A 46944-nucleotide genomic window follows, 5' to 3' on the forward strand; every position below is an offset into this window, starting at 1 on the left:
CCTTGGTACCAGGAACCGGCGCTTCGAACATCGCCTGATGCAGCTGCGGATCAAACTTGTCCCCGACCTGAGGCGCGACGAGCTGAATTCCATGCTTGCTGAAGACATTCAGCAGTTCGCGCATGGTCAGTTCGATCCCCTCGATCAGCGCCGCAGCACCTTCACGCTGCTCATCGCTCGCCGCTTCCAGGGCGCGCTTCATGTTGTCATAGACCGGCAGCATATCCCGGGCCAGCTTCGACCCGCCGTATTGCTCCCCCTCGCGGCGCTGCTTGTCTGCCCGTTTGCGGGCGTTTTCGGCATCTGCCAAGGCGCGCATGAATTTGTCGCGGAACGAATCCCGCTCCGCCCGCAGGGCATCGATCTCGGCAAGATCGGCGTCGATCTCGGCCATTTCCTCGGAAAGCTCCTCCGCCTCGGCGGCTTCGATGTCGTCCAGAAAATCGTCGTTCTTGGGCTCTGCCATATTTCACCTCTAACTCCGGTCGGAAATCATCTTGCCGACCAGCTGTGCCGTATAGTCCACAATCGGAACGATACGCCCGTAGTTCAGACGCGTCGGGCCGATCACCCCCACCGCGCCAATAATTTTTCGATCAGCGTTCATATAAGGAGAGACCACCAAAGAGGAACCCGAAAGTGAGAAAAGTTTATTCTCCGACCCGATAAAAATCCGGACCCCTTCGCCCTCTTCCGTCAGATCGAGAAACTGTTCGATATCGCGCTTGCGCTCCAGATCGTCGAACAGCGTCCGGATCCGTTCCAACTCCTCACCGAATCCGTCCTCGGCCAGAAGGTTCGACCGCCCGCGCACGATCAGCCGCGCGGAATCGCCTGCCCCCTCGTCCCACACGGCAAAGCCGCTTTCCACCATCTCCCGGGCCAGGCTGTCGATCTCCTGACGCCGCGCGGCGATCTCGGTGCGGATCACCTCCCGCGCCTCGCTCAGAGTACGGCCTTCGATCAGCGTATTGAGAAAATTCGCAGCCTCACGCATCGAACTGGGCGTCTGGCCCGGCGGCGGCGTGAACAGCCGGTTTTCCACATGGCCGTCGGCCAGAACCAGCACCACAAGCGCCCGGTCCGCAGCTAGGGAAACGAATTCGATATGGCGGATCTCGGCCTCGTGCTTGGGTGCCAGCACCAGAGAGGCGCCATGCGTCACCCCCGACAGCGCGGCGCCGACCCGATCCAGCAGGCCGCCGACATCGGCGGAATTGCTACGGCTCATGGTGGCGTCGATCTTTTCGCGATCCATCGGGTTCAGATCGCGCACCTCCAGAAATCCGTCGACGAACATCCGCAGCCCCATCTGCGTCGGCACCCGGCCGGCGCTGATATGCGGGCTCCCCAGAAGACCCAGAAATTCCAGATCCTGCATCACATTGCGGATCGTCGCGGCGCTGACTTTCTCGCTCAGCGATCGGGTCAAGGTCCGGCTTCCCACCGGCTCACCGCTGGCCAGATAGCTTTCGACCACCCGGCGGAAAACCTCCCGGGACCGGTCGTTCAGCTCTTCCAGCAATTTTGTCGCGTCATTCATCTGCATCACCCCTGACGGTGGCATCCTTATGACCCACAGATCACGAAGGTCAATCACGGGTCAATCGGGCTTGCATACAGACCCTGCCCGACGGTATCCCGACCCCGGCTAACAAAGGAATTCCCATGCGACCCTCTGGACGAGATTTAAGCGAACTGCGCCCGGTTTCAATCGAGACGGGCGTGACAAAACACGCCGAAGGGTCCTGTCTGATCCGTATGGGCGACACCCATGTGCTGTGCACCGCGACAATCGAAGATCGGGTTCCCCCCTTCATCAAGGGCTCGGGCCTGGGCTGGGTGACCGCCGAATACGGCATGCTGCCGCGCTCGACCAACACCCGCATGCGTCGCGAGGCGGCAACCGGCAAACAGGGCGGCCGCACGGTGGAAATCCAGCGGTTGATCGGGCGTGCCCTGCGCGCCGGGGTCGACCGGGTCGCGCTGGGAGAACGCCAGATCACCGTTGATTGCGACGTGATCCAGGCCGATGGCGGCACTCGCTGCGCCTCGATCACCGGCGGCTGGGTGGCGCTGCGCCTGGCTGTGAACAAACTGATGAAGGCCGGCGCCGTGCTTTCCGATCCTCTGATCGACCCGGTCGCCGCCGTCAGCTGTGGCATCTATGCCGGCCAACCGGTACTGGATCTGGACTACCCCGAGGATTCCGAGGCCGGCGTTGATGGCAACTTCATCATCACCGGCTCAGGCCGTCTGGTCGAAGTGCAGATGTCCGCTGAAGGCTCCACCTTCACCCGGGCACAGATGACCGAATTGCTCGATTTGGCGGAAAAAGGCACGCAGCAACTCGTCGCCGCACAGAAGGCTGCCACCGAATGACCCGCAAGTTCACCGGCGACCGGCTGCTGATCGCCACTCATAACGCCGGCAAGCTGGAGGAAATGCGTGAGCTGCTCTCTCCCTTCGGGGTGAGTGTGGTGGGCGCGGCAGAGATGAACCTGCCCGTACCGGAAGAGACCGAGAATACCTTTGTCGGCAATGCCCGGATCAAGGCTCATGCGGCGGCCAAGGCCACCGGCCTGCCGGCGCTGTCGGATGATTCCGGCATCACCATTGACGCGCTCGACGGTGCGCCCGGGGTCTATACCGCCGATTGGGCCGAAACCCCGAACGGGCGCGATTTCGTCATGGCGATGACCCGCGCGCATGATGAGCTGGAAGCGAGGAATGCGCCCCATCCCCGCACCGCGCAGTTCCGCTGCACTCTGGTTCTGGCCTGGCCTGATGGCCATGACGAGGTATTCGAAGGGGTCGTGCCTGGCCAGGTGACCTGGCCGATGCGCGGAGCCCAGGGCCATGGCTATGACCCGATCTTCGTGCCTGATGGTTATGACATCACCTTTGCCGAGATGCCGGCGGAGGAAAAGAACAAGATCAGCCATCGTGCCAAGGCCGTGGAGGCCTTCGTTGCCGGCTGTTTCAACTGACGACTGGCGCAATGGGGGCTTTGGCCTCTATGTGCATTGGCCCTTCTGTCAGGCCAAATGCCCCTATTGCGATTTCAACAGCCATGTTTCACGTGAAATCGACCAGACGGCCTGGATCAGAGCCTATCTGAGCGAGCTGGAGAGATCGGCGCAGGAAACCCCGGGCCGCGTCCTGAACGCGATCTTCTTCGGCGGAGGCACGCCCAGCCTGATGGAGCCCGAAACCGTCGCCGCGGTGATCGAGGCAGCGCGGCGCCACTGGCCCTTTGCCAATGACATCGAAATCACGCTCGAGGCCAACCCCGGTTCGGTTGAGGCCGGGCGCTTTGCCGGCTATCGCGATGCCGGGGTCAACCGCATTTCCATGGGCGTGCAGGCGCTGAACGACACTGATCTGCGCCGTTTGGGGCGCATTCACACGGTGGCAGAGGCGCGTGCCGCCTTCGATATCGCCCGCAATTGCTTTGACCGGGTCAGTTTCGATTTGATCTATGCCCGACAGGATCAGACCCTCGCCGATTGGCGCGCCGAACTGCACGAAGCGCTATCAATGGCGGTGGATCATCTGTCACTCTATCAGCTCACCATCGAACAGGGCACTGCCTTCGGCGATCGCTACAATGCCGGCAAGCTGCGGGGCCTGCCTGATGACGACCGCGCCGCCGATATGTATTTCGCCACGCAGGAGATCTGCGATGCCGCAGGCCTGCCCGCCTATGAGGTATCTAACCACGCCCGCCCAGGCGCTGAATCCCGGCACAACCTGATCTATTGGCACTATGGTGATTACGTTGGTGTCGGCCCCGGGGCGCATGGACGGATCACGCTGCAAGGCCAGAAGCTGGCGACCGAAAGCCTGCGCAATCCCTCTGCCTGGTTGCAGGCGGCAGCCGCTGGTTCTGGAGAAACGGTTCGTGATCGCCTCACACCACAAGATCAGGCAAATGAATACCTTATGATGGGTCTTCGACTTACAGAAGGTCTAGATATGGGTCGATTCGCCGCGCTTTCCGGCCACCCCTTGCCTTCCGAAAGAATGGACTATCTGACAGATCTGGGCATGATCAGCCTTCAGGATCAGCGGCTGGTGGTCACCCCAGACGGCCGCCCGGTTCTGAACGCGATCATTCGGGAGCTGTTGGCGGAGTAAATCATGCGTTTTATTTGGGCTGGATTGGGCATCCTAAGCGTTGGTCTGGCCATCCTCGGGGCTGTCTTGCCTCTCCTCCCGACCGTTCCTTTCTTGTTACTTGCGGCCTTCCTATTTTCGCAATCCTCACCACGATTGCACAATTGGATTCTGTCACATCGCCAGTTCGGCCCACTCATCGAGGATTGGAACCGATCCGGCGTGATCCGTCCCCGGGCCAAACGCCTCGCCACCCTGTCGATCGTGGCGGTCTTCGGGATTTCTCTGGCCCTCAATGTCAAAACCACGGTCCTGATCATCCAGGCCGTGGTTCTGTCTTGCGTTCTGATCTTCCTCTGGACCCGTCCTAGCCGTTAAGCCGGCCGCAGATCTCGTCCAATTGATCCAGAGTGTCGTATTTTATGCTAATCTGCCCGGCTTCACCGCCGGGCTTATGGTCAATACTGACCTTCATGCCCAGCATAGCCGACAGATCTGCCTCTAGCGCCCTGGTATCAGCATCTTTTTCGGGTTTTGCCGGCTTGGGCTTTTCCATCGCCGGCTGATCGCCACGCTGCTGCTTTTTCACCAAGGCCTCGGTCGCCCGCACCGAAAGCCCGCCGCGCACCACCTGCTTGGCCAGTTCAGACGCATTTTCACAGGTGATCAGCGCCCGTGCATGACCGGCAGACAACTGCCCCTCTTTCACCAGCTCCTGCACATCCGCAGGCAGAGACAAAAGGCGCATCAGGTTGGCGATATGGCTGCGGCTCTTGCCCAGGGCATCCGACAGCTTTTCCTGCGTATGACCGAACTTATCCATAAGCTGACGGTAGCCCGCCGCTTCTTCCACCGCATTCAGATCAGACCGCTGGATGTTCTCGATGATAGCGATTTCAAGAACTTCGGTATCGTCGAATTCCCTAACCAGCACCGGTACTTCATGAAGCTGCGCCTTCTGTGCCGCACGCCAGCGGCGTTCCCCGGCGACGATCTCGTAATCGCCCCCTTTCGGACGCACGATAAGAGGCTGAATAATCCCCTTTTCCTTAACCGACGCGGTCAAATCCTCAAGATCCGAGGGATCAAAGGTGCGCCGCGGCTGATCTGGGTTAGGTTTAAGCCGTTCGATCGGCACCAGCATGTCAGGCCGTCTCGTTCCCAGATCGCCCGTTGCCACCGGATCTGCCGTTACATCCGCCATCAGGGCTGACAGCCCACGGCCCAGTCCACGGGGTTTGTTTCTTTTATTGTCCTGCATCAAGGCCCCTCCGCGCCGCTTAGGCGGCGATCTTTTCGTGTTTTCCAATCAATTCACGCGCCAATGCCCGATAAGCAACCGCGCCTTGCGAATTAGGATCATAGTTCAGAACCGGCATCGCATAAGATGGTGCCTCGCTCACCCGGACATTTCGGGGAATCATCGTCTTGAAGACCAGGTCGCCAAGATTGTCGCGCGCATCCTTTTCGACCTGCTGCGACAAGTTGTTGCGACGATCATACATCGTCAGGATCACCCCTTCGATCCTGAGCTGAGGATTTGCCGCCTGCCGTACATCCCGAATGGTCAGCATCAATTGCGACAAGCCTTCCAGCGCGAAGAATTCGCTTTGCAAAGGCACCAGAACCGAATGTGCCGCCACCATCGCGTTGACCGTCAACAAGTTGAGCGACGGAGGACAATCAATCAAGATATAGTCCCACCCGAATTCGTCCATCGCTGACTGCCGCAAGGCATCATGCAAGAGAAAACTGCGCTTTTCATTTGCCATCAGTTCAATATCGGCCGAACTCAGGTCTATTGTCGCCGGAACAATGGAAAGCCCGTCGATGTCCGTCGGATGAATGACATCTTCCAGCGGAACGTCCTCGACCAGAAGCTCGTAAGTGGTCATTTCCCGATCTTCAGGCTCGATCCCCAAACCTGTCGAAGCATTCCCTTGCGGGTCGATATCCACCACAAGGACGCGTTTTCCGCATTCAACCAAAGCAGCGGCCAAATTGATTGCAGTGGTTGTTTTCCCCACCCCGCCTTTCTGGTTGGCGACAGCGATGATTTTCGGCCCCTCCGGGCGGGACAGATCAGACACGCGACACTCCTTCGATTTTCAAGATCACCGCATCGGGCTCAGTCCTACTGGTAATAGGCTCCGCCGAAAAATTCCATCTCAGCCGCGCTTGCTCGCATTCTTTTCCCCAGGAAATTCCCTTGGGGAACAACGCAACGCCGTTTTTCTTCAAATGCCGTTCCGCAAACCCCAACAATGTGTCCAGATCTGCCAGGGCACGGGCAGACAGAATATCCGCGTCTTGAGGCTCTACCGTCTCGATTCGCTCAGACAGCACCTCAAGCTTTACTCCGCACTCCCGCGCTGCCGTTCGCAAAAAAGCTGATTTCCGCTGATCGCTTTCAACCAAGGTGATCGTGAGTTCCGGAGCTTCCTCAGCGGCAAGGATACCCACGATAACCCCGGGAAATCCGCCACCGCTTCCCAGATCGACCCAATGTCCATTGGGTTTCACACAGCGAAAGACCTGAACCGAATCGATGATGTGCCGTGTCCATAGCTGTTCCAGGCTGGCGCGGGACACCAGATTGATCCGAGGATTCCATTTTTTGAGGATCTCGGCAAAATGCTCGAGGCGGCTCAATGTTTCACGTGAAACATCCAACTCTGCCAGAAGGGCATCGTCCGCACTCATGCTGATTTCACCTGAACATCCCGGCGGATTCGGGTCAGCAGCAATGCCAATGCCGCTGGCGTCATCCCGTCAACACGCGCCGCCTGAGCCAGATTTTCCGGTCGAGCACGCGAAAGCTTCAATTTCAGTTCGTTCGACAGGCCATCCATCACCGAATAATCAAACCCTGCTGGAATGACACGTTCTTCATCCCGCCGCAGCGCCTGAATATCCTTTTCCTGGCGAGAGATATAGTTCGCGTAAAGTGCTTCCCGTTCAAGCTGCTGCCGCATCTCGAGATCGACCGAAGAAAGCTCAGGGTCCAGCCCGAGAATGTCATCGAACCCAACATCTGGAAATGCCAGTATTTCCATCGCGGTCCTTCGAGTCCCGTCCTGGTTCACCCGAATTCCAGCCTCTGCCACCTGCTTGGGTGTATAGCTATCACCGATCATCCGCGCGCGTGCAGTATCCAGACGGTCCATCTTATCCAGAAAGGCAGATCTGCGCTGTTCATCCACACATCCGATCTCAATCGCCAACGGCGTCAGCCGCTGATCGGCGTTATCCGCACGCAGCGAAAGCCGGAATTCAGCGCGCGAGGTAAACATACGATAGGGCTCTGCGACACCGCGCGTGGTGAGATCGTCAATCATCACACCGATATAGCTGTCTGAACGTCGGAAGGTAATCGGCGCCCTCCCCTGCGCGGACAGCGCAGCATTCAGCCCAGCCACCAGCCCCTGCGCGGCGGCCTCCTCATATCCTGTGGTTCCATTAATTTGCCCCGCAAGATATAGTCCTGGTACGTTCTTGACTTCGAGCTGCAGGCTCAAGGCGCGCGGATCGACGAAATCATATTCTATGGCATATCCAGGCTGCAGAATCGTGGTCTTTTCCAAGCCAAAGATCGAATGAACATAGGATTCCTGCACATCGACCGGAAGAGAGGTCGAGATCCCGTTGGGATAGACCGTGTGATCGTTAATCCCCTCCGGCTCCAGAAAGATTTGATGTGAACTTTTGTCCGCAAAACGCACGATCTTGTCTTCGATCGACGGGCAATATCGCGGCCCGACCCCTTCGATGTGGCCGCCATACATCGCGGAACGCTTCAGGTTTTTCTGAATGATCTCATGAGTTTGCGGATTTGTATGGGTAATCCCGCAGGAAATCTGAGGTGCCTCTACCCGTTTCGACAGGAAAGAGAACAACACCGGATCGTTATCCCCGGGCTGGCTGTCGAGCGCATCCCAGTTGATGGTCCGTCCATCCAGCCGCGGCGGCGTGCCGGTTTTCAATCTCCCCAGGGGAAGATCAAAGGAATCGATCCGCTCGGCCAGTTTAACCGATGGCTTATCCCCCATCCGCCCGCCGGGGCGTTGCACATCCCCAATATGGATAACACCACGCAGAAATGTACCTGTCGTCAGGACCACGGCAGCGGCGCGAATCTCTGAGCCATCGGAGAGCACCACACCAGAAACGCGATCTCCCTGCATCAGAAAATCGACAGCTTCACCTTCGACAATCTCGAGCGCCGGGCGCGCCTCGCATTCCGCCAACATCGCCGCGCGATAGAGCGCGCGATCAGCCTGGGCTCGCGGCCCTTGAACGGCCGGCCCCTTGCGTCGATTCAGCAAGCGAAACTGGATTCCAGCCTTGTCGGCGACGCGACCCATCACGCCATCCATCGCGTCGATTTCGCGTACCAGGTGGCCTTTTCCAAGACCGCCGATGGCCGGATTGCATGACATTACGCCGATGCCGTCACGGCGCAGGGTTACGAGCGCGGTTCGGGCCCTCAGCCGCGCAGCAGCGTGAGCCGCCTCAGCGCCTGCATGGCCACCCCCGATGACAACCACATCCATGTCCGAATGTTTCACGTGAAACACTCCTCACTTGCCCAAGCAAAAACTGGCGAAGATCTCGTCCAGAAGATTTTCAACGTCGATCCGCCCGACAAGAGATTCCAGGGCACGAATCGCATTTCTCAACTCTTCTGCCGCGATATCATACATCTCGGGGCCCTGTTCAAGAATAGCGCGGGCGGAATGAAGACCGGCCAAAGCCCGCTCCATCGCCGCCTTGTGCCGATCCCGCGTTGCGATCCCTGCCGAAGAGGACCGCACAGCCAGAACTGTTTCAATCTGCTGAACCAACCAATCCAGCCCTTCCCCCGTCCGGCCGGACACCGCGTTCGTCTTGTCCGTCCGCTGGTCAGCCTTCGGGTGAACGATAATATCCCCCTCGCGTGCTTCGACCTCAAGCGTTTCTCCAACTTCGACAAGAAACACTCTCAAGTCCGCGGCCTCCGCACGCCGACGGGCCAGAGCAATCCCAAGCCCCTCCACCGCATCCCCGGTCTCTCGCAATCCAGCGGTATCCAGCAAGGTCACAGGCAGACCGGCCAGGTCCATCCGAACTTCGATGACATCGCGGGTCGTACCAGCGTGTTCAGAGGTAATCGCCGCATCACGCCCCGCAAGAGCATTCAGCAGCGTCGACTTCCCGGCGTTCGGGCGCCCAACGATCGCAACTTCGAATCCTTCTCGAATCCGCTCAGCCATCCGCACACCCGAGATCTGCCCTCTCAGGTCCACTTCAACGCGATCAAGAAGGTCCCGAACCTCCGGGGTGACATCCGTCGGAACCTCTTCATCCGCAAAGTCGATGACCGCCTCGATCAGCGCTGCGGCGCGAATCAAATCGCGGCGCCAACGTTCGGCCAAATCTCCGAGAGCGCCCTGCAAAAGCGCATGCGCCTGCTTGCGCTGCGCCTCAGTTTCGGCGTCGATCAGATCGGCGAGCCCTTCAACCTGCGCCAGGTCGAGCTTTCCGTTTTCCAATGCCCGCCGGGTGAATTCCCCAGGCTCAGCCAGACGCAGCCCCCCGATCCGTCCCAAAGCCGACAAGATCGCGGATACGCCGGCCATGCTACCATGAACCTGAAGCTCAACAACATCCTCACCGGTGAAACTGGCCGGAGCCGAGAAGGTCAAGATCATCCCTTCATCCAGCGGCGCGCCATTCTCGTCACGAAGCGATCGCAACGTCATACCACGCGCAGGCAGATCTTCTCCGGCCAGCCGTGCTGCCGCCATATGCGACAACGGGCCGGAAATGCGAATGACAGCCACGCCGGCCTTTCCCCGGGCCGTGGCCAAAGCGAAGATCGTGTCCATCCTCGGGCTCCGCGCGGAAATCCCGCGCTCAGGTGTTCATGGAATCGAAGAATTCGGTGTTGCTCTTGGTCTGCTTCAGTTTCGACAGCAGGAATTCGATCGCATCGGTCGTCCCCATCGGATTGAGGATGCGACGCAGCACGAATGTTTTCTGCAGATCCACCTTGTCGACCAGCAGATCCTCTTTTCGGGTACCGGACTTGAGGATGTCGATCGCCGGGAAGACCCGCTTATCGGCAATCTTGCGATCCAGAACGATTTCGCTGTTACCGGTGCCCTTGAATTCTTCGAAAATCACCTCATCCATCCGGCTACCGGTGTCGATCAGCGCCGTCGCGATGATGGTAAGCGATCCGCCTTCTTCGATATTCCGTGCCGCCCCGAAGAAGCGTTTCGGCCGTTGCAGAGCATTCGCATCCACACCGCCGGTCAACACCTTACCAGAGGATGGCACCACGGTGTTGAAGGCACGGCCAAGTCTTGTGATCGAATCAAGGAGAATAACAACATCTCGCTTATGCTCGACCAGGCGTTTGGCCTTTTCGATGACCATTTCAGACACAGCAACGTGCCGCGTCGCCGGTTCATCGAAGGTCGAGGACACGACCTCCCCCTTCACGTTGCGCTGCATGTCGGTGACTTCTTCCGGCCGTTCGTCGATCAGAAGAACGATCAGATAGCATTCTGGATGGTTCCGTTCGATCGAATGGGCGATGTTTTGCAACAGAACCGTCTTACCGGTCCGCGGCGGCGCCACGATCAGCGACCGTTGCCCTTTCCCGATCGGCGCCACCAGGTCGATGATCCGGGCGGACCGGTCCTTGAGCGTCGGGTCCTCGATCTCCATCTTGAGCCGCTCGTCTGGATAAAGCGGGGTCAGGTTGTCGAAAGCGATCTTGTGACGGGCCTTTTCCGGCTCTTCAAAGTTGATCTTGGTGACATTCGTCAGCGCAAAATAGCGTTCGTTGTCGTTCGGCGCCTTGATCTGGCCTTCGACGGTGTCGCCTGTTCGCAGCGAATACTGCCGGATCATGTCCGGGCTGACATAGATATCGTCCGGACCCGGCAGATAGTTGGCCTCGGGCGAGCGCAGAAATCCGAATCCGTCCTGCAGCACCTCGAGAACACCATCGCCGCCGACTTCCCAGCCTTCGTCCGCCAGTTCGCGGAGAATCTGGAACATCATCTCGCCCTTACGCATGGTCGAGGCGTTCTCGATCTCCAGCTCCTCCGCCATGGCGAGGAGATCCTTGGGACTTTTGGCTTTGAGATCGGCGAGATTCAGGGATTCAACTGTCATGATGGTATGGCCCTTGGTCCCCTGGAAAATAAGGGGCGGTGATCAACAACTTCAGGAAGGCACAGCGCCCGGACGGGCATGTTGGGCGCGTTCATAGTGAAGCGCTGCCCGTGAGTCAAATGTTCCGAACGCCGGTTGCTAAAATCGGACGATGACCGAAAGCACGATCACCACCATCAGCAGCGTCGGAACTTCGTTCATCATGCGATAGCGACGGCCTGTCAGGCTGTTTTCTCCATTGCGAAAGGCCTGAACCTGCCGGCCAAGCCAGAAATGAAACCCCGTCATCGCGATGACCGAGGCGCCCTTGGTCCAGGGCCAGACCCAACTCCAGTCCACGATGCCCGGCGTCGCCACCAAAAGAAGACCGCAGGCCCATGTAACATAGAGCGATGGCCGCATGATGTAGCGGTAAAGCTTGTATTCCATGGTCAGGAAGATGTCAGGGGCGCCGTTCACCTTCTCAGCCTGCTCCACGTGGTACACGAAAAGCCGCGGAAGATAGAAAATCCCTGCCATCCAGGTGATCACCGCCATGACATGGAAGGCCTTGATCCATGGGTAGAGCGCAAACAGCAGATCAGTGATGGCATCGGGCATCTTGTCGGTCCCTCCTGGGCTGGGGTCTTCCTAATAAAAAGAAAGAAAAGAAAAAAGGATGATGATTTTGTAGGGAGTCCCAGATCCGGTGGATTATTGATCTGTACCGTCACTTATCCACCTTGGGGACAGAAAACGCGGATCTGCGGTGTGATTCTCGGGATGTCATGAAACATCCATATATTTCAGTAAGATGGCGATCTTAAGATTTGTTAACTACTGTGGATAACTCAGGGACAAAAGCGTAGAACCCAATCTATCCCGAGGATCCGGGTTATCCTTATCCAACGGGGAGGACTCAGGCAGATCTGCCGTGAAAGACGACAGTTTTCCCCGGGGGTTGCGCCGGGGGGCAGATATCCTAGAAAACGCCCCTGCATCATACGTGCTTCTTTCACCGAGTTATCCACATGCCTGTCTCTCTCGTGCTTGCTTCCGGTTCAGAAATCCGGGCCCAATTGTTGCGAAACGCCGGTCTTGAGGTCGCCGTTGTCCCACCACGCGTCGATGAAGATGCTGTAAAACAGGCGCTTTTGGCCGAAGCCGCCCCGCCCCGGGACGTGGCTGACGCCCTGGCAGAGATGAAGGCGCGCAAGATCAGCGAAAAGATGCCAGGGGCGCTGGTCTTGGGCTGTGATCAGGTGCTGGAATTCGACGGCCAACTTGTGTCCAAGCCCGAAACGCCGGAACAGGCGCTGGCGCAGCTCAGGGCGATGCGGGGCAAGCGGCACAAATTGCTGTCGGCCGCAGTGCTTTGCCGCGATGGAAAACCGGACTGGCGCCATGTCGGTCAGGTGCGGCTGACAATGCGGGACAGTTCGGACGCCTATCTTCAAGATTATGTCGCGCGGAACTGGGACAGCATTCGCCACGCCGTCGGTGGCTATAAGCTGGAAGAAGAAGGTGTGCGGCTTTTCACCGTGATCGACGGGGATTACTTTACCGTTCTGGGTATGCCACTGTTGGAACTTCTCAACTACCTGACGCTTCGGGGGGAAATCGAATCGTGACGCCAAGCCGTATTCCGCTGGCCGGGGTGATCGGCAGCCCGATTGCCCATTCCAAATCTCCACTTCTGCATGGTCACTGGCTCAAGACCTATGGGATCGCAGGTCATTACATCCCGATGGAGGTGGCGGCCGACGATCTGGAGACCGTGTTGCGCACCCTGCCCAAGATGGGGTTCGTCGGGTGCAACATTACCATTCCTCACAAGGAAAGGGCGCTGACACTGGCCGATCAGGTCACCGATCGCGCCACGCTGATCGGGGCAGCCAACACGCTGACTTTTGGCGCTGAGGGCAAGATCATCGCTGATAACACCGACGGTTACGGCTTCATGGAAAACCTGCGCCGTGGTGCGCCCGGCTGGGACCCCAAGGCCGGGCCGGCGGCCGTGCTTGGCGCTGGCGGCGCTGCGCGGGCGGTGATCTGTGCGCTGCTCGATGCCGGGGTGCCTGAGGTTCTGATCAGCAACCGCACCCGCACCCGCGCCGATCAACTGCGCGAGGATTTCGGTGCCCGTCTGCGGGTGGTCGATTGGGTGCAGGCCGGAAATATCATCGCTGAGGCCAGGCTGGTGGTGAACACCACCTCTCTCGGGATGTTGGGCAAGCCCGAACTTCGGGTGCCGCTCGATGGGATAGACAAGCATACTGTTGTAACGGACCTTGTATATAACCCTTTGAAAACGCATCTTCTTCAAGCCGCCGATGCGGCCGGTGCGACAACGGTCGACGGGCTTGGCATGTTGCTTTGGCAGGCTGTGCCCGGGTTCGAGCGCTGGTTCGGACAGAAGCCCGAGGTTGACGAGGCCACCCGCGAGGCGGTGCTGGGATGAGCTTTTCTCTGGGCCTGACCGGTTCGATCGGGATGGGAAAGAGCACCACGGCGAAGATGTTCGTCGAGGAGGGATGTGCGCTTTGGGATGCCGATGCGGCGGTTCACCGCCTCTATGACGTTGGTGGTGCCGCAGTCGAACCGATGCGCGCGGTCTTCCCCGAGGCGGTGATTGGCGACAGCGTCGACCGCGCGGCGCTGAAGCGGATCATCATGGAACGTCCCGAAGCGCTGAAGACCATCGAATCCATCGTTCACCCTCTGGTGGCCGAGGATCGCGCCGCCTTCCGTCAGGCCTCCACGGCGGATATCGTCGTTTTCGACATCCCCTTGTTGTTCGAAGGTGGCGGCGAAGCCCATATGGACGCCACCGTCACCGTGACCGCCCCGGCCCATATCCAGGAGGCCCGGGTGATGGATCGGGGCACGATGAGCCGGGAACATTTCCACCATATCCGTTCGAAACAGATGCCGGACCATGAAAAACGCGCACGGGCCCACTATGTCGTGGAGACCGACACGCTGGAGCATGCCCGGGTCCAGGTTCATGACATCGTGACGGATATCCGCAGGAGGATCGCTCATGCGTGAAATCGTACTCGATACCGAAACCACCGGCTTCGACCCTTTCTCTGGCGACAGGATCGTCGAAATCGGCGCGGTCGAGCTACACAACCATGTGGTGACCGGCAAGACCTACCACCAATATATCAACCCACAGCGCGACATGCCTGAAGATGCCTTTCGCGTCCACGGGCTGAGCGAGGAGTTTTTGCGCGACAAGCCGCTTTTCGCGGAAGTTGGTCAGGCGTTTCTCGATTTCGTCGGTGATGCCAAGCTGGTGATCCATAACGCCAGCTTCGACATGAAATTCCTGAATGCCGAACTGAAGTGGATGGGATTGCCCGAACTGCCCTGGGAACAGGCGATCGACACCCTTGCCATTGCGCGCAAGAAATTTCCCGGTGCGCAGGTCTCGCTCGATGCGCTGTGCCGGCGCTACGGGATCGACAATTCTGCCCGGACCCTGCACGGCGCCTTGCTCGACTCCGAAATCCTCGCCGATGTCTATCTGGAACTGATCGGCGGTCGGCAGCCGGATTTCGCGCTGAATGTGATAGAGACCCGGGGGGCTGCCAGTGCCGAAAACGATTGGCGTCCGAAACCGCGCCCGACAGCGCTGCCGTCGCGGCTGAGCGCCGAGGAAAACGCCGCGCATGAGGCGTTTTTGGACAAATTGGGTGATAATCCGCTCTGGCGCCGGGCCTGAACGCGAAAAAGGCGCCATGACGGCGCCTTTTGTATGGCTTTCAGGGCCTCTGGGGCGAAACGCCCCATGCCGTGAGGATTACGCGTCTGCCGGTTGTTCGCCGTTGGCGGCCTGACGCCGCGCTAGTTCGTTGCGATAGATCGCGACAAAGTCGATGTTGTCCAGGTTCAGCGGCGGGTAACCGCCATCGCGGGTCACGTCGCTGACGATCCGGCGCAGGAACGGGAACAGTTGGCGCGGGCATTCGATCAGCAGGAAGGGGTGCAGTTGGTCTTCCGGCACGCCTTGAACGAAGAAGACGCCGACATATTCGATCTCGAGCAGGAAGAGCACATCGCTCATTCCCTTGGCCTTGGATTCGACCTTCAGCTTGATGACAACTTCATATTGGTCATCTGCCTGCCGTTTCTTGGCATCGAGATTGACCTGAACGCTGACATCGGGCTGCACTTCGCCAGCCGCGCCGCGTTGCGCCATCACATTTTCAAAGGACAGGTCGCGGACGTATTGTCCCAGGATCCGCATCTGGACCTGGGGCGCCTGTTGCGGCTGCGGGTTTGCGCCGTTTTCGGACATGGGGGATCTCCCTGACATCGGTTTGCCGATTGCTTACCAGCTTGCTCGGCGCATCTCAATGCTGCGGACCCGGTTAACTCCGGCGCTGATCGGGCCCTTCGACCCAACCCGACGGCGGTGTCTTTCGCGGTTGGGAGCCGGGCTTCACCTCGGTGAAGTCGCCGTCGATCACATCACCCTGCGGTCCGAATGGGTCGTGGGCCCCACTACCCTGCGGGCCGGCGCGGTACATGGTCGCGCCCCCCATCTGAAACTGTGCCACGCTCACCCGGGATCGGGCGAACCGAAACACTGCCCGCCGAACCGGCGGGATCAGCAGGGCAAAGCCCATCGCATCGGTGAAAAATCCCGGCGTTAGCAGCAGAACGCCGGCGACCAGGATCATCGCGCCATGCGCCAGCGGCTCGGTCGGATCGTCGAGCCGCTGGAAAGACCCGCGCAATTGGCCCATTGCCAACCGTCCCTGGCTGCGCATCAGCCAACTCCCCAGCACTGCCGTGAAGATGACGATTGCCAGTGTCGGCCACAGCCCGATCAACCCGCCCACCTGGATGAACAGGGCGATTTCGATGATCGGCACGGCCAGAAAGGCCAGAAACAGGTACATTCAGCGGCTCCTTTCGCATGTCCGGAACAGTGGACTAACCCCTGCCCCTCACCTACATAGGGTCCAACGGCTTGCCTTACAAAGCCCAACGCCTGACACGAGGACCAAATGAATTCACCTTTGATCCAGCTTCTGGTGCTTGCCGGCATCGCGATTTTCCTGATCCTGCGGCTGAAAAACGTGTTGGGGACACGTGATGGCTTTGAAAAGCCGAAGGCGCCGCAGCAGCCCGAAGCCAAAATAGACCGCCCGGATTTCGAAGTGATCGAAGGCGGCCCGGATCGCGATATCACCGATCATGTCGACGACGGCACCCCCCAGGCCGAAGCCCTGAGCGCAATGAAACGGGTGGAGCCCGGGTTTTCGGTATCCGAATTTGTCCAGGGCGCGCGTGGTGCCTATGAGATGATCCTGATGGCCTACGAACACGGCACGCTTGACGATATCCAGGCCTATCTCGCCCCCGATGTGTATCAGAGCTTTGTCGATGGTCTGGCCGCGCGCGAGGATCAGGGTCTGAGCATCGAGGCGGAATTCATCGGCGTGCGCGAAACCGCGATTGCCGATGTCCGTTTCGAGAAGGACACCAACCGGGCGGAGATCACCATGCGCTTTGTCGGAGAGCTGACCTCGGTCGTGCGGGACCGCAGCGGCGAGATCGTCGAGGGCAGCCCGACCTCGGTCAAGCGGCAAAAGGACAGCTGGACCTTCGCCCGCACCATGGGCAGCTCCGATCCGAACTGGCTGCTTGTCGCCACGGATCTATGATCCGTGCGCTCTGCCTGGCCGGTGCTCTGGTGATGGCAGCGGATGTCACCTGCGCGGCCGAGGCGGAGCCGAGTCACGAAGTCCTGCGGTTCGATGAACTGGACGGATGGGCTGAAGACGATCACGCTGCGGCGCTGTCGGTGTTTCTGGAAACCTGTCCGGACATGGACGATTCGGACTGGCACAGCCTTTGCGCGCTGGGACAGCAGCAGAAGCCCGAAAGCGCGCGGGCATTTTTCGAACTGTTCTTTCGACCGGTTCTGATCACCGACGGGCGAGACCCATTGTTCACCGGCTATTTCGAGCCGGAACTGGAGGGGTCGCGGGTTGCCACACCACGGTTCCGCTATCCGCTCTACCGGATGCCGCCGGAGGCCAGGAACCAGGCGCCCTGGCTGAGCAGGCGCGAAATCCTGACATCGGGGCTGATGGAGAACCGTGGCCTGGAAATCGCCTGGGTCGATGATCCGGTTGAATTGTTCTTTCTGCAAATTCAGGGATCTGGCCGGATTCATCTGCAGGACGGAAGCTCGCTGCGGGTCGGTTACGGCGGGTCGAACGGGCAACAATATCGTTCGATCGGGGTGGAAATGGTGCGCCGCGGGATTTATGCCGCGCATCAGGTCAGTGCCCAGGTGATCCGCAGTTGGGTGCGCCGCAATCCCGAGGCCGGGCTAGAGCTTCTTTATCATAATCCATCCTATGTTTTCTTCCGCGAGATCAGCCATGTTAGCGATCATTTGGGGCCTTTGGGCGCGATGAATCGGCCGATCACCCCCCTGCGTAGCATTGCGGTGGACCCCGCCTATGTGAGACTGGGCGCGCCTGTCTGGCTCGAGACCGAGGGCGAGGCGCGGATCCGCCGGCTGATGGTCGCGCAGGATACCGGATCGGCGATCAAGGGAGCGCAGCGGGCGGATGTTTTCTTTGGCACCGGCGAAGGCGCTGGCCAGATCGCCGGACGAATGCGCGATCCTGGGCGGATGCTGGTGCTGATGCCGATCCAGCGCGCCTATGCGCTGCTGCCCGATGGGGGCGCGTGATGGCGCGCCGTCGCAAGGTATCGGGCGAGGAGCTTGAACTCTGGCGCCGGGTTGCCGCACGGGCGGAGCGGTTGCACCCTGCGCCCAAGTCCGAGCCGGCGCCGCTGCTGCAAAAGCCGCAACCAAAGCCCACGCCCCCGATTGAGGAGCCGTTTTCCTTCGAACCGTTCCGGATGGGCCAGACCGCAGCGGGATTGCCCGGACGTCACGATCTGAAACCGGCGCTGCATGATCGCATTTCAGGGCAGCCCGTGCGGATGGACCGCAAGGCCTTTACCCGGATGAAGCGCGGCAAGCTGGTGCCGGATGCCCGGATTGATCTGCACGGCATGCGTCTGGATCGGGCACATCCGGCGCTGACACGGTTCATCCTGCAATCGCATGCCGCGGATCACCGGCTGGTTCTGGTGATCACCGGCAAGGGCAAACGCGCCAAGGACGATGGCCCGATCCCAACCCCGCGCGGGGTGCTCAAGCATAATGTGCCGCAATGGCTGGCGATGCCGCCCCTGTCGCAAGTGGTGTTGCAGGTGGCCCAGGCCCATATCAGCCATGGCGGTGAAGGCGCCTATTATGTTTATCTGCGCCGTAACCGCTGATCCTGAAAGGAACCGCCCGAGGCATGGGTTCCATTTGTGCCTTGGCTGGTTCGGACCGCTGGGATATTCCTAAGGGCCATGACCCAAAATCCAGCCCCTGATCCTTACGGTGCGCTTGTTGAGCGTCTCGACCTCCCGGCTCTGAAAGCAGGTCCGCTAAGCGGGATGCGATTCACGGCGAAGGATAATATAGATATCGCCGGGCATCGAACCGGCTATGGCAGCCCGGCCTGGCGCGATACCCATCCGGCGCCGGTACACAATGCGCTTTGCGTTGATCAGCTTCTGGCCGCGGGAGCGCGATGTGTCGGCAAGGCCGTGGCGGACGAGCTGACTTATAGCCTCGACGGGGAAAATCAGTTCTTTGGCACACCGCGCAATGCCCGCGCGCCTGATCGGATCCCCGGTGGTTCCTCAAGTGGGTCGGCGGCTTCTGTCGGCAACGGGTTGGCTGATTTCTCGATCGGTACGGATTCAGGCGGGTCTGTGCGGGTCCCGGCAAGCCTGTGTGGAATTTGGGGGATGCGCCCGTCTCTTCACCGGATTTCCGAGGCAGGCGTGTTGCCCTTCATGCCGGGTGTCAGCACGGTGGGCATTCTGGCATCCGAGTTTGGACAGCTTGACGCCGTGGCGCGCGTGCTGTTGCGCAGCCCGACGAAACCGGTGGCGCCGCTGCGTCGCTTTCTGGTGTTGACCGATGGGGTCGAAATCGCGGATCAGGCTGTACAGGTGCAGGTCTATGCGGCGCTGGACGCGATCTCGCGCCGAACAGGCATTCAGGCAGAGCCGATCCGCTTTGCGCAGCTTGTTGGTGAAGACATCCCATTAAGCGATTGCAACTTGAGGGCGCTGCGTGATCTGCAGACAGCGGAGTTTCAAAGCACGCTTGGCAATTGGGTCGAAACTGCCCGGCCCGGGTTGGGGGCGGCTTTGTCCATGGCCTATGGCAATGTGCGCGATTTCGATCGGATCGGGGCGCTTGACAGTCTGACGCGCTGCGAATGGTTGTTCGATCGGATCAATGCGGCGCTGCCCGAGGGAACGGTTATCTGCTTTCCCACCACCCCTTGCATTGCTCCTCTGAAAGGATCGCTGACAACGCTCGACGCGGTGACGGCTTTTTATACACCGACGATGACGCTGACGGCGTTTTCCGGCGTCGCCCGCCTGCCCGAGATCTCGGTCCCTCTGTTGACGGTCCAGGGATGTCCTGTCGGGTTGTCCTTTGCTGCAGGGCACTATCAGGATGAATTCCTGCTGGCGGCATTGCCAGAGATTCTTGCGCCCGGGAGGTGCTGATTACGATGCCAAGGGGCCCGGTAACAGGCGCCGTTGGCGATGGCCTCACATCTTGTGGATCAGCAGATCCGGCGACAGGATCATCTGGGTGGCGTTGCGTACCGACAGGACGGTGCCGGGCAACAGGCCGGACCGCCCGGCGCGGTCACCCTGAAAGGCGACGTCCAAGGTCTTGCTGTCGGAGAGCAGCGAAATCAGCGCCGGTGAGGTGCCGACGGTGAAATGGCTGTTGCTGGCGTTGAACTGGCTGACGTCGATGATCGTGACGGGGAAATCCCCCAAGGCGGTCGGATCCGTCAGATTGCCCAGCCGCGCCCCTGCCCCGTTGATCCGTGCCGACAGCGCCAGCGCCTTGTCGCGGCTGGATGTGAAGATGGCGAAGGGCTGCGGCAGCCCGGCGATGCGCTTGGCCTGCATGCGGAAGACTTCGATATCCAGATCTGGCGAAATCAGGATGATGCCGCCAAGCGCCTGTTTGCTCCAGCCCGGGCGGGCGATTTCGATCTGACGCAGGGTTTCCATCAGCAACATGGTGCCCAGCGAATGCGCCGCCACCACGATGCGCCGCGCCCCGACGGCGCGCAGATCATAAAGAAGCTGTTCCAGCCCATCGCGCGCGAACAGGACGCTGTCGCGATCATAGGTATAGCCTAGCGGGTGGGTCGCGCTCGGCCAGGAGAAATGCACTGCCGTCGCCGGCACGTCGAAATCGTGCATGATCTGCGCGGTACGGAAAACACCATCGAAAAAGCTGTTGTTATAGCCGTGGATATAGAGAACGATTTCACGCCTGTCGGGGGGCGACTGGCGCAGCTTCCGGCTCAGTGCAGCGCGAAAGGCCTGGCGTCCGGCGATATCCTGCCGGGCGGCGATGGTGAAATCCTTCTGGGGGTCGGGATGGTCAAAGCCGTTTTCAATTCGCCCCTTCCTGTGCCCGGGCGGGATCGACACATCGAGCGACAGATACCGGGTTTCCTCGGATCGGGCCGGGCTGAACCATCCGGTCGGGTCGGGTTTGCGCTGGGTCGCGACGAAGATCGGCTCAATGGCGCCGATCCCTTCCGAGGCTGGCACGATCGGCGCATGAAAACGGTCGTTGCAGGCAGAGACCCCGGTCGCTGCCATCAGCATGATCATCCGCCTGCGATTCACGTTCTCGCGCCTCTGCCTGTGTGGTCTCTGCCGCCGGTCTACACGATAGCGGCAGAGAGGGGAGCGTCTAGAGCACGTAACGGCTGAGATCGGCGGATTTCGCCAGTTCGCCCAGGTTCTTCTCGACGAAGTCGGCATTTACCGTCACCGCGTCGCCCGAGCGATCGGGCGCGGTGAAGGATAGCTCCTCGAACACCCGTTCCATCACGGTATAGAGCCTGCGGGCGCCGATGTTTTCGACCGACTGATTCACCTCCGCCGCGATGCGGGCCAGAGCGTGAATCCCGTCTTCGGTAAAGTCGACAGTGACCTCCTCGGTGCCCATCAGTGCGGTATACTGCCGGGTCAGCGCATTGTCGGTCTCGGTCAGGATGCGCACGAAATCCTCTTCGGTCAGCGCCTGCAGCTCCACCCGGATCGGTAGACGTCCCTGCAGTTCGGGCAGCAGATCCGAGGGTTTCGCGATATGAAAGGCGCCCGAGGCGATGAACAGGATATGGTCGGTTTTCACCGGTCCGTGCTTGGTGCTGACGGTGGTGCCCTCGATCAGCGGCAGCAGGTCGCGCTGCACCCCTTCACGTGAAACATCGCCGCCACGGGTATCGGCGCGGGCACAGACCTTGTCGATCTCATCGAGAAAGACGATGCCGTTCTGTTCGACCGATTCCAGCGCGGCACGGGTCACCGCCTCGTCATCCAGAAGCTTGTCAGCCTCTTCGCCAATCAGCACCTCATAGCTGTCGGCCACCGTCATCTTCTTGCGGGTGGTACGCCCGCCCAGGGCCTTGCCGAAGATATCGCCCAGGTTCAGCATGCCCATCTGGCCGCCAGGCTGGCCGGGAATGTCGAACATCGGCATCGGGTTCGAGGTATCGGCAACCTCCAGCTCGATCTCGGTATCGTCGAGCTCGCCTGCCTTCAGCTTCTTGCGGAACATCTCGCGCGTGCCCTCGCGGGCGTGTTCGCCTGCAAGCGCCTCGATGACCCGATCTTCGGCCGCTTGCTGGGCGCGGGCCTTGACCTCGTCTCGCATCCATTCGCGGGTCTGGATAATGGCGCTGTCGACCAGATCGCGCACGATCTGCTCGACGTCGCGACCGACATAGCCGACCTCGGTGAACTTGGTCGCCTCGACCTTGATGAAGGGCGCGCGGGCCAGTTTCGCCAGCCGCCGGCTGATCTCGGTCTTGCCGACACCGGTGGGCCCGATCATCAGGATGTTCTTGGGATAGACCTCTTCCCTGAGGTCGTCGGAAAGCTGCTTGCGCCGCCAGCGGTTGCGCAGCGCCACGGCCACGGCGCGCTTAGCGTCCTGCTGGCCGATGATGAAACGGTCCAGCTCGGACACGATCTCGCGGGGGGTCAGGTTGGTCATTTCGATCCTCTTGGCCTCTGGGGCGGGGCCCAAAATTCTTCGAAGAATTTCGATAAGAAACTTCGAAGTTTCTTACCCATTAATCGTTTCGACGATCACGTTTCCATTGGTGAAAACGCAGATATCGGAGGCAATGGACATTGCTTTGCGGGCGATCTCTTCGGCGGTCAGATCGCTGTCCATCAGCGCCCGTGCCGCGGCGAGCGCATAGTTGCCACCCGAGCCGATCGCTGCCACGTCATGTTCGGGTTCCAGCACGTCGCCGGCGCCGGTGATGACATAGAGATCCTTGCCATCGGTTACGATCAACATCGCTTCCAGCTTTTGCAGGTATTTGTCGGTCCGCCAGTCCTTGGCCAGTTCCACCGCCGCGCGGGCCAGTTGCCCCGGTGTGGCCTCAAGCTTGGCCTCCAGCCGTTCCAGCAGGGTGAAGGCATCGGCGGTCGAGCCGGCAAAACCCGCGACCACCTGATAGCCGCCGGGATGCAGGCGGCGAACCTTGCGGGCGGTTCCCTTGATCACTGTATTGCCCAGCGATACCTGGCCGTCGCCCGCGACCACCACCTGATCGCCCTTGCGGACCCCGATGATGGTGGTGCCGTGCCAGCCCGGAAAGCTATCTGTGCTCATCTGTGCCTCCTGATCATTGGGCAACTATATGGACGGCGCATTCGCTCGGCACAAGGGCGGCCCGGGTTTCGTCGCTTGTGGCCGATACGCCGCTCGCCTAGCGTGACGAATATGAGCGGACGGAGACATGCGACATTCTATCTGGAGGACGGGCTGCGCCAGAGCGCTGAGGCCGGGCGACACAATTTCCTGTCGTTGATATCTGAAGTTCTTGGAAAATCAGGGTTTTCAGTTTCCTATCGCCCGGACAGCGAGGTGGAGCGCGCGGTCTCGGCCAACCGCGACGGCTATGCAATCTTTCATATGGCCGAGCCAACGCACGACCGTGCGGTGACGCTGCGCCGGGTCTATCATTACCCATTCTGGGCGATCGAGCGCAGCGCTCGCCGCTGGGAATGGGAGGTCGCCCGCAGCCGCTTCGATCCCGAAGCGGTGCCAAAGCCCGAGGCGCGCCGGTTCTATCGCTTCTGGCGCAAGCGGCTGTTCGGAGACCGGCCCGATCGGGCCGGTCGCGAGGGGTTCGTCTATGTCCCGCTGCAGGGCCGTCTGCTTGAGCAACGTTCATTCCAAAGCTGCGCGCCGGTCGACATGCTGTGCGCTGTTCTGGCGGCGGAGCACCGCCCGGTGGTGGCGGCGCTGCATCCGAAGGAAGTCTATTCCGAGGAAGAACGGCGTGTGCTGGACGATCTGGCCCACGACCATCCCCGGCTTGAGATCCGCCTGGGCGGGATGGAGCCATTGTTGCAGGGCTGCGATTATGTGGTGACCGAGAATTCCTCTGCCGCCTTCAACGGCTATTTCTTCGGCAAGCCGGCGGTGCTGTTCGCGCGCTCCGACTTTTCCCATATCGCGCTTGATGCCACGCGGATGGGGGCGGATGCCGCGTTAGCCGCCGCGCCGGCGCATCGCCCGGATTATGCCGCCTATCTGCATTGGTTCTGGCAGCAGATGTCGATCAACGCTGGCCGGCCCGAGGCCGGGGAGAAGATCGCGGCGCGGCTACGGGCCGCGGGCTGGCCGGTCTGATCCTCTGACTGGCCCGCGGAATGGACGGTTTCAGGGGATTTTCATGCCGTTTGGCCCGGATCTGTCCCGGTGGATCGCTTGACAGCGGGATCGACATTCGGCCAAACCCAGGCATCCATCTGCCTCGGAAAACGGAACGACCTCCATGACCACCAGAAAGCGCATCGTTCTCTCCAGTGATCACGCCGCCATTGACCTGCGTCAGGCCATCGCGGCGCATATCGCCAACCAGGGGTGGGAGGTGGTCGATATCGGCCCGACGACGCCGGAAAGCACGCATTACCCCAAGCACGGCGAAGCGGCGGCGCAGCGTGTCGCCTCGGGCGATTGCGCGCTGGGTATCATCCTGTGCGGCACCGGCCAGGGCATCATGATGGCGGCGAACAAGGTCAAGGGTATCCGCTGCGGCGTTTGCTCTGACAGCTTCTCGGCCCGGATGATCCGCCAGCACAACAATGCCAACATGTTGTCACTTGGTGCCCGTGTGGTGGGCGAAGGCCTGGCGCTGGATATCGTCGACGCCTTCCTGAATGCCGAATTCGAAGGCGGCCGGCATGCCACGCGGGTCGACATGATCGCGGATATCGAGAGCTGAGGCTTTCATCCCCGAACGGCGGAACAGCCTGTTTTGCAATGAAAAAGGGGTGCCGTAAGGCACCCCTTTGACGTTCGATCGGCAGGCAGCCCGGCTCAGATCGACTCGTCGATCCAGCTTTGCAGCGAGGCTTTGGGCGCCGCGCCGGCCCGGTTCGAAATCACCTGGCCATCCTTGAAGATGAACAGTGCCGGAATACCGCGCACGCCCAGCGAGGCGGCGAGGTTCGGGTTTTCATCGACGTCGATCTTGGCGACCTTGATCTTGCCGTCGTATTCTTTGGCCAGTTCCTCCAGCGCCGGGGCAATCTGACGGCAGGGACCGCACCAGGCGGCCCAGAAGTCCACCACGACGGGGACATCGGATTGTTTTACTTCCTGCTCGAAAGTGGCGTCGGTAACGGCAACGGTGGACATCATCTGTCTCCTGGATGAGATGCGCTTGGGGGCAGAAGTTAGGAGTCGGATAGGATCGCGTCAAGGCGGCCTGCCCGCGCCAGGGCCGCGGCCACCAGTTCCGGGGATAGCGACATCAGCGTCGCGTTGCGGGTCCAGAGGATCGCGGTCTCGATCCGCTTGCCGGGGAAAATCTGTTCCAGCGCCACGGCATAGGCACCCATCTGCCTGAGCAGCGCCTCGGGACAGTCATTGGCGCGCGCGGGCACGGTGGCGTTCGATTTGTAATCGACAACAAGAACGTGATCGGATGCAACAATCAGCCGGTCGATCACCCCATGCAGCCGCCGGGGACCGAGCGGCGCGGTCATCGGCACCTCGGTCAGCGCCTCGGCGACGAAGATCGGCGCCAGCGCCGGGGCGGTCAGCACGCCGGTGGCCTCGGCCAGGATGTCATCACGCTCCAGGTCTTCCAGATCGGGCAGCAGGGCCCCGGCTGCCTGTTGCCAGCGATCACGCGGCAGATCGGGCAGATGTTCCAGCAGCAGGTGGATCGCGGTGCCACGCGCCTTGGCTGCCTCCTCGTCCAGACCTTCATCGCCTGGCAGCGCCTTCGCGCCGCCGAGGTCCGAGGGGCTGAGGCTGGGCAATGGCTCGGGCCGGGGGAGAGCCGGGCTTTTCAGGAAATCGGGGGGGGGAGGCGGCGTTTCGGTCACGGGCGCGGTGGTTTCTAGCTCTGCCGCCGTCCAATCTCCATGCTGATAGCGCAGGCCCTGCCCTCCTGGCAGCGCGGCCTCGACCGCGCCGGCGCGGATCAGCGCGGCCTCGGTCATCTGGTACCAACTGTCTCCGGCCTTGTCCAAATCGCCCGCCGCCGCCACGATCAGCCACTTTTCCGCCCGGGTCAAAGCCACATAGAGAAGCCGCAGCCGTTCGTTCATCTGCCGCGCCTGAGCCGCGTCGCGCGCCGCCGTCAGCACCGGCGGCATCCGGTCCGCGGCAGTGCGCCACAGCGGCGTTTGCCCGGCCATCATCACCTCATCGGGCTGCGGCGCGCGGCGCTTGCCGGTGTCGGGCAGGATGACGATCGGCGCCTCGAGCCCCTTGGAACCATGCACCGTCATCACCCGGATCATGTTGCCAGCGCTGCCCATCTGGCGCTTGATTTCCAGATCGTCGGTTTCCATCCAGGTGAGGAAGCCGGTGAGGCTGGGAATCGCGCTGCGTTCATAGGCCAGCGCCTGGGAGAGAAGTGCGTTGATCCCGTCCTCGGCCTCGGCCCCCAGTCGCGCCAGCAAGCGGCGGCGGCCGTCGTGGCGGGTGAGGATGCGTTCGATCAGGTCATAGGGGCGCAGGAAATCGGTTTGGTCGCGCAGATCGTTCAGAAAGGCCAGGGTTTCGGGAAACTCTGCCCCCCGGTCGCGCAAGGCTTGCCACAGATAGGGGCGCGTGCGCCGATGGGCCAGATCGAACAATTGCTGCTCTCCCCAGCCCAGAAGCGGCGATTTCAGCACGGTGGCCAGCGACAGGTCATCCTCGGGCGTCGCCAGAAACCGGAGCAAGGCCGCCAGATCCTTGACCGCCAGTTCCGCCCCCACCTTCAGCCGGTCTGCGCCGGCGATGGGCAGGGCTGCGGCCTTGCAGGCGCGGATGATCTCGGCAAACAGCTCGGATCGGCGTTGCACCAGGATCAGGAAATCCCCCGCCTGCACCGGACGGCGGCGGAAGCTCCCAGGCTTGGGGCCATCGACCGGCACCGTCTCGCCCCGGTCGATCATCGCCTTGATCTCGCGCGCGATACGGTCGGCCAGAACCACGGTATGGTGCCGCGCGCCGGGGCGGTCGACCGGATCTGTCCAGTCGCGGTCGTCATCCTCCTCGACCTTCTCGACCAGCGGCCAGAGATCGACGCGTCCGGGCAGATCCGCCTTGAACGCCCGGTGCAGCGAGTCTTTGGGAAAGCCGGCCTCGGCCCGACCTTCGAACACCAGATCGACGAGCTGCAGGATCGCCTGCGAGGAGCGGAAGGAGAATTCCAGCGTCAGATCCTGCAAGCCGGTGCCGCGCCCGTCCAGCCGGGCGGCGAACTCCGCCTGCATCCGGTCGAAGGCATCCGGATCCGCCCCCTGAAAGGAATAGATCGACTGTTTCTTGTCGCCGACGACGAAGATCGTGCGTTCCACATCCGCCCGCGCGCCCTGGCCCGAGGTGAACTCCTGCGCCAGCTTCTCGATCACCTCCCATTGTTCGGGGCTGGTATCCTGCGCCTCGTCCACCAAGATATGATCGATGCCGCCATCCAGACGGTAGAGCACCCAGGCGGCGACGCCGGGGTCGTTCAGCAACTGCCGCGTCTTCAGGATCAGGTCGTCGAAATCGAGCCAGCCGCGCAGCTGCTTGCGGCGGTCGTATTCCGGCAGGAAACGCGCGGCAAAGGCATGGAGCGCTTGTGACTTTCGCGCCGCTTCCAGCCCCAGACGACGCGGCCGCGCCGCCTCGACCCGCAGCATCAAGGGCTCCAGCCGGTCCATCAGATCGGGGTGGGTCTTTTGCAGATCCTTGGTCGGAAAAGACCCTAACTTGGCCGAAAACGGCTCTTTCGCCGAGGCGCCGGTCAGAAAGATGCGCTCCAGCTCCGGCAGGATCGCCAGACCGGGATCGCCGAGGGTGGAAAGCGCGGCGCCGTTCTTCTGATCGGTCGCTTTGCCGCCCGCCAGTACGGCGCAAAGGTCGTGGATCAGTTCCGCCTCACCGCCCAGAAACACCTCGGCCTCCAGCGCGTCGGCGTCATAGCCTGCGGGCAGATCGAACAGCGCCAGCAGGCCGTCGCGCTGCAACGGTTCTGCAAAGGCGGCTCGCCTGGCGGTGATCGCGGCGGTCAGCTTGTCGAAATCGGTATCGGTCAGGTGATCGGCCAGATCGGCGATCAGCCCCGCCTCGGGCCCATCGGCAAAATCCTCGACGATCTCGGCCCTGAGCAAGCTGGCGGCGCGATCCTCCATCTCGGTGAACTGCGGGCTCACCCCGGCCTCGAGCGGGAACCGCCGCAGGAGCGAGGCGCAGAACGAATGGATCGTCTGGATCTTCAGCCCGCCCGGTGTCTCGATCGCGCGGGCGAAAAGCGTGCGGGCATGGGCCAGACGATCCGCCGGCACTGCCCCTTCGGTGCCGAGAGAGACGAGCTGCGCGCGCAACCCCTCGTCCCCCAGCATCGCCCATTCGCCCAACCGTTTGAACAGGCGGTTCTGCATCTCGCTCGCCGCCGCCTTGGTATAGGTGAGGCAGAGGATATGCTGCGGTTCGACATCCGCCAGCAAGAGCCGCGCCACCCGGTCGGTCAGCACCCGGGTCTTGCCCGATCCCGCATTCGCCGCCAGCCAGGTGGAGGCATCGGGCCGCGCCGCCTGCACCTGGCGTTCGCTGGCCTCGTCCCGCGCGCTCATGCCAGATCCTCCGGTTCAGGCTCTGTCGCGCGGTCCCATTCGCCGAACCGCGCGAGGTGGTCGTAATCGCCGTGATCACTGTCCTTGAACAGCATCCGGCGCGAGGTATAGCCCTGATCGGGCTGGGCATAGGCGATCAGCAGCTTGCGCAGCTCCTCCAGCACCTGGGCCGGCGGTTCTTCGTCCAAGGGTGCCGGCACCTCTTTGTAGCTCGCACCGATGCCGACGAAGACTGCGCCGTTCACATGCGCGGGGGCCAGATTTCCAAAGCCCACCTCCTCCGCCATCGCGGCCTCGATCAGCAACTGTTTGTCGAACTTCGCTTGCTGGTCTCGGGTCGGTGGTGTGCCAGTCTTGTAATCGTACAGCGTCAACGCCCCGCGCGCGTCCATGTCGATCCGGTCGGCGCGGCCCACAAGGGTGACGCCGGGCGGCGAAATCGCCATTTTAGAGCCTTGTTCGAAGGTGCTGGACATCGCCGCCTCTTGACGAACCGCCTCGGCGGAGAGGAAAGCCTCGGCAATCCGCCCGAGCCGGGACAGCCAGAGCGCCCGGGCGGTGGGCCAGGGCACGTGCTCTTCCAGCACTTCGGTGGCGCGGGCCATCAGCGCTTCGCGGTTCAGGGGGGCACCGGCGCCCAGATCGTCGCGCACGAATTTCTCGAAAACCTCATGCAGCACGGTGCCGCGCAGCAGCGCGTCGGGTTCCTGTACCAGCGAATCGAGCGGCGACAGCCGCAGCACCCGGCGGGCATAGACGGCATAGGGATCGCGGATCAGACGCTTGATTTCGGTCACGTTCAGCCGATCGGGGCGGGACGCTACCGGCGGGCGCGGAGAGGGGCGCGGCGCCGGGGCAATTGGCGTCACCGCCTCAAGCGCGCGGGCCCAGCCCAGCCAGACGCGGCCTCGCGCCCGCATGTCGTCGAGCGCTTGCCGCCCGCCCTGATCGGGCAGCCCGGCCAGCAGATTCGCCAGCCGGTTCAGCCAGCGCGAGGGCACGGTTTCGGCATCGTCCGAGCGTTGCGAGCGGGTCAGCCAGACCTCTGGAGCGGCAATCGCCTGCTGGAAGTCATGCGCCGAAAGACCGATCCGCCGCTCCGGCAGCAAAAGCCCGGCGCGGTCGCGCATCTGCCGGTTCAGCCAGGGATCGGGGCGGGCGGGTTCCGGCCAGCTGCCTTCGTTCAACCCGCCGAGGATCAGCAGATCGGCGCCCATGACGCGCGCCTCAAGCGTGCCCCAGATCATGATGCCGCCAAAGGCCGCGTCGCGGTCGCGTACCTCTTCGCCCTGCAACAGCGCGGTCAGCAGATCGGCGAAATCGCGCGCCGTCATCGTGCCGCCAAATTCCGCCTCCCGCTCCAGCGCGTCCAGCACAGCGCGTGCCTTGATGCCGGCGTTCTTCTGCCATAGCCCGCCGCTGCCCTCGGTCGGGCCGGCGGCGATGGTTTCGGCCTGCGCGCGCAGATCGGCGATCCAATCGGTCAGCGGTCGTTCGCCAAGGCGCTGCCGGTCGCAGAAGCCTGCTGTCAGCCAGCCCAACCAGGTCGCCAGCGCCTCGGGGTCGTGACGGGCGGCGAAGCGTGACAGGCTCATGGCATCGGGAAAGGCCGGCCCCTGCTTGCGCAGGTCCAGTTCCAGATCGCGGGTGAACCGCAGGTGATCGCCGCGGTCGATGCCGGAATGGGTCAGCGGGTGCTTCAGCAGCGTCAGCAGGGTTTCACCGGTCAGCCGCTGGGTGAACAGCTCGGCTACATGGCGCAGGAAACGGCCCGGAGGCGACAGGTGCAGCGGCTGGCCGGCGCTGTCGTCGGGCGTGATGTCCCAGCGTTGCAGCGCGGCGGTGACCTGCCGGGTCAGCATCCGGTCGGGGGTGATCAGCGCGGCGGATTGGCCAGTCTCTGCCGCCTGCCGCAGCCGCAGCGCGATGGCCAGCGCCTCGTCCCGCGGGCTCATGGATTCGACCAGCGTCAGATCGGCGGTGGCGATATCCAGATCGGTCAGCCCCGGCCCCTCGGCCATCCAGGCATCGGTGACGGGGGCCGGGCGCAGCGCCAAGGACAGCAGCCGGTTGCGCGCGGGGGCCGGCGGTTCCTCTCCGGTCCAGCGGATGACCTGATCCGATGACATCTCCAGCCCGTCCAATATCTTGCGGAACCGGTATTGCGGGTGATCCTCCGCCGTCAGCGCCTTTTCCAGCGTCTTCCAGACCTCTGCCGGCTGGTCGAAATCAAAGCCCGGGAGCACCAGCGCCCCCTGCGGCAGCCGGGCGATCGCCTGCATCAGCATCAACGTGGTGCCGCGCGACCCGGTGGAACCTGCCAGGATTATCGGGTGTTGCGGTGGGGCGATCTGCCAACGGGCGATCAGATCCTCGACCACCCGCCGTTGCCGCGCCTGCGGATCCAGTGCCTCGCCTTCCGAGCCGATAAGATCGTCGGCGATGCCGATAAAGGCCTGGGCCCGGGCCCAGTGGCCGGACAGGTCGCTGACATCGAGATTACGGATATCCTCGGGCGAGACGCCTTCTCCCTGCATCTCGTCGATGAGGCCAGCGAGGCTGTCCGCCAGATCGTAGAGCGAGGCGCGCGCCGCCAGATCCGGCTGCCGGTCGAGGAGCGCCGAGATCAATTGCGTCAGCTCCAGCCGCCGGCGCAATGGCGGAACCGCCGGTGGCAGGGTATCGAGCCCGCCATGCGCTCCCAGATCGGTCAGCAGCGACACGCGTGGCAACAGAAGTGGTGCGCCGGCGTCGAAGATATCGCGGATGCGTCGCGCCATGCGGTGGGTGTTCACCACCAGTTCGACCCGGGCCAGCGCCTCGGGTGGCTGGCCTGCCATGCGTTGCAGCAGCCCGTCGATCAGCGCGCGGGGAAAATCCACTCCGCAGGGCAGGGCAAAGACACGCGGGGTGGCGCCCGGGTCAAACATGGGTATCCGCCAGCAGGGATTCGGCCAGCAAGGTTTCGGCCAGTGCGATCCCGTCGGGATGGCCGACGTCGCACCATTGGCCAGGGTATTCCAGCACGAAAAGCCGCCCCTGGGCCTGCATCAGATCCCAGACCCGGTTCAGGGAAAACGCCCGCTCTGGCACCTGATCCAGCAGTTTGGGGGAGATGATCTGCGCGCCGCCATAGATCAGCCCGGGACCGCGCGACATCACCCGCCCCTCGGCATCGCAGGTGAAATCCCCTGCCCCCTTGTGGCCAAGCGCGCGATCCGGGGCTATGCCGATCAGCAGCGCGTCCATCTGGCTCGCGTCCCAGGCAGCGCGCAGCATTTCCAGCGGGTTCGGTCCGGCCCAGATCGCATCACTGTTCAGGGTGAAAACCTCCCCCGGCCCCAGCAGCGGTAGCGCCTGACGCAGCCCGCCGCCGGTGTCCAGAATATCGGGCCACTCGACCGAGGTCTTGACGCCCAAGGGTGCCAGATGCGCCTCGAGCATCTCGGCCTTGTAGTGCAGGTTCGCCACCACATGGCCCAGCCCCAAGGGCCGGATCAGCGAAAGCGCATGGTCGATCAGGGGCCGACCGGCGACCTCGATCAGCGGTTTCGGGCGATCCTGTGTCAACGCCCCCATCCGGGTGCCAAAGCCGGCGGCGAACAGCAGGGCGGCCTGCGGGCTGCTGGGTCTGCGGCTGCGGATCATGCGGATTTCAACCTGTTCAGGGCTTCCGGCGTCGGTGCCGGCAGCGTCGCAAGCAGCAGATCCGCCACCGGGGCAAGGGCTGGGTGTTCCAGATCGCGCGTCAGATGCGCCCAGACCGCCGGGATCAGATCGACATAATGCGGTTTGCCATAATCGGTGGCAAGCCGGGCGAAGACCCCGAGGATACGCAGGTTACGCTGTGCCCCCAGCACGGCATAGGCGGTGCGAAAGGCGTGGTCGTCGACACCGGTTGCGTCGATGTAATGCTGCAGCATCGAAATCTCGATCCCCGCCGGAACATCGCGGCGGATATCCTGAAGCATAGACACCAGATCATAGGCCGGATGCCCCAGCATGGCGTCCTGGAAATCCAAAAGCCCGACCTGCGCCAGACCGTCACGGTCAGGCAGCCACAGCAGGTTTTCGGCGTGATAGTCGCGCAGGCAGACCACGTGGCGGCCGCCGGTGGTATCGGCCAAGATTCCCTCGAATTGTTCGCGGAAACGCGCCAGCTCCGTGCTGCCCTCGTCGCCCAGAATGCCCTTGCGGTACTTGCTGAAGGCGAGCCCGGCAAGATCGGCCATCAGGTCCGGCCCGTACTGGGCCAGCGGCAGCGGCTCGGCCGCATGCAGGGCCACTAGAACGTCGGTCGCCCCTTGATAGAGCCGCATTTCTAGCCCGGGATTGGTCTTCAGCACACGGGCGAACAGATCGTCGCCCAGATCCTCCAGCAGCAGGAACCCGGCTTCTGTGTCTTCGGCGAAGATCTCCGGCGCGCTAAGGCCGAGGTCGCGCAGATAGCGGCAGACGGTGACAAAGGGGCGCACGTCTTCGCCCTTTTCGGGCGGCGCATCCATCAGCACGGCGGTCTTGCCGGTACCGGGGTGGCGCAGCCGTTCATAGCGGCGGTTCGAGGCATCGCCCGCCAGCGGTGCGCGCAGGGCGTCGGTCCAGGCGGTGCCGTTCAGAAAGGTGGTGGCCAGGGGTGCGCGGTCAGTCATCGCGGATCTCTTCCAGTTGCGCCAGTCGCGCCGTCCAATCCGCATCGGTCCAGTCGAGCGTGAGGGCACGAGCGTCCTCGCTATCGCTGTCGGTGGCAAAGCTCAACCGCAAGGCGGTGGTCGGCGCCAGATCGCCCAGACGGTCGGGCCATTCGATCAGGCAGATCGCCTCTTCCATCGCCTGGGTCAGCCCCAGTTCCTCGACCTCTCCGGGATCGGTCAGACGATAAAGATCGGCGTGCCAGATCTCTCCGGCGCCGGTGTCATAGGTCTGTACCAATGTGAAGGTGGGTGAGGGCACATCCTCGGGCTCGACCAGCAGGGACTGGATCAGCGCGCGGGAGAAATGGGTCTTGCCGGCGCCGATCGCGCCTTCGAGCAGCAGGCAGTCGCCCGGACGCAGAAGCGCGCCCAGACGGGTGGCAAGGCTGGCAGTGGCCTCTGGATCGGGCAGGTGCAGGGAAACGGGAGGATGGATCATGGCGCCACAATGGCCGCGCCGCCCGCCGCCCGCAAGCGGGATCAATCGGCGCTGGGCGCCGGGGCCGGTACGGTCGCGGCTACGCGCCGGGCAAAGCGAACCATGGTAGCGCCCTTCTTGATCGGGCGGATGTGGCAATCGAGCATCCCGCCGCCCTTCAGCTCGGCCTCGGCCCGCCAGGGCGCGCGGCTTTCCCGGGTCGCGACGAAATCGCGCAGCTTGCCCCAGACCGGGGTGGGACGGCTGTGATCCTGCCAGTTGCGCATCGCGTCGGTGATGGTGAACTGGGCAAAGCTGCTGTCGGGATCGACCCCCCAGAGATCGCGATAGGGGGCGTTGCAGAAGGTCAGCGTGCCATCCGGTGCAAAGACCGCGATCGCCTCGTCCAGCGTATCGAGCACCGCCTGATTTTGCTCGAGCTCGGCACGGAAGCGGCGGGTCAGGGTGATTTCGGCGGTGATATCCTCGAACAGGAAGGCGACGGCGCCGTCGGGATGCGGCCGGCCACTGACCGAATAGACCGAGCCTGAGGGCAGCGACCAGGTTTCCTGATACTGCCCGTTCGCAGCGGCCTCGACCAATTGGGCCAGTCCCTGACGCCAGCTGTTGTAATCCTTTGGTTCTGGCATCATCGCGCTGTCGCGCAGCCGGTCGAAGAAGGTCATCAGGCTGGGACGCGACGAGAGGAAATCGGCCGGCAGCGATGTCAGGTCAATCAGGGCCGGGTTGAACAGGGCAAGTTGCCGGTTGCGGTCGAAGATCGCCAGGCCGATGGACAGCTGCGCAAAGGTCTTGGTCAGGGTCTGGACGAAATTGCGCTGCGCTGCCTCGGCATCGACCACGGCGTTCACGTCCATCGCATAGCACAGGCAGCCGGATTTCTGCGGGATCAGCCAGAGATCGTACCACAGTTTTTGATCACCCTCTTTCAAATCAATGGCCTGCCGCAGCTTGCGTTTTTCCGAAATCTCGCGGATCGGCAGATCGGGGAACAGCGGCTGGGCTGTGTCGGCATCGCGGCCGCGCACCTTGCGCACCAGTGCCGCATAAGCGGTGTTGCACCAGGTCACCTGACCGTCCAGGGTCAATCGCCAGGCTGGATAGGGTGCTGCGTTCGTCGCTGCGCGCAGGATATCGAGCTCTTGTTCGAGATGAGGCAGGTCGGCGACGGACAACGGTGCGCCGGCACGCAGATGCACCCTGGTGACCCCGTCGATCCATTCGCAGACCGCCTCGGACGGAGGTTCGCCGTCGAGCGAGGGGATCGACAGCCGACCGGCCTCGCGCACAAGGGCGGGATCGGCGGGAAAGGCCGGAAAGCTGGGCAGAAGCTGTCGCCGCACCTGCTGCCAGCTCACCCCGTCGTCGGGATCGCCGGTGATCGCCCGCCCGGTCGAGGTGGCTTCGATCAGCTCGGTGCCGTCGAAGATGAACACCGGATCGTCATTCAGAAATCCTCGGGGCTCCAAACTGTCGTCATAGGGCAGGATATCCTGCCTCTCTGCCCGGCGTGGTGCCAGCCAGAAGACTGCCAGTGAAGCACTGGCCAGACAGATCACCGCCAGAGCGGCCCAGTCGCCGATAGGGATGTCGTTCATATCAGGGCCCCCGCCGTTAACGCCATCGCCGGTCCGATGCTGCGGCGAAATGGTTATCAATATATTAACGACATTTTGGCGACAGTGCAGCCTGTCGTCGGGCTTCAGGGTTAATCAGATTTCGATGGGCTGGTTTTCCCCCAGAGGCAGGGCGAATTCTCCGTTCTGGGCGTCGATCTTGCTGCGGGGCCAGTCGACCCGGACGATGGCACCGCTTTGTTCCGCCATGGTATCGCGGTGCTGGTCGGGATCGCTGCCGTTGGCAAAGCTCAGGCTCGCCCCCGAGCGTTCCAGCAAGGTCTTGGCGATAAACAGGCCAAGCCCCATGCCCTCGTATTCCGGGCGGGTCTTGCTTTCAGGCTCCCCCTTGCGACGGCGCATGAAGGGATCGCCGATCCGGCCGATCACCTGCGGCGAATAGCCTTCGCCGTCGTCGAGGATGCGGATCCAGATCCTGTTGTCAGTCCAATGGGTTTCCACCCAGACATTGGCATGGGAGAAATCCACCGCGTTCTGGATCAGGTTGCGCAGCCCGTGGATCACTTCGGGCAGGCGCAGGATCGACGGCTGTTGCGGGCTGCCGCCGGGGCCGGGGCTTTCACTGAAATGCACCGTCTTGCCGCGATGTCGATGCGGTTCGGCCGCCTCTTGCACTACGGCGCTCAGTGGTGCCTGCCGCATCTGAAGATCGTCCTTCCCGGCGCGGCCCATGTTGCGCAGGATATCGCGGCAGCGGTCGGCCTGATCGCGGATCAGCTGGGCATCCTCGCGCAGATCGGGCTGATCGTCGAGCTCTTCTATCAGCTCGGCGCTGGTCAGTTTGATGGTGGCGAGCGGCGTGCCCAGCTCATGCGCCGCGGCGGCGACGACACCGCCCAGATCGGTCAGCTTCTGTTCCCGTGACAGCGCCATCTGGGTGGCGGCCAGCGCCTCGGACATCGATTCCATTTCGCTTTTCAACCGTTGCGAGTAGGCCCCCATGAAAACCGTGGCGATGATGATGGCCGCCCAGTTGCCGAAGACGAAGAGATCGGGAATGCGCAGCAAAAAGCCTTCCTGGGTGCGCAACGGTACGTGAAATTCTGCCAGCAGCGTGACCAGAAGGATCGCCATGCCGCCGACGATCAGCGTCGAGCGTAGCCCGAGTACGTTGGCCGAGACGGTGACGGGGGCCAGCAGCAGGATGGCGAAAGGGTTGTTCAGCCCGCCTGTGAGGTAGATCAGGAAGGCAAGCTGCAGCAGATCGAACAGCACCATCAGGAAGTTTTCGAATTCCGACAGCCGCTTGTTTTCAGGATAGAGCAGCATCGCCAGCAGGTTGCCGGCGGCGGAAATGCCGACGGCCAGCAGGCAAAGCACAAGATCAAGCTGCAGATGATACATCATCTGGGCGGCCGCGATGGCCCCCAGCTGGCCGGCGATCGCGACCCAACGCAGCAGGATCAGCGTGCGCAGCCTGATCCAGCCGCCGCGCTCCTGCCCGCGCCAAATGCCCACATTGGATTCCGACATGAAAGGTCTAAGTCTGTTGCATCGGCTCGGGATGGTGATAGGTCTCCCGGCTGCAAGGATCAATCATTGTTACGCAAAGGGCCCGTTATCATGACCCGCATCTATGCCATTATTGCCGTTGTCGTCGCTGCTGTCGGCTTGGGGGCGATTTGGTTCGTCAGCCGCCCGCTCGGGGGCGGCGACCGTTTCGCGCAATGCCGCTCCAGCCAGGTGGCCGGAGGCACGGCGCAGATCGGCGGGCCCTTCACCCTGATCAACTCAAAGGGCGAGACGGTGACCGACAAGGATGTGATCACCGGGCCGTCGCTTTTGTACTTCGGCTATACCTTCTGCCCCGATGTTTGCCCGCTGGACAATGCCCGCAATGCCGAGGCGATCGACATCCTGGAAAGCCGCGGCCAGATGGTGACGCCGATCTTCATCTCGATCGACCCAGAGCGCGACACCCCCGAGGTGGTCGGCGATTTCGCCCATAACCTGCACGAACGGATGATCGGCCTGACCGGCAGCGCCGAACAGGTGAAGGCGGCGAGCCAGGCTTACAAGACCTATTACAAGCGGCAGCCCGGCCAGGACGACGATTATTATCTGGTCGACCATTCTACCTTTTCCTATCTGGTGCTGCCGTTCGACGGCTTTGTCGAATTCTTCCGTCGCGACGCCTCTCCTGAGGCGATGGCGGACAGCATCGGGTGTTTTCTCGATAAAATGTGAAAAGATCGCCGGGGCTTCAGCGACTATTCCCTCAGGTTTTGGTTTGGCCCTTTGATCTTTTATTTCGTGGGGCTAATAGTGATATTCAACAAAACGAGAGCGATTGTTGGGGAATGAAAATGTCCGAGGCGGCACTGCAGGCAGAGATCGGAGCGGATAAATCCCTGCTTCTGGTCGACGATGACGAACCGTTTCTGCGGCGGCTGGCCAAGGCGATGGAAAAGCGCGGGTTCGAGATCGAGATGGCCGGATCGGTTGCTGCCGGCAAGGCGATCGCCACAGCCCGACCTCCGGCCTATGCGGTGGTCGATCTGCGGCTCGGGGATGGCAATGGGCTTGATGTGGTCGAAGTGCTGCGCGAGAAACGCCCGGACTGCCGGGTTGTCGTTCTGACCGGATATGGCGCCATCGCCACAGCAGTGGCCGCAGTCAAGATCGGCGCCACGGATTATCTGTCTAAGCCTGCCGATGCCACCGATATCACCAATGCACTTTTGTCCAACGGTGCGGCGCTGCCACCACCACCGGAAAACCCGATGAGCGCAGACCGTGTCCGCTGGGAGCATATCCAGCGGGTTTACGAGCTGTGCGATCGCAACGTGTCGGAAACCGCGCGACGGCTGAACATGCACCGCCGCACTCTGCAACGCATCTTGGCCAAGCGCAGCCCGCGCTGAAAGGACACCGATGTCCGATGAAAAGGGGCTCGGGCCCGAAAATCAGCCCTGGCCGGAAGGCGGCTGGTCGGAAGAAATCGTCTCGCTGAATGGTGCCATCGTGGTTCCTCCGGTTGAAAGCGGTTTTGTGCAGGCCGCCGGGGTTCTGGATGCCCATGGCCGTTATTGCCCGCATGGCGCGCTGTGGCGCAAGTATCGCCCGCTGACCACCGAACCCGAGCCTCCGGCCGAGGTCTCCGAAGCGTTATCGGGTCGTTGGCTCTGGGGTGGGGTGCTCTGGGCGCATTTCGGTCATTTCCTGGTGGAGAGTTCCTCTCGTCTCTGGGCGCTCAATGAGCTTGAGCAGCCGGTCGAGGGGATCCTGTTCATGCCCAAGCGCCCCGCGGTGGGCGATATGGTGCGCGGGTTTCAGCGCGATTTCGTCGACCAGATGGCGCCGAGTCTGCCGATCAAGGTGGCGACTGGCCCGACGCTGGTCGATGAATTGGTGGTGCCCGGACAGGGGTTTGGCCTGGGGGCGATCACCGCCGGCACCCGCAAGTTCCGCGATGCGATCCATCAGCGCTTTGCCAAGGATATCCGGCCCGAGGGGCCTGAGAAGATCTATATCTCCCGCTCTGCGCTCGGGCTCGGCAAGGGGGGGCTTCTGGGCGAGGAACGGCTGGAAGAGCTGTTGCAGGCGGAAGGCTATGAAATCTTCCATCCCCAGAACCATGACATCGCCACCCAGCTTGCCCGCTACAAGGCAGCGAAGAAGGTGATTGCGGCGGATGGTTCGGCCTTGCATCTCTTTGCCATGGTCGGCCGCGCCGATCAGCCGGTGGCGATGATCATGCGGCGCAAATCCGCTGCCAACAACTTGCTGGCCGCCAATGTGGTGCATTTCTGCGGGTCTGAGCCGGTGGTGATCAATGCGCTGCGCACTGAATGGGTGAAGGCGGAACAGAAGAAATCCAACCGCCTGTCCTTTGGTGAGATTGACCACGCGGTCCTGGCCCGGGTGTTGGGCCAGACCGGTTTCGTGCGCGAGGGGTTGAACTGGCCCACCCTGACCGAGGCCGAGCGCCAGCAAATCCTGAAAGACAAGGGGCTGGGCGGAAACGAGGATTTCGTCGAGTCACCGGAATATGTCCGGCTGCGGGTGCGGGCGATGCGCCAGGAACGTCGTGCCCGGCGCGCAGCGGCGAAAGAAGCCGCCGCAGATTAATCCAGCCGGGCCAGAAGATCGGCGTGTCGCGCGGTGAACTCTGCGCGCACCTCGACAGGGGGACGCAGCCGGATATCCAGCCCTTCCATCAATGCTGCATCGGGCTTGCCAAAAAACTTGTTGGCTTCGGCGGCGGAAAAACCGGCGATACGGGTCGCCTCCATCCAGGCGCTAATCCTGTCGGCGCGCTTGATCTGCCGCTTGACCGAGGCGGGGATCGCCGCCGGCAGGCCAAAGCGGATATGGATCGCCGCGGTCAACCGCGCGTCCAGATCGCCATAGCCAGAGCCCACCGCCGCCTTCACCGGGGAAATCATGTCGCCGATCACATATTCCGGCGCGTCGTGCAGCAGGGCCGCCAGCCGCCATTTCACCGGCGCGTTCGGCGCGATGCGACCGAACAGGGTTTCGACCAACAGCGAATGTTCGGCCACCGAATAGGCGTAATCCCCCCGTGTCTGCCCATTCCAGCGGGCGACGAAGGCCAGCCCGTGGGCGATATCGGCAATTTCGATATCCACCGCCGTCGGGTCGAGCAGATCGAGTCTGCGGCCGGAAAGCATGCGTTGCCAGGCGCGGGGCTGTTTCATGCGGGATTACCTTCACGGAGTCTGAACGGGGAGTCGGGTGCCGTTTATGTACCCTTTCCGTGCATCGGCGCAACGGGGCTTGGCTGAACCGGCCAGGCCCCGCTTGCCGCAAGCTTGTCCGCGGGCCCCACGAATGATATCTGGCGACAAGCTTGCTATTCAGGGAACCCGAATTCATGGCATCCGACTATATCGTTAAGGACATCGCGCTGGCCGACTTCGGCCGCAAAGAACTCGATATCGCCGAAACCGAAATGCCGGGGCTGATGGCCCTGCGTGAGGAGTTCGGTGAAGCGCAGCCGCTGAAGGGTGCCCGCATCGCCGGGTCGCTGCACATGACGATCCAGACTGCGGTTCTGATCGAAACGCTGGTGGCGTTGGGCGCCGATGTGCGCTGGGCGTCGTGCAACATCTTTTCGACTCAGGATCACGCGGCTGCGGCGATTGCCGCCGGCGGCACGCCGGTTTTCGCCATCAAGGGCGAAACGCTGGAAGAATATTGGGATTATGCCGACCGTATCTTCCAATTCGAGGAAGGCGGCGCCAACATGATCCTTGACGATGGCGGCGATGCTACGCTGTACATCTTGCTGGGGGCACGGGTCGAAGAGGGCGAAACCGATCTGATCGCCACCCCCACTTCGGAAGAAGAGGTCGCGCTGTTCGCCCAGATCAAGAAGCGGCTTGAGGCCAGCCCGGGCTGGTTCACCAAGCAGCGCCACATGATCCAGGGCGTTTCGGAAGAAACCACCACCGGCGTTCACCGCCTGTATCAGATGATGGAAAAGGGCCACCTGCCCTTCCCCGCCATCAATGTGAACGACTCTGTCACCAAGTCGAAGTTCGACAACAAATATGGCTGCAAGGAATCGCTGGTCGACGGTATCCGCCGCGCCACCGATACCATGATGGCCGGCAAGGTCGCCGTGGTCTGCGGCTATGGCGATGTCGGCAAGGGCTCGGCCGCGTCGCTGCGCGGTGCCGGCGCCCGGGTGAAGGTGACCGAGGCCGATCCGATCTGTGCCCTGCAGGCGGTGATGGACGGTTTCGAAGTCGTGCTGCTGGAAGACGAAGTCGCCAAGGCCGACATCTTCGTCACCACCACCGGCAACAAGGACATCATCCGCATCGAGCATATGCGCGAGATGAAGGATATGGCCATCGTCGGCAACATCGGCCACTTCGACAATGAAATTCAGGTCGCCGCGCTGAAGAACCACAAGTGGACCAACATCAAGGACCAGGTGGATATGATCGAGATGCCCTCGGGCGCCCGCATCATCCTGCTGTCCGAAGGGCGTCTGCTGAACCTGGGCAACGCCACTGGCCACCCGTCCTTTGTGATGTCGGCCTCGTTCACCAACCAGGTTCTGGCGCAGATCGAACTGTTCACCAAGGGCGAGAACTACAAGAACGAAGTCTATATCCTGCCCAAGCATCTGGATGAAAAGGTTGCGGCCCTGCACCTGGCCAAGGTCGGCGCCAAGCTGACCAAGCTGACGCCGGAGCAGGCTGCCTATATCGGTGTGAAACCGGAAGGCCCGTTCAAGCCGGAACATTACCGTTACTGATCGACGACCGTCAGGTCTTTGGAAACGCCCCGCACTGCGGGGCGTTTTCATGTTCGGCAGATGCCGCGAGGGAAGATATTTATTCCCGCTTTTCAGCTTGTTGAGAGAATGACGCAGCGGCGCGAAAAGATCGGCTGCCAGGTTACATAACCGACATATCACGGCAATGTGTCTGTTACCTGTCCCGCGTACCTCCGGCGCATCACGACATCCAAAAGGATATTCACGATGCGTCTCTCGCTTTCCGTTCTCGCTTTGGCCAGCGCCCTTGCCGCGCCTGCCATCGCGGAAGAAACCTTTCCCGCCACCCTGGCCGGGCATGCCTATATCCCGGCGCTGACCCTGATCACCCCGCCTGCCGACGCGCCGCGCGACACTTGGATTTCCGGCAAGTTCACCGGCAAGACCCGCAATGATCAGCCGATGAGCGTCATGGGCAATGTCGGCAAGGGCTATGGTGGTCACGACACCGGTATCGCGCTGCCGTTCATCGGCCAGCCGATGCAGGGCATGTCCGGTTTCGCCATGAACCTGGCCGAAGACGGCAGCATCTATGCGCTGACCGACAACGGTTTCGGCAGCAAGCGCAATTCCCCCGACGCGATGCTGTTCTTCCACAAGATGGCCCCCGACTTCGCCAATGGCACGGTCGAACGCCGCGATACCATCTTTCTGTCGGATCCTGACCATAAGGTGCCCTTCCGCATCACCTATGATGGCAGCAAGAGCCGCTATCTGACCGGCGCCGACTTTGATCTTGAGTCGATCCAGGTGCTGAACGGCGAAGTCTGGATCGGTGAGGAGTTCGGCCCCTATATCATTCGCGCCGGGCTCGACGGTGTGGTCAAGGCGGTCTACCCGACCATGCTGGACGGCAAGGAACTGCACGGCCCCGACACCTACAGCGTTTATGTCCCCGCCGAAGCCGGCAAGGATTATCAGGTGCAACGGTCCGGCGGCTATGAAGGCATGGCGCTGCAGCCGGGTACCGGCTTGCTCTGGGCGATGCTGGAAAAGCCGATCCTGGGCGAAGACGGCAAGCCTGAGGGCAACTTCCTGCGGGTCATCAAATTTGACACCAACAAGGCCGAATGGACCGGGGAAAGCGTGAAATTCGCGTTGACCGAAGGCGCCACTGCGATCGGTGACTTCAACTTCATCGACGGCACCCGCGCACTGGTGATCGAACGCGACAACGGTGAAGGCGATGCCGCCCGCGCCTGCGCCGACGGCGCCACCGATACCTCGGCCTGCTATCCGAAGCCGGCGAAGGTCAAGAACATCGTTCTGGTCGACACCGCCGATATCGACGCGGATGGTTTCATGCGCCGCATCGGCCATATCGACCTGCTGAACATCGCCGACCCGGATGGCAAGGCGTTGGCCGGCATGAAACCAGCCGAAGGTCCGTTCACCTTCCCGTTCTTCACCATCGAGGACGTGATCGCGCTGGACGATACCCATATCATCGTCGCCAACGACAACAACCTGCCGTTCTCCGGCGGGCGGGAGCCGGGTGTGGCCGCCAACAACGAATTCATCCTGCTGTCGGTGCCGGAACTGCTGGCTGCCAAGTAAGGTGGAAGACTGCAATGCGAAGGGGCGCCACGGGGCGCCCCTTTTGTCATCTTTCGTTGATTTCTGTCGGGATCAGTCTGGTGACACCCCAGCCAGGGTGCAGATATGGCGCCATTCCGCTTCGGTCAACGGTTGTACTGACAAGCGGGAATTCTTGACCAGTACCATATCGGCCAGCGCCGGATCCGCCTTGATCTGATCCAGCGTGACGGGGCGATCAACAGGCTCTAATGCACGAATATCGACGCATTCCCAACGCGGATCTCCGGCCTTGCTGTCGGGATGCACTTCGGCGCAGACCTCGATCAGCCCGACAATCGCCTTCTCGCTCTGTGAGTGGTAGAAAAAGCCCTTGTCGCCCAGCTTCATCGCCCGCATGAAATTGCGCGCCTGATAGTTGCGCACGCCGTCCCATTCCTCGCCCTCGGTCCCCTTGGCGACCTGATCGGCCCAGCTCCAGGTCGAGGGTTCGGATTTGAACAGCCAATAGGCCATCAGACCACTTTCTTCCATTCGATCAGCTCGACACTGTCGAAGAGGCCGGCCTTGGCATAGGGGTCGTTTGCGGCCCAGTCTTCGGCTGCGGCCATATCGGCGACGTCAAGGATCACCAGCGATCCAATCATGTCACCATCGACAATCAGCGGGCCTGCCTGCGATACCACGCCGGTCGCATCGAGATAGGCCAGATGTTCGGTACGGTTGTCCTTGCGGATTTGCAGCGCGCCGGCTTTGTCACGGGCGATGAGGGCGATCAGCATGTCATTCCTCCTTGAGGGGTCGGGTCAAAAGCGCGGTCATCGCCGCGTCGAGGGTGAGTTTTCCGTCCAATAGCCCGACCACACAAGCAGTGATCGGCATATCGAGGCCCATGGCCCGGGCCTTGGCATCTGTGGCATGGGCGGTGGCGGCACCTTCGACGGTGACGGTGGGGTCAAAGACCTCCCCCCGCCCCAGCGCCAGCCCCAGCCGGTAATTGCGCGACAGGGTCGAGGTGCAGGTGAGCGCCAGATCGCCAAATCCAGATAGCCCCGCCAGCGTATCCGCCTCTGCCCCCAGATGCCGCGCCAGCCGTTGCATTTCGGCATAGCCGCGGGTCATCAGCGCGGCGCGGGCACTATCGCCCAGCCCGGCGCCGATCACCGCGCCGCAGGCGATGGCGATCACGTTCTTCAACGCCCCGCCGATTTCCGCCCCCAGTGTATCGGTGGTGCGATAGAGGCGCAGATTGGCGGTATTCAGGCTCTGTTGCAGGGATTTTCCAAGATCCGGATCGGCGCAGGCCAGGGTCAGCGCCGTGGGCAGCCCCATGGCGATATCGGCCGCGAAGCTGGGTCCGGTCAGCAGTGCATGGTGGGCCTCGGGCAGCGCCTCGCGCATCACCTCGATCGGGCCAAGGCCGGTGGTCAGTTCGATCCCCTTGCAGCAGGCGACCAGTACCTTGCCGGTCAGCTCGGCGCGATGGGCATCCAGCATCCGGCGCAATTGCTGCATCGGCACCGCCAGCAACAGGACGCGGTTTTGCGCCGCCTGCTGCAGCTCCGACGTCACATTGAGGTTTTGGGGCAAGGGCATCCCGGGCAGGCGGCGGGCGTTTTCACGACTTTCCGCCATCTCGGCCACATGGCCCGCATCCCGGGACCAGAGCGTCACCGCCCCCTTCCCCGCCAGCGAAATCGCCAGGGCCGTACCGAAGGCCCCGGCGCCGAGGACGGAAACACTCATGCCTTGGCCCCCTTCTTGCCACCGCCAAGAAGCGCCGGACTGGTATTGTCGAGCGGCCAGCGCGGCCGGGCCATCAGGGTCAGATCATCACGTTCGCCCTTGGCGAAGCGTTCGATCCCGGCATAGGCGATCATCGCCGCGTTATCGGTGCAAAGCTTGAGCGGCGGCGCGGTGAAGCGCACGCCCATCTCGGTGCAAACCGTCTCTAACCCGGCACGAATGGCGCCATTCGCCGCCACGCCACCGGCCACCGCCAGTACTGGATCGGCAGGGTTTTCCGCCAGATAGATCCGCAGCGCCCGGCGGGTCTTTTCCGCCAGCACATCGACGATCGCCTGCTGGAACCCGGCGCAAAGATCGGCGCGGTCGGCGCGCGTCAGCCCGCCCTTTTCGGCGACGATCTGGTCGCGGGTGCGCAACAGCGCCGTCTTGAGGCCCGAGAACGAAAGGTTGCAATCGTCGCGGTCCAGCAGCGGGCGCGGAAACCGGAAATGCCTGGGATCGCCCATCTTCGCCTCGACCTCGACCGAGGGGCCGCCCGGTTGCGGCAGGCCCAGCAGCCGGGCCGCCTTGTCGAAGGCCTCTCCCGGGGCGTCGTCGATGGTGCCGCCGAGGCGGGTGAACTCCTCCGGTCCCTTGGCGATCAGATATTGGCAATGCCCACCGGAGACGAGGAGGATCAGATAGGGAAAGCCCACGCCGTCGGTCAGCCGCGGGGTCAGCGCATGGCCGGCCAGATGGTTGACGCCCACCAGCGGTAGCCCTGTCGCCGCGGCGATGCCCTTGGCGCACATCACCCCGGCCAGCACGCCGCCGATCAGCCCGGGGCCGGCAGTAACCGCCACGGCGTCCACATCCGCCAGCGCCAAGCCGGCGCGTTCCAGCGCCTCGGTCACGCAAAGGTCGATCTTTTCGGCATGCGCCCGCGCCGCGATTTCGGGCACCACGCCGCCGAAGGCACTGTGCAGCTCGGTCTGCCCGTAAACCACGGAAGAGAGGATATGCGCCCCCTGCCCGTCCCGCCGCACCACGGCGGCGGCAGTATCGTCGCAGCTGCTTTCCAGCCCCAGAATGGTGATCGCGTCCGCCATGGCCCCGGCCGTTGTCTTGTTTCCCTGCCGCAGGTAACACTCCGTCAGCCGCCAAACAATCCCGGGGCCCAAATGACGATCCTTCTGATGACCCGCCCGCGTGCCGAGGCCGAGGCTTTCGTCGCCGGCCTGCCCGGGGAGCTGCGCTCCCGGCTGACGCCGGTCTACAGCCCGCTGATGACGATCGTGCCACTTGGGGTGGATGTGGACACCGCTGGGATCGGCGGGGTCATCTTCACCTCGGCCAACGGGGTGGCCTGTGCCGGGCCCGGGGGCGATCTGCCCGCCTATTGCGTCGGTGTGAAGACTGCCCGGGCCGCACAGGCGGTCGGCTGGCAGGTGATATTGACCTGTCCCGATGCCGAACATCTGATCGCCGCGCTTTCCGATCTGGTGCCCGAAGGGCCGCTTTTGCATCTGCGTGGCATGCACAGCCGGGGCGATATCGCCGGACGGCTCAGCGCGCGGGGGATCGAAACCCGGGCCCTGCCGCTTTACGATCAGCGCCTCGAACCGCTCAGCGAGGCGGCGAAGGGGGTGCTTGCCGGGACGGAGCCGTTAATTGTGCCGTTGTTCTCCCCTCGAACGGCGCGACATTTTGCCGAAATTTTCGCCGGCTGCGCGCCGCTTTACCTGGCCCCGATCAGCCAGGCCGCGGCGAAAAACGTTGAAAACATGGAGGCTGCGGCTGTCGAAGTGGCGAAAACGCCGGATTCGCCGGGGGTTGGCGTGGCTGTCGAACATCTGGCCGCCGTGGCGTGCCGGGTTGAGGGGCCGGACCGCGCGCAGTAGGGTGCGACAAGCGCATAGCGTCTGATTATTTCATTGTGAATCGGAGGGGATTTCAGGGTGGCCGATAAGACCGATCCGAAACCTGAGCTTGAGACCGAGGGCAAGCCGAAGGTCGAGCCTGGCATCGAAACCGGAACTGGCAGCGATCAGACCGGGGAACAGGCCGGCGAGACCTCCGATACGGAGATTGACGCCGGAGCGCTGAGAGAAGAGTCGTCTTCCGAAGCCGAAGCCGAAGCCGAAGCCGAAGCCGAAG

Annotated in this window: 47 protein-coding genes and 1 pseudogene (1 of these 48 only partly in view); 21 read left to right on the top strand and 27 right to left on the bottom strand. The window is 62.4% G+C overall.

Annotated features, from left to right (window positions below; translation table 11 throughout):
* Together G455_RS0105340 and hrcA are read right to left on the bottom strand one after the other, a co-directional pair.
* Positions 1-466, bottom strand: the 5' portion of a protein-coding gene (locus G455_RS0105340) for a nucleotide exchange factor GrpE (RefSeq protein WP_028092745.1). Its footprint begins 98 nt before the window's first position; the window shows 466 of its 564 coding nt (coding positions 1-466); its start codon is at positions 464-466; its stop codon lies beyond the left edge, outside the window.
* 9 nt (positions 467-475) lie between these two features.
* The gene (hrcA, locus tag G455_RS0105345) at positions 476-1543 is read right to left on the bottom strand and encodes a heat-inducible transcriptional repressor HrcA (protein WP_028092746.1); all 1068 of its coding nucleotides are present in this window, start codon (positions 1541-1543) and stop codon (positions 476-478) included.
* A 125-nt stretch (positions 1544-1668) separates the two neighbouring features.
* Between hrcA and rph the strand changes: the two genes are divergently transcribed.
* From rph to G455_RS0105365, 4 genes are read left to right on the top strand one after another with little or no spacing between them, the layout of a single operon-like run.
* Positions 1669-2382 carry a ribonuclease PH gene (gene rph / locus G455_RS0105350; RefSeq protein WP_028092747.1) on the top strand — a complete coding sequence of 238 codons (714 nt, stop codon included), beginning with the start codon at positions 1669-1671 and terminating at the stop codon, positions 2380-2382.
* Positions 2379-2990 (top strand): RdgB/HAM1 family non-canonical purine NTP pyrophosphatase, encoded by a 612-nt coding sequence (gene rdgB / locus G455_RS0105355; RefSeq protein WP_028092748.1) that lies wholly within the window; start codon positions 2379-2381, stop codon positions 2988-2990. The genes rph and rdgB overlap by 4 nt, the downstream gene beginning before the upstream one ends.
* Positions 2971-4140: a radical SAM family heme chaperone HemW gene (gene hemW, locus G455_RS0105360; RefSeq protein ID WP_028092749.1), complete on the top strand. Its 1170-nt coding sequence runs from the start codon at positions 2971-2973 to the stop codon at positions 4138-4140. Before rdgB ends, hemW begins: the two co-directional genes overlap by 20 nt.
* A gap of 3 nt (positions 4141-4143) precedes the next feature.
* Complete coding sequence (locus G455_RS0105365; protein WP_028092750.1) at positions 4144-4497, top strand: YbaN family protein; 354 nt, start codon at positions 4144-4146, stop codon at positions 4495-4497.
* Here G455_RS0105365 and G455_RS0105370 read toward each other — a convergent pair.
* From G455_RS0105370 to G455_RS0105400, 7 genes are all read right to left on the bottom strand, one after another.
* Positions 4487-5380 (bottom strand): ParB/RepB/Spo0J family partition protein, encoded by an 894-nt coding sequence (locus G455_RS0105370; RefSeq protein WP_028092751.1) that lies wholly within the window; start codon positions 5378-5380, stop codon positions 4487-4489. The genes G455_RS0105365 and G455_RS0105370 overlap by 11 nt on opposite strands.
* A 19-nt stretch (positions 5381-5399) precedes the next feature.
* A complete protein-coding gene (locus G455_RS0105375) occupies positions 5400-6209 on the bottom strand; it encodes a ParA family protein (RefSeq protein WP_028092752.1) in 810 nt (269 codons plus the stop codon).
* Entirely contained in the window at positions 6202-6822 is a 621-nt protein-coding gene (gene rsmG / locus G455_RS0105380; RefSeq protein WP_028092753.1) for a 16S rRNA (guanine(527)-N(7))-methyltransferase RsmG, read from the bottom strand. Before rsmG ends, G455_RS0105375 begins: the two co-directional genes overlap by 8 nt.
* A complete protein-coding gene (mnmG, locus tag G455_RS0105385; protein WP_028092754.1) occupies positions 6819-8687 on the bottom strand; it encodes a tRNA uridine-5-carboxymethylaminomethyl(34) synthesis enzyme MnmG in 1869 nt (622 codons plus the stop codon). The genes rsmG and mnmG overlap by 4 nt, the downstream gene beginning before the upstream one ends.
* 12 nt (positions 8688-8699) lie before the next feature.
* Positions 8700-9986, bottom strand: coding sequence for a tRNA uridine-5-carboxymethylaminomethyl(34) synthesis GTPase MnmE (mnmE, locus tag G455_RS0105390; RefSeq protein WP_028092755.1), 1287 nt, complete (start codon positions 9984-9986; stop codon positions 8700-8702).
* A 28-nt stretch (positions 9987-10014) separates the two neighbouring features.
* Positions 10015-11286 carry a transcription termination factor Rho gene (rho, locus tag G455_RS0105395; RefSeq protein ID WP_028092756.1) on the bottom strand — a complete coding sequence of 424 codons (1272 nt, stop codon included), beginning with the start codon at positions 11284-11286 and terminating at the stop codon, positions 10015-10017.
* Between the two features lie 138 nt (positions 11287-11424).
* A complete protein-coding gene (locus G455_RS0105400; RefSeq protein ID WP_035366211.1) occupies positions 11425-11886 on the bottom strand; it encodes a CopD family protein in 462 nt (153 codons plus the stop codon).
* A gap of 410 nt (positions 11887-12296) precedes the next feature.
* Here G455_RS0105400 and G455_RS0105405 point away from each other — a divergent pair, with 410 nt between their 5' ends.
* The 4 genes from G455_RS0105405 to dnaQ are packed head-to-tail and all read left to right on the top strand — an operon-like array spanning position 12297 to position 14995.
* Positions 12297-12896: a Maf family protein gene (locus G455_RS0105405; protein ID WP_028092758.1), complete on the top strand. Its 600-nt coding sequence runs from the start codon at positions 12297-12299 to the stop codon at positions 12894-12896.
* The gene (locus tag G455_RS0105410) at positions 12893-13726 is read left to right on the top strand and encodes a shikimate dehydrogenase (RefSeq protein ID WP_028092759.1); all 834 of its coding nucleotides are present in this window, start codon (positions 12893-12895) and stop codon (positions 13724-13726) included. The genes G455_RS0105405 and G455_RS0105410 overlap by 4 nt, the downstream gene beginning before the upstream one ends.
* Positions 13723-14316: a dephospho-CoA kinase gene (gene coaE, locus G455_RS0105415; protein WP_028092760.1), complete on the top strand. Its 594-nt coding sequence runs from the start codon at positions 13723-13725 to the stop codon at positions 14314-14316. The genes G455_RS0105410 and coaE overlap by 4 nt, the downstream gene beginning before the upstream one ends.
* Positions 14309-14995 (top strand): DNA polymerase III subunit epsilon, encoded by a 687-nt coding sequence (gene dnaQ / locus G455_RS0105420; RefSeq protein ID WP_028092761.1) that lies wholly within the window; start codon positions 14309-14311, stop codon positions 14993-14995. Before coaE ends, dnaQ begins: the two co-directional genes overlap by 8 nt.
* A 78-nt stretch (positions 14996-15073) precedes the next feature.
* Here dnaQ and secB read toward each other — a convergent pair whose 3' ends face one another.
* A complete protein-coding gene (gene secB, locus G455_RS0105425) occupies positions 15074-15571 on the bottom strand; it encodes a protein-export chaperone SecB (RefSeq protein ID WP_028092762.1) in 498 nt (165 codons plus the stop codon).
* Between the two features lie 73 nt (positions 15572-15644).
* On the bottom strand, positions 15645-16178 hold the full coding sequence (locus G455_RS0105430; protein ID WP_028092763.1) for an FxsA family protein: 534 nt from the start codon (positions 16176-16178) through the stop codon (positions 15645-15647).
* 108 nt (positions 16179-16286) lie between these two features.
* On the opposite strand from G455_RS0105430, the gene G455_RS0105435 reads away from it, so the two are divergent.
* The 4 genes from G455_RS0105435 to G455_RS23390 all read left to right on the top strand — a co-directional run bounded on the left by G455_RS0105435 (position 16287) and on the right by G455_RS23390 (position 19887).
* Positions 16287-16946: a Tim44/TimA family putative adaptor protein gene (locus G455_RS0105435; protein ID WP_028092764.1), complete on the top strand. Its 660-nt coding sequence runs from the start codon at positions 16287-16289 to the stop codon at positions 16944-16946.
* Positions 16943-17989: a murein transglycosylase A gene (gene mltA / locus G455_RS0105440; protein WP_028092765.1), complete on the top strand. Its 1047-nt coding sequence runs from the start codon at positions 16943-16945 to the stop codon at positions 17987-17989. Before G455_RS0105435 ends, mltA begins: the two co-directional genes overlap by 4 nt.
* Positions 17989-18588, top strand: coding sequence for a Smr/MutS family protein (locus tag G455_RS0105445; protein WP_028092766.1), 600 nt, complete (start codon positions 17989-17991; stop codon positions 18586-18588). The genes mltA and G455_RS0105445 overlap by 1 nt, the downstream gene beginning before the upstream one ends.
* Before the next feature lie 78 nt (positions 18589-18666).
* A complete protein-coding gene (locus G455_RS23390; RefSeq protein WP_035366214.1) occupies positions 18667-19887 on the top strand; it encodes an amidase family protein in 1221 nt (406 codons plus the stop codon).
* Between the two features lie 45 nt (positions 19888-19932).
* Here G455_RS23390 and G455_RS0105455 read toward each other — a convergent pair whose 3' ends face one another.
* The 3 genes from G455_RS0105455 to hslV form a co-directional block, all read right to left on the bottom strand.
* Positions 19933-21018 (bottom strand): alpha/beta hydrolase, encoded by a 1086-nt coding sequence (locus tag G455_RS0105455; protein WP_161629385.1) that lies wholly within the window; start codon positions 21016-21018, stop codon positions 19933-19935.
* A gap of 88 nt (positions 21019-21106) precedes the next feature.
* Positions 21107-22414 (bottom strand): ATP-dependent protease ATPase subunit HslU, encoded by a 1308-nt coding sequence (gene hslU / locus G455_RS0105460; RefSeq protein WP_028092768.1) that lies wholly within the window; start codon positions 22412-22414, stop codon positions 21107-21109.
* 72 nt (positions 22415-22486) lie between these two features.
* Positions 22487-23044, bottom strand: a complete 558-nt coding sequence (gene hslV, locus G455_RS0105465) for an ATP-dependent protease subunit HslV (RefSeq protein WP_028092769.1) — start codon at positions 23042-23044, stop codon at positions 22487-22489.
* Between the two features lie 111 nt (positions 23045-23155).
* Here hslV and G455_RS0105470 point away from each other — a divergent pair, with 111 nt between their 5' ends.
* Both G455_RS0105470 and rpiB read left to right on the top strand, forming a co-directional pair.
* Complete coding sequence (locus G455_RS0105470; RefSeq protein WP_028092770.1) at positions 23156-24070, top strand: hypothetical protein; 915 nt, start codon at positions 23156-23158, stop codon at positions 24068-24070.
* A gap of 145 nt (positions 24071-24215) precedes the next feature.
* Positions 24216-24665, top strand: a complete 450-nt coding sequence (gene rpiB, locus G455_RS0105475; protein WP_028092771.1) for a ribose 5-phosphate isomerase B — start codon at positions 24216-24218, stop codon at positions 24663-24665.
* A gap of 95 nt (positions 24666-24760) precedes the next feature.
* Here rpiB and trxA read toward each other — a convergent pair whose 3' ends face one another.
* From trxA to regB, 8 genes are all read right to left on the bottom strand, one after another.
* The gene (gene trxA, locus G455_RS0105480) at positions 24761-25081 is read right to left on the bottom strand and encodes a thioredoxin (RefSeq protein WP_028092772.1); all 321 of its coding nucleotides are present in this window, start codon (positions 25079-25081) and stop codon (positions 24761-24763) included.
* Between the two features lie 38 nt (positions 25082-25119).
* Positions 25120-28503: a double-strand break repair helicase AddA gene (addA, locus tag G455_RS0105485; RefSeq protein ID WP_028092773.1), complete on the bottom strand. Its 3384-nt coding sequence runs from the start codon at positions 28501-28503 to the stop codon at positions 25120-25122.
* Positions 28500-31433, bottom strand: a complete 2934-nt coding sequence (gene addB / locus G455_RS0105490; RefSeq protein WP_028092774.1) for a double-strand break repair protein AddB — start codon at positions 31431-31433, stop codon at positions 28500-28502. Before addB ends, addA begins: the two co-directional genes overlap by 4 nt.
* On the bottom strand, positions 31426-32151 hold the full coding sequence (locus G455_RS0105495) for a nucleotidyltransferase family protein (protein ID WP_035366216.1): 726 nt from the start codon (positions 32149-32151) through the stop codon (positions 31426-31428). The genes addB and G455_RS0105495 overlap by 8 nt, the downstream gene beginning before the upstream one ends.
* Positions 32148-33152 (bottom strand): aminoglycoside phosphotransferase family protein, encoded by a 1005-nt coding sequence (locus G455_RS0105500; RefSeq protein ID WP_028092776.1) that lies wholly within the window; start codon positions 33150-33152, stop codon positions 32148-32150. The genes G455_RS0105495 and G455_RS0105500 overlap by 4 nt, the downstream gene beginning before the upstream one ends.
* Positions 33145-33633 (bottom strand): tRNA (adenosine(37)-N6)-threonylcarbamoyltransferase complex ATPase subunit type 1 TsaE, encoded by a 489-nt coding sequence (tsaE, locus tag G455_RS0105505; protein WP_028092777.1) that lies wholly within the window; start codon positions 33631-33633, stop codon positions 33145-33147. Before tsaE ends, G455_RS0105500 begins: the two co-directional genes overlap by 8 nt.
* Positions 33634-33674: 41 nt before the next feature.
* A complete protein-coding gene (locus G455_RS0105510; RefSeq protein ID WP_028092778.1) occupies positions 33675-35231 on the bottom strand; it encodes a PAS-domain containing protein in 1557 nt (518 codons plus the stop codon).
* A 114-nt stretch (positions 35232-35345) separates the two neighbouring features.
* A complete protein-coding gene (gene regB / locus G455_RS0105515) occupies positions 35346-36743 on the bottom strand; it encodes a sensor histidine kinase RegB (protein WP_028092779.1) in 1398 nt (465 codons plus the stop codon).
* Between the two features lie 90 nt (positions 36744-36833).
* On the opposite strand from regB, the gene G455_RS0105520 reads away from it, so the two are divergent.
* The 3 genes from G455_RS0105520 to G455_RS0105530 all read left to right on the top strand — a co-directional run bounded on the left by G455_RS0105520 (position 36834) and on the right by G455_RS0105530 (position 39341).
* Entirely contained in the window at positions 36834-37457 is a 624-nt protein-coding gene (locus G455_RS0105520; RefSeq protein WP_028092780.1) for an SCO family protein, read from the top strand.
* A 119-nt stretch (positions 37458-37576) separates the two neighbouring features.
* Positions 37577-38134: an ActR/PrrA/RegA family redox response regulator transcription factor gene (locus G455_RS0105525; RefSeq protein ID WP_028092781.1), complete on the top strand. Its 558-nt coding sequence runs from the start codon at positions 37577-37579 to the stop codon at positions 38132-38134.
* Between the two features lie 10 nt (positions 38135-38144).
* Positions 38145-39341 (top strand): glycosyltransferase 61 family protein, encoded by a 1197-nt coding sequence (locus G455_RS0105530; protein ID WP_028092782.1) that lies wholly within the window; start codon positions 38145-38147, stop codon positions 39339-39341.
* On the opposite strand, the gene G455_RS0105535 is transcribed toward G455_RS0105530, so the two are convergent.
* The gene (locus G455_RS0105535) at positions 39338-39931 is read right to left on the bottom strand and encodes an HD domain-containing protein (protein WP_028092783.1); all 594 of its coding nucleotides are present in this window, start codon (positions 39929-39931) and stop codon (positions 39338-39340) included. The two genes, G455_RS0105530 and G455_RS0105535, sit on opposite strands and share 4 nt — an antisense overlap.
* A gap of 176 nt (positions 39932-40107) precedes the next feature.
* On the opposite strand from G455_RS0105535, the gene ahcY reads away from it, so the two are divergent.
* Both ahcY and G455_RS0105545 read left to right on the top strand, forming a co-directional pair.
* Positions 40108-41502: an adenosylhomocysteinase gene (gene ahcY / locus G455_RS0105540; protein WP_028092784.1), complete on the top strand. Its 1395-nt coding sequence runs from the start codon at positions 40108-40110 to the stop codon at positions 41500-41502.
* A 228-nt stretch (positions 41503-41730) separates the two neighbouring features.
* Positions 41731-43080 (top strand): esterase-like activity of phytase family protein, encoded by a 1350-nt coding sequence (locus tag G455_RS0105545; RefSeq protein ID WP_028092785.1) that lies wholly within the window; start codon positions 41731-41733, stop codon positions 43078-43080.
* A 72-nt stretch (positions 43081-43152) separates the two neighbouring features.
* Here G455_RS0105545 and G455_RS0105550 read toward each other — a convergent pair whose 3' ends face one another.
* The 4 genes from G455_RS0105550 to tsaD are packed head-to-tail and all read right to left on the bottom strand — an operon-like array spanning position 43153 to position 45896.
* Positions 43153-43575 carry an EVE domain-containing protein gene (locus tag G455_RS0105550; protein WP_028092786.1) on the bottom strand — a complete coding sequence of 141 codons (423 nt, stop codon included), beginning with the start codon at positions 43573-43575 and terminating at the stop codon, positions 43153-43155.
* Positions 43575-43841 (bottom strand): YciI family protein, encoded by a 267-nt coding sequence (locus G455_RS0105555; protein WP_028092787.1) that lies wholly within the window; start codon positions 43839-43841, stop codon positions 43575-43577. Before G455_RS0105555 ends, G455_RS0105550 begins: the two co-directional genes overlap by 1 nt.
* Before the next feature lies 1 nt (position 43842).
* On the bottom strand, positions 43843-44805 hold the full coding sequence (locus G455_RS0105560; RefSeq protein WP_028092788.1) for an NAD(P)H-dependent glycerol-3-phosphate dehydrogenase: 963 nt from the start codon (positions 44803-44805) through the stop codon (positions 43843-43845).
* Positions 44802-45896, bottom strand: coding sequence for a tRNA (adenosine(37)-N6)-threonylcarbamoyltransferase complex transferase subunit TsaD (gene tsaD, locus G455_RS0105565; protein ID WP_028092789.1), 1095 nt, complete (start codon positions 45894-45896; stop codon positions 44802-44804). The genes G455_RS0105560 and tsaD overlap by 4 nt, the downstream gene beginning before the upstream one ends.
* Positions 45897-45968: 72 nt before the next feature.
* On the opposite strand from tsaD, the gene G455_RS0105570 reads away from it, so the two are divergent.
* Positions 45969-46688 carry a uroporphyrinogen-III synthase gene (locus G455_RS0105570; protein ID WP_028092790.1) on the top strand — a complete coding sequence of 240 codons (720 nt, stop codon included), beginning with the start codon at positions 45969-45971 and terminating at the stop codon, positions 46686-46688.
* Between the two features lie 57 nt (positions 46689-46745).
* Positions 46746-46944, top strand: a pseudogene (locus tag G455_RS27230) (hypothetical protein); the annotation flags it as partial.

Origin of the sequence: Pseudodonghicola xiamenensis DSM 18339 (assembly GCF_000429365.1) — a bacterium.
GTDB classification, from domain to species: Bacteria; Pseudomonadota; Alphaproteobacteria; order Rhodobacterales; family Rhodobacteraceae; genus Pseudodonghicola; species Pseudodonghicola xiamenensis.

Coding starts and splice junctions, on each gene's coding strand:
- hrcA (WP_028092746.1), bottom strand. CDS start 1,543: ATGAATGACGCGACAAAATTGCTGGAAGAGCTGAACGACCGGTCCCGG.
- rph (WP_028092747.1), top strand. CDS start 1,669: ATGCGACCCTCTGGACGAGATTTAAGCGAACTGCGCCCGGTTTCAATC.
- rdgB (WP_028092748.1), top strand. CDS start 2,379: ATGACCCGCAAGTTCACCGGCGACCGGCTGCTGATCGCCACTCATAAC.
- G455_RS0105365 (WP_028092750.1), top strand. CDS start 4,144: ATGCGTTTTATTTGGGCTGGATTGGGCATCCTAAGCGTTGGTCTGGCC.
- G455_RS0105370 (WP_028092751.1), bottom strand. CDS start 5,380: ATGCAGGACAATAAAAGAAACAAACCCCGTGGACTGGGCCGTGGGCTG.
- rsmG (WP_028092753.1), bottom strand. CDS start 6,822: ATGAGTGCGGACGATGCCCTTCTGGCAGAGTTGGATGTTTCACGTGAA.
- mnmE (WP_028092755.1), bottom strand. CDS start 9,986: ATGGACACGATCTTCGCTTTGGCCACGGCCCGGGGAAAGGCCGGCGTG.
- rho (WP_028092756.1), bottom strand. CDS start 11,286: ATGACAGTTGAATCCCTGAATCTCGCCGATCTCAAAGCCAAAAGTCCC.
- G455_RS0105400 (WP_035366211.1), bottom strand. CDS start 11,886: ATGCCCGATGCCATCACTGATCTGCTGTTTGCGCTCTACCCATGGATC.
- G455_RS0105405 (WP_028092758.1), top strand. CDS start 12,297: ATGCCTGTCTCTCTCGTGCTTGCTTCCGGTTCAGAAATCCGGGCCCAA.
- coaE (WP_028092760.1), top strand. CDS start 13,723: ATGAGCTTTTCTCTGGGCCTGACCGGTTCGATCGGGATGGGAAAGAGC.
- dnaQ (WP_028092761.1), top strand. CDS start 14,309: ATGCGTGAAATCGTACTCGATACCGAAACCACCGGCTTCGACCCTTTC.
- secB (WP_028092762.1), bottom strand. CDS start 15,571: ATGTCCGAAAACGGCGCAAACCCGCAGCCGCAACAGGCGCCCCAGGTC.
- G455_RS0105430 (WP_028092763.1), bottom strand. CDS start 16,178: ATGTACCTGTTTCTGGCCTTTCTGGCCGTGCCGATCATCGAAATCGCC.
- G455_RS0105435 (WP_028092764.1), top strand. CDS start 16,287: ATGAATTCACCTTTGATCCAGCTTCTGGTGCTTGCCGGCATCGCGATT.
- mltA (WP_028092765.1), top strand. CDS start 16,943: ATGATCCGTGCGCTCTGCCTGGCCGGTGCTCTGGTGATGGCAGCGGAT.
- G455_RS0105445 (WP_028092766.1), top strand. CDS start 17,989: ATGGCGCGCCGTCGCAAGGTATCGGGCGAGGAGCTTGAACTCTGGCGC.
- G455_RS23390 (WP_035366214.1), top strand. CDS start 18,667: ATGACCCAAAATCCAGCCCCTGATCCTTACGGTGCGCTTGTTGAGCGT.
- G455_RS0105455 (WP_161629385.1), bottom strand. CDS start 21,018: ATGCTGATGGCAGCGACCGGGGTCTCTGCCTGCAACGACCGTTTTCAT.
- hslU (WP_028092768.1), bottom strand. CDS start 22,414: ATGACCAACCTGACCCCCCGCGAGATCGTGTCCGAGCTGGACCGTTTC.
- hslV (WP_028092769.1), bottom strand. CDS start 23,044: ATGAGCACAGATAGCTTTCCGGGCTGGCACGGCACCACCATCATCGGG.
- G455_RS0105470 (WP_028092770.1), top strand. CDS start 23,156: ATGAGCGGACGGAGACATGCGACATTCTATCTGGAGGACGGGCTGCGC.
- rpiB (WP_028092771.1), top strand. CDS start 24,216: ATGACCACCAGAAAGCGCATCGTTCTCTCCAGTGATCACGCCGCCATT.
- trxA (WP_028092772.1), bottom strand. CDS start 25,081: ATGTCCACCGTTGCCGTTACCGACGCCACTTTCGAGCAGGAAGTAAAA.
- addA (WP_028092773.1), bottom strand. CDS start 28,503: ATGAGCGCGCGGGACGAGGCCAGCGAACGCCAGGTGCAGGCGGCGCGG.
- addB (WP_028092774.1), bottom strand. CDS start 31,433: ATGTTTGACCCGGGCGCCACCCCGCGTGTCTTTGCCCTGCCCTGCGGA.
- G455_RS0105495 (WP_035366216.1), bottom strand. CDS start 32,151: ATGATCCGCAGCCGCAGACCCAGCAGCCCGCAGGCCGCCCTGCTGTTC.
- G455_RS0105500 (WP_028092776.1), bottom strand. CDS start 33,152: ATGACTGACCGCGCACCCCTGGCCACCACCTTTCTGAACGGCACCGCC.
- tsaE (WP_028092777.1), bottom strand. CDS start 33,633: ATGATCCATCCTCCCGTTTCCCTGCACCTGCCCGATCCAGAGGCCACT.
- G455_RS0105510 (WP_028092778.1), bottom strand. CDS start 35,231: ATGAACGACATCCCTATCGGCGACTGGGCCGCTCTGGCGGTGATCTGT.
- regB (WP_028092779.1), bottom strand. CDS start 36,743: ATGTCGGAATCCAATGTGGGCATTTGGCGCGGGCAGGAGCGCGGCGGC.
- G455_RS0105520 (WP_028092780.1), top strand. CDS start 36,834: ATGACCCGCATCTATGCCATTATTGCCGTTGTCGTCGCTGCTGTCGGC.
- G455_RS0105525 (WP_028092781.1), top strand. CDS start 37,577: ATGTCCGAGGCGGCACTGCAGGCAGAGATCGGAGCGGATAAATCCCTG.
- G455_RS0105530 (WP_028092782.1), top strand. CDS start 38,145: ATGTCCGATGAAAAGGGGCTCGGGCCCGAAAATCAGCCCTGGCCGGAA.
- G455_RS0105535 (WP_028092783.1), bottom strand. CDS start 39,931: ATGAAACAGCCCCGCGCCTGGCAACGCATGCTTTCCGGCCGCAGACTC.
- ahcY (WP_028092784.1), top strand. CDS start 40,108: ATGGCATCCGACTATATCGTTAAGGACATCGCGCTGGCCGACTTCGGC.
- G455_RS0105545 (WP_028092785.1), top strand. CDS start 41,731: ATGCGTCTCTCGCTTTCCGTTCTCGCTTTGGCCAGCGCCCTTGCCGCG.
- G455_RS0105550 (WP_028092786.1), bottom strand. CDS start 43,575: ATGGCCTATTGGCTGTTCAAATCCGAACCCTCGACCTGGAGCTGGGCC.
- G455_RS0105555 (WP_028092787.1), bottom strand. CDS start 43,841: ATGCTGATCGCCCTCATCGCCCGTGACAAAGCCGGCGCGCTGCAAATC.
- G455_RS0105560 (WP_028092788.1), bottom strand. CDS start 44,805: ATGAGTGTTTCCGTCCTCGGCGCCGGGGCCTTCGGTACGGCCCTGGCG.
- tsaD (WP_028092789.1), bottom strand. CDS start 45,896: ATGGCGGACGCGATCACCATTCTGGGGCTGGAAAGCAGCTGCGACGAT.
- G455_RS0105570 (WP_028092790.1), top strand. CDS start 45,969: ATGACGATCCTTCTGATGACCCGCCCGCGTGCCGAGGCCGAGGCTTTC.